Origin of the sequence: Collinsella aerofaciens, assembly GCF_015553355.1 — a bacterium.
Lineage (GTDB): Bacteria > Actinomycetota > Coriobacteriia > Coriobacteriales > Coriobacteriaceae > Collinsella > Collinsella aerofaciens_V.
Window position 1 is genome coordinate 1 of record NZ_JADNGN010000012.1, and the last position, 56,768, is coordinate 56,768.

Annotated in this window: 45 protein-coding genes and 1 tRNA gene; 18 read left to right on the forward strand and 28 right to left on the reverse strand. The window is 60.6% G+C overall.

The window, feature by feature from the left end; genetic code table 11:
• Positions 1-433: 433 nt before the first annotated feature.
• The 9 genes from rplT to recJ form a co-directional block, all read right to left on the reverse strand.
• The gene (rplT, locus tag I2D57_RS04445) at positions 434-793 is read right to left on the reverse strand and encodes a 50S ribosomal protein L20 (RefSeq protein ID WP_195361622.1); all 360 of its coding nucleotides are present in this window, start codon (positions 791-793) and stop codon (positions 434-436) included.
• A gap of 39 nt (positions 794-832) precedes the next feature.
• Positions 833-1,024, reverse strand: coding sequence for a 50S ribosomal protein L35 (gene rpmI / locus I2D57_RS04450; protein WP_006234422.1), 192 nt, complete (start codon positions 1,022-1,024; stop codon positions 833-835).
• Positions 1,025-1,056: 32 nt separating this feature from the next.
• On the reverse strand, positions 1,057-1,626 hold the full coding sequence (gene infC, locus I2D57_RS04455; protein WP_006234423.1) for a translation initiation factor IF-3: 570 nt from the start codon (positions 1,624-1,626) through the stop codon (positions 1,057-1,059).
• A gap of 431 nt (positions 1,627-2,057) precedes the next feature.
• Positions 2,058-2,144: transfer RNA gene (locus tag I2D57_RS04460), tRNA-Leu, on the reverse strand.
• Positions 2,145-2,183: 39 nt separating this feature from the next.
• The gene (locus I2D57_RS04465; protein ID WP_195361623.1) at positions 2,184-3,617 is read right to left on the reverse strand and encodes a transglutaminase-like domain-containing protein; all 1,434 of its coding nucleotides are present in this window, start codon (positions 3,615-3,617) and stop codon (positions 2,184-2,186) included.
• 256 nt (positions 3,618-3,873) lie between these two features.
• Positions 3,874-4,740, reverse strand: a complete 867-nt coding sequence (gene fba, locus I2D57_RS04470) for a class II fructose-1,6-bisphosphate aldolase (protein ID WP_117736934.1) — start codon at positions 4,738-4,740, stop codon at positions 3,874-3,876.
• A gap of 194 nt (positions 4,741-4,934) precedes the next feature.
• Entirely contained in the window at positions 4,935-5,618 is a 684-nt protein-coding gene (locus I2D57_RS04475; RefSeq protein ID WP_324249200.1) for an MBL fold metallo-hydrolase, read from the reverse strand.
• An 88-nt stretch (positions 5,619-5,706) separates the two neighbouring features.
• Positions 5,707-8,067 carry a RelA/SpoT family protein gene (locus tag I2D57_RS04480; protein ID WP_195361625.1) on the reverse strand — a complete coding sequence of 787 codons (2,361 nt, stop codon included), beginning with the start codon at positions 8,065-8,067 and terminating at the stop codon, positions 5,707-5,709.
• A gap of 15 nt (positions 8,068-8,082) precedes the next feature.
• Positions 8,083-11,370, reverse strand: a complete 3,288-nt coding sequence (gene recJ / locus I2D57_RS04485) for a single-stranded-DNA-specific exonuclease RecJ (protein ID WP_195361626.1) — start codon at positions 11,368-11,370, stop codon at positions 8,083-8,085.
• Between the two features lie 274 nt (positions 11,371-11,644).
• On the opposite strand from recJ, the gene I2D57_RS04490 reads away from it, so the two are divergent.
• Entirely contained in the window at positions 11,645-12,643 is a 999-nt protein-coding gene (locus I2D57_RS04490; protein WP_195361627.1) for a bile acid:sodium symporter family protein, read from the forward strand.
• A 30-nt stretch (positions 12,644-12,673) separates the two neighbouring features.
• On the opposite strand, the gene I2D57_RS04495 is transcribed toward I2D57_RS04490, so the two are convergent.
• The 7 genes from I2D57_RS04495 to I2D57_RS04525 form a co-directional block, all read right to left on the reverse strand.
• Positions 12,674-13,471, reverse strand: coding sequence for a DUF4931 domain-containing protein (locus tag I2D57_RS04495; protein ID WP_195361628.1), 798 nt, complete (start codon positions 13,469-13,471; stop codon positions 12,674-12,676).
• Between the two features lie 3 nt (positions 13,472-13,474).
• Positions 13,475-14,152, reverse strand: a complete 678-nt coding sequence (locus I2D57_RS04500) for a copper homeostasis protein CutC (RefSeq protein ID WP_195361629.1) — start codon at positions 14,150-14,152, stop codon at positions 13,475-13,477.
• Positions 14,153-14,326: 174 nt separating this feature from the next.
• Positions 14,327-15,040, reverse strand: a complete 714-nt coding sequence (locus tag I2D57_RS04505; protein WP_006234438.1) for an ABC transporter ATP-binding protein — start codon at positions 15,038-15,040, stop codon at positions 14,327-14,329.
• On the reverse strand, positions 15,041-15,901 hold the full coding sequence (locus tag I2D57_RS04510) for an ABC transporter ATP-binding protein (protein ID WP_195361630.1): 861 nt from the start codon (positions 15,899-15,901) through the stop codon (positions 15,041-15,043).
• Positions 15,891-16,970, reverse strand: coding sequence for a branched-chain amino acid ABC transporter permease (locus I2D57_RS04515; protein ID WP_195361631.1), 1,080 nt, complete (start codon positions 16,968-16,970; stop codon positions 15,891-15,893). Before I2D57_RS04515 ends, I2D57_RS04510 begins: the two co-directional genes overlap by 11 nt.
• Positions 16,971-16,979: 9 nt before the next feature.
• Positions 16,980-17,861 carry a branched-chain amino acid ABC transporter permease gene (locus I2D57_RS04520; protein WP_040358647.1) on the reverse strand — a complete coding sequence of 294 codons (882 nt, stop codon included), beginning with the start codon at positions 17,859-17,861 and terminating at the stop codon, positions 16,980-16,982.
• Between the two features lie 139 nt (positions 17,862-18,000).
• Entirely contained in the window at positions 18,001-19,188 is a 1,188-nt protein-coding gene (locus I2D57_RS04525; RefSeq protein WP_195361632.1) for an ABC transporter substrate-binding protein, read from the reverse strand.
• Between the two features lie 476 nt (positions 19,189-19,664).
• On the opposite strand from I2D57_RS04525, the gene I2D57_RS04530 reads away from it, so the two are divergent.
• Both I2D57_RS04530 and I2D57_RS04535 read left to right on the forward strand, forming a co-directional pair.
• Positions 19,665-21,008 (forward strand): homoserine dehydrogenase, encoded by a 1,344-nt coding sequence (locus I2D57_RS04530; RefSeq protein ID WP_195361633.1) that lies wholly within the window; start codon positions 19,665-19,667, stop codon positions 21,006-21,008.
• A gap of 216 nt (positions 21,009-21,224) precedes the next feature.
• Positions 21,225-21,974 carry an SDR family NAD(P)-dependent oxidoreductase gene (locus tag I2D57_RS04535; RefSeq protein WP_195361634.1) on the forward strand — a complete coding sequence of 250 codons (750 nt, stop codon included), beginning with the start codon at positions 21,225-21,227 and terminating at the stop codon, positions 21,972-21,974.
• A 345-nt stretch (positions 21,975-22,319) separates the two neighbouring features.
• On the opposite strand, the gene I2D57_RS04540 is transcribed toward I2D57_RS04535, so the two are convergent.
• Entirely contained in the window at positions 22,320-23,882 is a 1,563-nt protein-coding gene (locus I2D57_RS04540) for a cation:proton antiporter domain-containing protein (protein WP_195361635.1), read from the reverse strand.
• Positions 23,883-24,066: 184 nt separating this feature from the next.
• Between I2D57_RS04540 and I2D57_RS04545 the strand changes: the two genes are divergently transcribed.
• Together I2D57_RS04545 and I2D57_RS04550 are read left to right on the forward strand one after the other, a co-directional pair.
• Positions 24,067-27,813, forward strand: coding sequence for a phosphoribosylformylglycinamidine synthase (locus I2D57_RS04545; protein WP_195361636.1), 3,747 nt, complete (start codon positions 24,067-24,069; stop codon positions 27,811-27,813).
• Positions 27,814-27,912: 99 nt separating this feature from the next.
• A complete protein-coding gene (locus I2D57_RS04550) occupies positions 27,913-28,848 on the forward strand; it encodes a DMT family transporter (RefSeq protein WP_195361637.1) in 936 nt (311 codons plus the stop codon).
• Between the two features lie 100 nt (positions 28,849-28,948).
• Here the strand turns inward: I2D57_RS04550 and I2D57_RS10050 are convergent, their stop codons facing one another.
• From I2D57_RS10050 to I2D57_RS04570, 4 genes are all read right to left on the reverse strand, one after another.
• Complete coding sequence (locus I2D57_RS10050) at positions 28,949-30,091, reverse strand: GGDEF domain-containing protein (protein WP_195361638.1); 1,143 nt, start codon at positions 30,089-30,091, stop codon at positions 28,949-28,951.
• Positions 30,092-30,279: 188 nt separating this feature from the next.
• On the reverse strand, positions 30,280-31,302 hold the full coding sequence (locus I2D57_RS04560) for a 2-keto-3-deoxygluconate permease (protein ID WP_195240640.1): 1,023 nt from the start codon (positions 31,300-31,302) through the stop codon (positions 30,280-30,282).
• Between the two features lie 141 nt (positions 31,303-31,443).
• Complete coding sequence (locus I2D57_RS04565; RefSeq protein ID WP_055310541.1) at positions 31,444-31,767, reverse strand: AzlD domain-containing protein; 324 nt, start codon at positions 31,765-31,767, stop codon at positions 31,444-31,446.
• Positions 31,757-32,449, reverse strand: a complete 693-nt coding sequence (locus tag I2D57_RS04570; protein ID WP_138375065.1) for an AzlC family ABC transporter permease — start codon at positions 32,447-32,449, stop codon at positions 31,757-31,759. Before I2D57_RS04570 ends, I2D57_RS04565 begins: the two co-directional genes overlap by 11 nt.
• A 126-nt stretch (positions 32,450-32,575) precedes the next feature.
• On the opposite strand from I2D57_RS04570, the gene I2D57_RS04575 reads away from it, so the two are divergent.
• Complete coding sequence (locus I2D57_RS04575) at positions 32,576-33,388, forward strand: HD domain-containing protein (RefSeq protein ID WP_195240638.1); 813 nt, start codon at positions 32,576-32,578, stop codon at positions 33,386-33,388.
• On the opposite strand, the gene I2D57_RS04580 is transcribed toward I2D57_RS04575, so the two are convergent.
• From I2D57_RS04580 to I2D57_RS10055, 3 genes are read right to left on the reverse strand one after another with little or no spacing between them, the layout of a single operon-like run.
• Entirely contained in the window at positions 33,385-34,590 is a 1,206-nt protein-coding gene (locus I2D57_RS04580) for an electron transfer flavoprotein subunit alpha (RefSeq protein WP_195361639.1), read from the reverse strand. The two genes, I2D57_RS04575 and I2D57_RS04580, sit on opposite strands and share 4 nt — an antisense overlap.
• Positions 34,591-35,406, reverse strand: coding sequence for an electron transfer flavoprotein subunit beta/FixA family protein (locus I2D57_RS04585; protein WP_195240634.1), 816 nt, complete (start codon positions 35,404-35,406; stop codon positions 34,591-34,593). It lies immediately after the preceding gene.
• Positions 35,407-35,408: 2 nt separating this feature from the next.
• A complete protein-coding gene (locus I2D57_RS10055) occupies positions 35,409-37,010 on the reverse strand; it encodes an FAD-binding oxidoreductase (RefSeq protein ID WP_195361640.1) in 1,602 nt (533 codons plus the stop codon).
• 346 nt (positions 37,011-37,356) lie between these two features.
• Here I2D57_RS10055 and I2D57_RS04595 point away from each other — a divergent pair, with 346 nt between their 5' ends.
• The 9 genes from I2D57_RS04595 (at position 37,357) to I2D57_RS04635 (ending at position 47,104) form a co-directional block, all read left to right on the forward strand.
• Positions 37,357-37,653: a hypothetical protein gene (locus tag I2D57_RS04595; protein ID WP_117746255.1), complete on the forward strand. Its 297-nt coding sequence runs from the start codon at positions 37,357-37,359 to the stop codon at positions 37,651-37,653.
• Positions 37,650-38,159, forward strand: a complete 510-nt coding sequence (locus I2D57_RS04600; protein ID WP_195361641.1) for a hypothetical protein — start codon at positions 37,650-37,652, stop codon at positions 38,157-38,159. Before I2D57_RS04595 ends, I2D57_RS04600 begins: the two co-directional genes overlap by 4 nt.
• Before the next feature lie 90 nt (positions 38,160-38,249).
• Entirely contained in the window at positions 38,250-38,849 is a 600-nt protein-coding gene (locus I2D57_RS04605; protein ID WP_161160416.1) for a hypothetical protein, read from the forward strand.
• 49 nt (positions 38,850-38,898) lie between these two features.
• Positions 38,899-39,114, forward strand: coding sequence for a hypothetical protein (locus tag I2D57_RS04610; RefSeq protein WP_138111941.1), 216 nt, complete (start codon positions 38,899-38,901; stop codon positions 39,112-39,114).
• An 18-nt stretch (positions 39,115-39,132) separates the two neighbouring features.
• Entirely contained in the window at positions 39,133-40,563 is a 1,431-nt protein-coding gene (locus I2D57_RS04615; protein ID WP_138111938.1) for a hypothetical protein, read from the forward strand.
• Positions 40,564-40,681: 118 nt separating this feature from the next.
• Positions 40,682-41,398: a DUF554 domain-containing protein gene (locus I2D57_RS04620; protein ID WP_006234467.1), complete on the forward strand. Its 717-nt coding sequence runs from the start codon at positions 40,682-40,684 to the stop codon at positions 41,396-41,398.
• Between the two features lie 87 nt (positions 41,399-41,485).
• Positions 41,486-43,246 carry a TerB N-terminal domain-containing protein gene (locus I2D57_RS04625; protein ID WP_324249201.1) on the forward strand — a complete coding sequence of 587 codons (1,761 nt, stop codon included), beginning with the start codon at positions 41,486-41,488 and terminating at the stop codon, positions 43,244-43,246.
• Positions 43,239-44,543: an ATP-binding protein gene (locus I2D57_RS04630; RefSeq protein ID WP_195361642.1), complete on the forward strand. Its 1,305-nt coding sequence runs from the start codon at positions 43,239-43,241 to the stop codon at positions 44,541-44,543. The genes I2D57_RS04625 and I2D57_RS04630 overlap by 8 nt, the downstream gene beginning before the upstream one ends.
• A gap of 116 nt (positions 44,544-44,659) precedes the next feature.
• Positions 44,660-47,104 carry a DEAD/DEAH box helicase gene (locus I2D57_RS04635; RefSeq protein WP_195361643.1) on the forward strand — a complete coding sequence of 815 codons (2,445 nt, stop codon included), beginning with the start codon at positions 44,660-44,662 and terminating at the stop codon, positions 47,102-47,104.
• Positions 47,105-47,131: 27 nt separating this feature from the next.
• Here I2D57_RS04635 and I2D57_RS04640 read toward each other — a convergent pair whose 3' ends face one another.
• The 4 genes from I2D57_RS04640 to I2D57_RS04655 form a co-directional block, all read right to left on the reverse strand.
• A complete protein-coding gene (locus I2D57_RS04640) occupies positions 47,132-48,010 on the reverse strand; it encodes a spermidine synthase (protein ID WP_195361644.1) in 879 nt (292 codons plus the stop codon).
• The gene (locus I2D57_RS04645; protein WP_195361645.1) at positions 48,011-49,915 is read right to left on the reverse strand and encodes an elongator complex protein 3; all 1,905 of its coding nucleotides are present in this window, start codon (positions 49,913-49,915) and stop codon (positions 48,011-48,013) included.
• Between the two features lie 97 nt (positions 49,916-50,012).
• On the reverse strand, positions 50,013-50,909 hold the full coding sequence (locus I2D57_RS04650; RefSeq protein ID WP_195361646.1) for a DUF4097 family beta strand repeat-containing protein: 897 nt from the start codon (positions 50,907-50,909) through the stop codon (positions 50,013-50,015).
• Positions 50,909-51,631, reverse strand: coding sequence for a helix-turn-helix domain-containing protein (locus tag I2D57_RS04655; RefSeq protein WP_195361647.1), 723 nt, complete (start codon positions 51,629-51,631; stop codon positions 50,909-50,911). Before I2D57_RS04655 ends, I2D57_RS04650 begins: the two co-directional genes overlap by 1 nt.
• 267 nt (positions 51,632-51,898) lie before the next feature.
• Here I2D57_RS04655 and I2D57_RS04660 point away from each other — a divergent pair, with 267 nt between their 5' ends.
• The 3 genes from I2D57_RS04660 (at position 51,899) to I2D57_RS04670 (ending at position 56,720) form a co-directional block, all read left to right on the forward strand.
• Positions 51,899-52,771 carry a methyltransferase domain-containing protein gene (locus I2D57_RS04660; RefSeq protein ID WP_117806642.1) on the forward strand — a complete coding sequence of 291 codons (873 nt, stop codon included), beginning with the start codon at positions 51,899-51,901 and terminating at the stop codon, positions 52,769-52,771.
• 118 nt (positions 52,772-52,889) lie between these two features.
• A complete protein-coding gene (gene trmB, locus I2D57_RS04665) occupies positions 52,890-53,729 on the forward strand; it encodes a tRNA (guanine(46)-N(7))-methyltransferase TrmB (protein WP_195361648.1) in 840 nt (279 codons plus the stop codon).
• A 309-nt stretch (positions 53,730-54,038) separates the two neighbouring features.
• Entirely contained in the window at positions 54,039-56,720 is a 2,682-nt protein-coding gene (locus I2D57_RS04670) for a DEAD/DEAH box helicase (RefSeq protein ID WP_195361649.1), read from the forward strand.
• Positions 56,721-56,768: the final 48 nt, after the last annotated feature.

Genomic DNA, 56,768 nt, shown 5'->3' on the forward strand with positions numbered 1-56,768 from the left:
CCTCTCGGCGGCCTTGCGAAAAACAAATCCAAGTTAGACCATTTCAAATGGTTCGATGTCTGCCCGGATGCGACACTGAAGTAAGTGTCCATCCTCGCAGTATCCGGTTCTCAAGGTGCACGCCCCGCGGCTCATCCGGTTCCACCGGGCCGCGCGGCAAGGAGATATATTGCCAGACCGCGAAGCCTTGTGGGACGTCAATTCCACTCTTCACAAGTCCTACACAACATATCGCTTTCTATAGGTAATAGAAAGACTGGTGCGGATCTTCCGCACGTATCAGATGATGACCCTTTGGTTCAGGAATATATAGAGATCGGTCACCTGTAAGTGTCTATCTACCCGCGCTTTTAGCAATGTAAACCGCGCTTCAGATAAAAAGAGGGAGCGCCGCGCACAACGCGACACTCCCCTAGCGATTCAAGAGAATCTATTAGGCCTCGAGAGCCTTCTTGGCGATGTTAGCCAGCTCGTTGAAGGACTCGATGTCCTCGTAAGCCATCTGAGCCAGGACCTTGCGGTCGAGCTCGATGCCGGCAACCTTCAGGCCGTGCATGAACTGAGAGTAAGAGATGTCGTTCAGACGAGCAGCAGCGTTGATACGAGTGATCCAGAGAGAACGGATCTCGCGCTTCTTGTTGCGGCGATCACGATACTGATACTGCAGGGAGTGCTGGACCTGCTCTTTAGCATGCTTGTAAGTACGCGAAGCGGCACCGTAGTAACCCTTCGCACGGTGCATAACGGTACGGCGCTTCTTCTTGGCGGCAACAGCGCGCTTAATACGTGCCATGTTCTATCAACTCCTAGACGGTAAAACGAAAAAACGAACTTAGGCGAGACGCGACTTGATGACCTTGCGGTCGGCAGCGGCGATCTCGGTCTCCTGACGGAAGCCACGCTTACGCTTGGTGGACTTCTTGCTCAGGATGTGGCTCTTGAAAGCCTTGGCGCGCATAAGCTTGCCGGTACCAGTCTTGCGGAAACGCTTCTTGGTGCCGCTGTGGGACTTCATCTTAGGCATGAAATACTCCTTAATCGGTTACAGAACACTAGTTACTTGGTATCGCTTGCCGCTTTATCCTCATCGAAGGCGCCCTTAATCGGGGCGAGCAGCATAAGCATGTTACGGCCTTCCATCTTAGGCTTGGACTCGACCGTAGCGTAAGGCTTGAGATCCTCGGCGAGGCGCTCGAGAACGTTAAGGCCCTGCTCCGGGTGAGCCATCTCACGGCCGCGGAACATGATGGTGATCTTAACGCGTGCGCCCTTCTTGAGGAAACGCAGAACGTGGCCCTTCTTGGTCTCGTAGTCGCCAACGTCGATCTTGGGTCGGAACTTCATTTCCTTGACCTCGACCTTGGACTGGTTCTTACGAGCAGCCTTGGCCTTCATGGCCTGCTGGTACTTGAACTTACCGTAGTCCATGACCTTGCAGACCGGCGGCTCCGCGTTGGGAGCGATCTCGACCAGGTCGAGACCCTGATCGTCGGCGACGCGCTGGGCATCGCGGATGGCGAACAGGCCGAGCTGAGAGCCATCGACGCCAATCAAACGGCACGAAGATGCAGTGATCTCGTCGTTGATGCGGGTGTCATCAGACTTAGCTATTTTCCCTACCTCCATTCATAAAAAAATAACCCGGCGCTTCTCAGCAACCAGGTCGTACACATAGACTTCCTCGATTTGAGGAAGGTAATCTAAGTTGTATGACCAGTCAGCTGCTCATTGGCGCCAAAAGGTGGGAACCCTCGGGTTCCTCTTTAGGGCATTGCGGGAACAACGCCCTGCGAATAATAACACGTACAGCGCGTTATCACATTACGTACACGAAAAAGGGGCCTTGACCCCCTTGAACGCTCACTTGCATGTATGGTGCCCGAGGCGAGACTCGAAGGGTCTTCGCTTCGCGAAGCCGCGGGCTTCGGGCGCACGGCGCCCTCGCCACGCTCCGCTACAAACAGGCCACAGGCCTGTTTGCTTAACGCTCCGCGCGCTCACGCGAGTTCGGCACGAAAAAGGGAGCCTAGACCCCCTTGAACGCTCACTTGCATGTATGGTGCCCGAGGCGAGACTCGAACTCGCACGTTGTTGCCAACGGTGGATTTTGAGTCCACTGCGTCTGCCAATTCCGCCACTCGGGCACGCAATGCGTGAGTTAGTTTATCACAGCTTTCTACCGATTAGTCCGAAAATGGAACTTCGAGCATTTCGATGAGTTCGACCGTGCGGAGCATCTCGCGCCGACGGCATCCGCGACCGTCGACCGAAGCCTCACCCATCTGGTTATCGTAAGGGTCCTCGCGCATGCCGTCGAAAGAGGGCTCAAACTCTGCCTGGAATCGATTGTTGGCCACCATACGCCACGGGTCGAGATTGCCAAAGTAGTGGCGGCGGCGCCACTCCTCCCCCATCCTGCGAGCAGAAGATCCAAATGACACGTCGGCGTTGAGCCAACCGGTCTGCGGCGTATAGAACTCTGCCCAGTCGTGCGACCCCACCGAATCGGGCGCAACGTACAGGCCGCTCTGCCAACGGGCAGGCACGCCCGCGATACGGCACATGGTGATAAACGTGAGCGCCATAACGCCGCAATCGCCGCGGAGCGAATGCGCGCAGTCATCGGCAATAGATCCCAAAAGCAAGTACGGCGGCTGATAGCGATAGTCGATATGCTGCGTCAGGTAATCATAGATAGCACGGGCGCGATCGAGCGGATCCTCGAGTCCGTCAACAACACCGGCCGTCAGCTGCTGCAGATACGGTGTGAATGCAATGTGCGGACGGTCCTCGGAAATATCCTCGGGCAGAGGCGCGTCCATACGCGGATGAACCGGAAGTGTGCCACCGTAGACATCACAATAAGCAGCATCGATGTGATAACGATAGGTCACCGAGAATGAGCGTTCACTCGAAGAAGACCACGAGGCGGTACGTGCCGAAGCGTTCGCGGGAGCAACAGCACCCTCCGGCGTCATGTCGAGAATCTCGACCCGAGACTGCTGACGACAGGCAGCCGCGACGGGAAGCCAAGCGCAAACGGTCTCCCCCTCCAGAGCGCCGGGGACAGACAAGGACGCCTTAAGCGTAATAACGCGAGTCAATCCGTTTTGCGACTCCATCTCCTTGAGCATCTCGTTGCGCAGTGCTATTCCGTCCGTAGAATCGGGACGCATGCCGGGGACCTCTTTGGGATATACGCGAAGCGAATCGAGGAAGCTATCGAGAACGAACAGCTCGCCATCGATAAAGCGCCAGTCAATACGCTCACGGTCAATCAAGTCGTCAAACTGCTCCTCGGTAAACTCAGGCCACTCCTCGCGAATCATCGCAATAGCCCGAGCGCGCAACACCGAAAAATGAAGCGGCGTCTCAAGCATGCGATACCGCTCGGCACGAACGCAGGCAGCAAGCGAGGGATCGGGATCTTGGGCAAGTAGGCGGTCGCAAGCCTCAATAGCCTGCGAAAGATACCCCGCGTCCTTTAAACGCAGAATCTCGGGTGGCAAGCCAACATCTAGAAAACGGAAGTCATCATTGCAAACATCAACAGAGCAACCAACAGGACCCTCGTCAATAACCTTCCCATCCGAAGGCAGCACATTAATAACAGCCATACCAAACTCCAAGTCATTAGAACTCTTGAAGTCCATTGTAGCGAGATAAAAAGAAAGCCCCAATAAAGGAACCCTCAACACCGATAAACGGTACCTATAAAAAATGAATTCAGCCCAGTAACCCTGTGGCGAGTTAACGAAGGAGGCCCCGTTCACCCGAAGCTTTTCCCATTGCGCGACTTCTGGCAAAGCCAGGTGAGCGCAAGGGAAAAGCGTAGGGTGAACGGGGCCTCCGACGGGAAAGTTAAACCGCTACTTACGCCTTGTTGACGGAGCCAAACTCCTCCATGAGCTCCTTGGTGCGGGCAACGATGTTGTCGCGACCAGGCTTGAGGAGCTTGCGGGGGTCAAAGCCCTTGCCCTGCTGATCCTTGCCAGCCTCGATGTACTCGCGAACGCCCTTGGCGAAGACGAGCTGCAGGTCGGTGTTGACGTTGATCTTGGAGATACCCAGGGAGATGGCCTTCTTGATCTGATCCTCGGGGATGCCGGTGCCACCGTGCAGAACGAGGGGCAGGTCGCCGGTCTCGGCCTTGATCTCGCCCAGACGCTCGAAGGAAAGGCCAGCCCAGTCGGCGGGATACACGCCGTGGATGTTGCCGATACCGCAGGCGAGGAAGTCGACGCCCAGGTCAGCAATCTGCTTGCACTCAGCGGGGTCAGCGAGCTCGCCGTTGGAGGTCACGCCGTCCTCGGTGCCGCCGATGCCGCCGACCTCGGCCTCGATGGACATGCCCTTGGAGTGGGCAAGCTCAACGAGCTCCTTGGTGCGGTCGAGGTTAAGCTGGAAGGTCTCCTCGTGAGAGCCGTCATACATGATGGACGTGAAGCCGGCCTCGATGCACTTGAAGCAGTCCTCGTAAGAACCGTGATCGAGGTGAAGGGCGACGGGAACGGTAACGCCCGTGGCCTCGACGGCAGCCTTGACCATGTCGGCGCAGACCTTGAAACCGCCCATCCACTTAGCGGCACCAGCGGTGCACTGAAGGATCAGCGGAGACTTGGCCTCCTCGGCGGCCTGGAGAATAGCCAGGGTCCACTCGAGGTTGTTGGTGTTGAAGGCACCGAGAGCGTACTTGCCGGCCTCGGCCTTCTTGAGCATGTCTGCTGCGTTGACGAGCATAAAAGAAACCTCCTGTAAGGTTGCTCCGATAACGCCTGAGATTTTACCACGACATACCCAAGCATAAACGTTCGTTTGTTCACGAATACCATCCGATTGGACAAATTTTGACCGTTTGCCCCACAGAATCGACCCACTGGGGAAAATAGCTTGACGATTGAGCGGTCTTCGTGGTTCGAAAGACGGCTTCGAGCCTACATCTGCATAAACGGATTCTGCATAAGTTCGCGCGCCATCGTGGTCGAATCGCCATGGCCCGTCAAGCAAACGGTATCGGGCGGAAGCGTCTTGGCAAGTTTGGAGAGCGAGCGCATAATCGCCGCCTCGTCACCGCCGGAAAGATCGGTACGACCGTGGCTGCCCGGGAAAAGCGTGTCGCCCACAAAGGCGACGTTCCCCTGCTCGGTCGCGGCGAACAGGACGATGCCGCCCGGCGTATGCCCCGGCGTCTCGATCACCTGCAGGCAGACGTCGCCCACCTCGATTGTATCGCCCTCGGCAAGCAAACGCGTCGGCTCACCCGGATCGGGCGTCTCGATACCCCACATGGTGCGCTGCTCCTCGATATTTGCGCGAGGTACCGTCACGTCCTTAGCGCACAACTCATATAGTGCGCCGTCGCCAACAACAGCTCGAACCCCGGCGACCCCGCCAACATGGTCGGCATGACCGTGCGTGCAGACAGAGCCGAGTACGCGCACCTCGGGATGCGCGGTGCGGATATGCTCCACAAGACGCTCGCCCTCCCACGCCGGATCGACGATTAAGCACTCGTCATTCGAAATCACGGCGTAACTGTTGGTCTGAATGGGGCCGTTGACGAGTGTCTCAATCGAAGCCGCACCTCGGGGTGTCAGGTCCAAAGTCATATCGCCCATGCGCATACCCTCCTTCTAAAATACGTTCGAGGCACCAAACGATGCCTCGAACGTAACCAATATCTATGATGCTGAGAGGCTCTCGCACCTACACACGGCGCTTGAGCTGAGCTCCGCCTTCGCCGGGCATAAGACGGCGAGCGTCGTAGACCGAATCGACACTGCTGATGGAAGCCAGCAGCGGATCCAGGCCGCTCGCATCCGAAATTTCGACCATAAAGCGCAGGGTCGCAATACCCTCGCGGTTGGTCGACGTGGCGGCAGAAAGGATATTGCCGCCTGCATCGCCAATGGCAATGGTGACGTCCTTGAGCAGGCCCATGCGGTCCAGGCACTCGACCACGATCTCGACCTGGAAGAGGGTGTCGGCAGCGCCGTCCCACTCCACATCGATCATGCGCTCGGGATGTTCCATAAGACCCTTGACGTTAGGGCAGTTGGCGCGATGCACCGAAACGCCACGACCGCGCGTGATGAAGCCGACGATGTCGTCACCCGTCACGGGGTTGCAGCAATGAGCCAGACGGACCAGCAGGCCGCTGTTGCTCTCGCCCTTGACGATAATGCCGTTACTGGCGCTCTTGCCGCGCTTTTGCGGCTTGCGGTTGGAGCCGCGAGCGGGCTGCTTCACGACCTCGGCGATAGCCTCGGCCTTGGTGAGCTGTTCCTCGGGCTTGGGGTCCAAGATTTGCTCGACCTTATTGCCCACAGCGCGCGGGGCAACCTTGCCGGCGCCGACGGCGGCAAACAGGTCCTCGAGCTGCTTGAAGTTAAACTGCTCCGCCACGGCGTTGAGTGCACGCGTCGAACGCGGCGTAGAAATGCCATAGCCACGCTTACGCAGGTCCTTGGCCAGCATATCGCGACCGGCGGCAGCGTCGTCGTCCTTGGTCGCAGCGGCAAAATAGCGGCGGATCTTTGACTTGGCGGAAGGTGTCTTAACGATCTTGAGCCAATCGCGCGACGGCTTGGAACTCTTGTTAGTCAGGATTTCAACGCGGTCGCCCGTCTTGATCTCGTGCGTGAGCGGAGCCACCGCACCGTTGATTTTGGCGCCGACGCAGTGGTTTCCCACCTCGGTGTGAACGGCATAGGCAAAGTCGAGCGGCGTGGAGCCGGCACGAAGCGCCATGACCTCGCCTTTGGGCGTGAAGACAAAGATCTCCTGATCGAACAGATCGACCTTCAGCGAGTGCAGGTATTCCTTGGCATCGGTGATCTCGTCGGAAGCCGCCCAATCGAGCGAATGCTTGAGCCAGTTGATCTGGTCGTCCAAACGTTGAGCGTCATTGGTCTTGGAAGCAGACGATCCGCCCGACTTCTTATATAGCCAGTGGGCGGCAATGCCGTACTCGGCCTGCTCATGCATCTCGTAGGTTCGAATCTGAATCTCGAGCGGACGAGCCGTAGGGCCGATGACCGTCGTGTGGAGCGACTGGTAGTTATTGACCTTGGGCATGGCGATATAGTCTTTAAAGCGACCGGGCATGGGGTGCCACAGCGTATGCACCGCGCCGAGCGTGGAGTAGCAATCGCGCACCGAATGCGTGATGACGCGCAGTGCCACCAGGTCGTAGATCTCGGAGAACTCCTTGCCCTTGCGCTTCATCTTTTGGTAGATGGACCAATAGTGCTTGGAGCGGCCGTTGATCTGGAAGTCCTCCAGACCAATGCGGTTGAGCTCATCGGTAAGCGTCTTGATGGTCTCGGCAAGGTAGCGCTCGCGGACCTCGCGCGACTCAGCCACCATGCGCGCGATGCGCTGGTAGGCATCGGGCTCCAGGTAGAAGAAGGACAGGTCCTCGAGCTCCCACTTAATAGAGCTTATGCCCAGGCGGTCGGCCAAGGGCGCGTACACGTCCATGGTCTCGCGAGCCTTAAACAGGCGACGATCCTCGCGCAGGGCTGCCAGCGTTCGCATGTTGTGCAGACGGTCGGCAAGTTTAACGATGATGACGCGAATGTCCTTGGACATGGCGAGGAACATCTTGCGCAGCGTGAGCGCCTGCTTCTCGTCCATGCTGTCGACTTCGATGTTGGTGAGCTTGGTCACGCCATCGACAAGCTCGGCCACCGTATCGCCAAACAGGCCGGAAACATCGGTGAGCGAGGTCTCGGTATCCTCGACGGTATCGTGCAGCAGCGCGGCGCACACCACATCGCAGTCCATCTTGAGATCGGCCAGAATGATGGCCACCTCGACGGGATGGTTGATGTACATCTCACCCGAGCGCCGCTTTTGGTTGCAATGCTTCTCGGCAGCAAAGCAGTAGGCCTGCTCAACCTTAGAAAAGTCGTCCTCATTCATATATTTGAGGCACAGACGCTCCAGCTTGTCGTAGCTGTCCGCCATAATCTCGGGCGGCAGCTCATCGGCATGCTTATAGTGCTCCATCTCCGAAAACGGCTGGAGGGTGGAATCATGGGCGGTACGGGCTGCGGCATCCATCGAGGTCCCCTTCCCCTAGGCCCGCGGTACGATCGGGCGGTTAACTTTGGCTAGCATATCAGAAGCGCACGAATCGAGCGCCCAGCTCCGGAAAGCCGAGAACTCCATGCGCGAGCGCAAGCCCTCCAAATAGCGAATTGACCTGCTCAATTGCACGCGGCCGGGGTTTTCGGCCATCGCGATGCGACGAGTGTCGTCAAACCCCGAAACTCGACAGAAACCAAGCTCTTCGAAGATTCCCAGGCCGCTTTCCACCGAACGCTCGTCGACCGGCGTGCGCGCATCGATGGCAAGGCACATCTGCGCGATGTCGATATCGCTCGCGCTAAAGGAATCGTCCCCGGTTTTGCCGCGGTTGGAGCGCCACATGGTCTGCAGCGCGCGATAGAGCGTGACGAGCTCGTCGCGCTCGGGCGCATAGCAGTCGAGCAGGCGCTCGTTAATGCGGGCGTCGCGCGACGAATAGAGCAGATGGATCACGGCGGGCTGGCCATCGCGGCCGGCACGTCCGCTCATCTGGTTGAACTCAATGCCGCCAAACGGCATGTGGTACAGCACGACATGGCGGATATCGGGTAGGTTGACACCCTCGCCAAAGGCGGAGGTCGAAACAATGCAGCTGAGGCTTCCGTCTCGGAATGCTTCCTCCACGCGGCGGCGATCGGAACGCGCAAGCCCCGCGTTATAGAACGCGATATGGGTTGCGCAATCGGGCACACGCTTGCGCAACGTCTTGGCGAGCGCCACGGACTGGTCGCGCGAATTGACGTAGATGACGGTCTTTTCCCCCGTCGCCACAATCGACACCAAACGGTTCTCGCGACTTGCAAGATCACGGTCGTCCTCGAGCTGCAGGTTCTCGCGCACCGTCTCGTCGACCACCGTGCGAGTGATCGGCAGCATGCGGGCGAGCTCGGCCACGACCGGAGCCGTCGCGGTGGCCGTCGCAGCCATAACGACCGGGTCGCCCAGGGCTTTGAGGATATCGGGCATGTCGAGATAGGCGCTGCGGTCGCCGCCCTTGGCAAGACCGGCATGATGCGCCTCATCGATAACGACAAAGCCGATGCGGCCCGAACGCGCGAAGCGGTCACGGTGGATTGACAGGAACTCGGGCGTCGTGAGCACGATACCGGTGCGGCCTGAAGCTAGGCCGGCGAACACGTCATCGCGTGCGGCCTCCACGGTCTCGCCGGTCAGCACGCCAACGCCAATGCCAAGCGATGCCATCGTCGACGAGAGGTGATAGGCCTGGTCGGCAACGAGCGCACGCAGCGGATAGACAAAGATGCTCGCACGTCCGCGAAGCACCGCCTCACGCGCGGCATGCACATGGAAGATGAGCGACTTGCCGCGGCCCGTTCCCATAACCGCCAAGACACTCTGGTGATCGGCCAAGGCGTCGAGCGCCTCAACCTGCGCGCGGTGCGGCTGGCTCGATCCGATAAAGCTATGGATAAGCGAGCGCGTGAGCTCGGTATAGGAAAGCTGGGCGAGCGTCTCGCGCTTACGCGACTCCAGGCGCAGGCCGGAATCCGCCGGCTGCACGCCACGACGAAGCTCGCATGCCGGATCGTCGACGCTGGGCAGCGTGGTATCGCGGACCAGAACATCCTTGATCATGAGCTTGGGCTTCACACGCCCCTGCCAATGCTCGGCAACGGCCTCGAACACCAAGTCGACAGCGCTATCGCAGTTGATGAGCCTATCGATTTGCGGCACGCGGAACATAATGGCCGGCACGCTCGCGGCGCCATCGGTCGCCACAAAGCGCATGTGCTCGCCGGTCTTACCCACCACGGCGCGATCGCACATCGTCACGCCCTCGGCAGCCAGCAGCGGCACCTTATTACCCTGGCCAAACGGCTCAAGGCGGGAAATCTGCTCGATGGTCTCGATATTCAATTCGGAAAGGTCGACCGTGGCGGCAACCTCGTCGGTGTCCTCAAAGTCCTCGGCGGGAAGCTCGGACAACACGGCGGAAAGGCGACGGCGGAACTCATCGAGCTTGGATGCCTCGATGGTCACACCCACCGCACCGGCATGTCCGCCGCGACGAATCATCAGGTCGGAACAGCGTTCGATGGCGTCAAACAGGTTAACTTTGCCCACCGAGCGACCAGAGCCGCGCGCGATACCGTCCTCGATCGAGAACAGCAGCGCCGGCACGTGGTAGCGGTTGGTCAGACGGCTCGCCACGATGCCCTTGACGCCCTCGTGCCAGCCTTCGCCGCCCACGACGATCGCGCGTCCGCCGTCATAGGTCTCCTCGACCTTTGCCATGGCATCGCGCGTGAGCTCCGCCTCGATCTCACGGCGCTGGCGGTTGATTTCCTCGAGCTCAGCCGCCAGTGCGCTTGCTTCGATGGGATCGCGGGCAAGCAGCAGGTCGAGCGCCAGCTTGGGATCAGCCATGCGACCGGCAGCGTTTAAGCGGGGAATGAGCGAGAATGACAGGCCATCCGCCGTAATGCTCGAAAGGTCCGCCTTGGCGAGCACGGCAAGCGCGATATAGCCGGGGCGAGCGGTTACGCGCATCTGCTGGATGCCCTCGGCAACCAGCGCGCGGTTCTCGGGCGTGAGCGGCATCATGTCGGACACGGTGCCCAACGCCGCGACCTCGATTAGCGAACGCCAATACGACGGCTTGCCCAGGCGCTCACCCAGGACTTGCACCAGCTTGAGCGCCACACCAGCACCGGCAAGCTCACGCGAGGGGCCCTCGTCTTCGAGCTTGGGGTCGGTCAGGGGCACACCCTGCGGCACCTGGTCGGAGGGCTCGTGATGGTCCGTGACCACCAAATCGATCCCCAGGCTCTCCAGATAGGAAACCTCTTCCTTGGCGGCAATGCCGTTATCGACGGTCACGATCAGCTGGGGGCGAGCGAGCTCGTTAACGCGGTCGAGTGCCGCGCGCGAAAGACCGTAGCCCTCATCAAAGCGATGCGGAATAAACGGCGTGACATCGGCGCCAAACGTGCGCAGCGCCTCGGTCAACAGGCAGGTCGACGTAATACCGTCAACGTCAAAATCGCCAAAGACTGCAATGTGCTCGTGGTTGCGAATAGCACGCTCGACGCGGTCGGCAACGACCGACATGCCCGGGATAATGAGTGGATCGGCCCAGTCGCGATCGAGCGAAGGCGTCAAAAACAATTGGCCCTCTTTGATGGAGCCAATGCCGTGCGCGACCATAATGCGCGCCACCAGCCCGGGAATGCCCAGACCAGCCGAAAGCTCCTTTTCGAGCTCGGGGTTTTGCTGAGCGACCGCCCAGCGATGCGTCGTCTTAAGCGATGACATAGGCACCCACCCCCGATAGGGGCAGGTCGCCGCGATACCTCTCACGGTTCATAGCGATGAGTCCTCTGTGTATGCCCGCTTCGGCAGGCAGATCTGTTGAACGGATTTATTATACCGTGCGGCGCGGACGCAAATCGCCGCAGCACGCCGCGGTTTCGGTAAACGATGCCGGTAATACCCTCGAAATAATCGAGCGTTTCAGCCGCACGGACGCATACGAGCGTCTAGCATATCCATACAAACGAGTTCGCGGATAAAGGGAGTCACGGGACATATGAAGCAATGGACTGGACTGGGAAAGTTCCTCGCGGGGCATATGCAGGTCATCGTTCCGATTTGCGTGGCGCTCGGCGTGCTCTTTCCCCAGCAGATTGGCGTGCTCAAGCCCATTGTTCCCGCCCTCTTCGCCTTTATGACGTTTCAGGGTGCGCTCAGCAACACCTTCCACCAGGTAGCCGAGGTGTTCCGCCGTCCCCTGCACCTGATTTTGGCACTGCTCGTCTCGGCGGCGCTTATTCCCATCGCGGCCTATGCCATGGGATCGTTATTCTTTGGCTCCAATCCCAACCTTGTCTGCGGCATCGTGCTCGAGTACAGCGTACCCGTGGCGGTCACTGCCTTTATGTGGATTAGCATGTTCGGCGGCAACGGCCCGCTCGCGCTCACCATCATCCTGACGTCCTCGGTTATCTCCCCTGTGACGATTCCGCTCACGCTCAAGCTCCTGCTGGGCGCCACCGTCTCGATCGATGTGCCGAGCATGATGCAAGACATGGCCTTTATGATCGCCATCCCCGCCGTGCTCGGCATCGTGATCAACGAGCTCACGCGCGGATGGGGGCACGAAAAACTCTCCCCCGTGCTCTCGCCCGCCTGCAAATTCATGATGATGGGCGTTATCGCCTCCAACTCCACCGCCATGAGCGAGTACGTGCTGCACATGAACGCGGTGCGCTTGGAAGTCGCCCTCTTTATTTTGGTCTTCGCCATCAGTGGCTTTGTCTTCGGTTTTCTGGTCGCCCATACGCTGCATCTGCCATATAGCGAGACGACCACCATGTGCTTTACCTGCGGCATGCGTAACATCTCTTCGGGCGCCGTCATCGCCACGCAGTACTTTCCGGACGAAGTCGTGTTTCCCGTCATGTGCGGAACGCTGTTTCAGCAGGTACTCGCCTCGCTTATCGGGCATCTCTTTGAGCGTCTGACCGGCGAGGAGCGCGCCGCCCAGCGCAAGCGCGTCGAAGCCGGCCGCGACGCCATGGCACGCTAGACTGTCCGCATTACGCGGGTGTTAGTCTTGCTATACGAGCGTTTCCAGATGCGCACGCAGGCGCTCAGCATCGATATCGAGCGTTGTCTCAGCATTGACCTGGGCCAAACGATAGCCGACAAAGTAGGGCGAAACCACCCAACGTGGCAGCGCCTTGGCAATGGTCCGACCGCCCAGGTGATAGAAGAACAGGTTGTACGACTCTGCGCGACCACCGTGGTGCTCGTTCAGAATATAGCGCAGAGCTACCTGGATCGCATCGGCGAAGAGATCCGCCTCGGCTTGGTCTCTCGTGTCATCGCTGGCAGCGATTCCCTGCGGGGCTGAAACGTTGATCTCAAAGAACCCCATGATCGGTTCGGTTGAGATGTCGACCGAGATTCTCCCCTGTTGCCAGACACTGATGCCTTCAAAGTTGGCTGAGGCCAGCGCCGCATAGCCGTCCTCCTGTTCCAAGCCCACAATCTGCATGTGTGGATGGACGAGGCTGCCGCCCGAAAGCGGGCCTTTGTTCTTGTACATGAGCACACTGCAGTACTGTTGGGAATCGATCATCTGCTGCCAACAGCCCAGGGCAAACCGCATCACATGATGCAGCTCATCCGGTTCATAGGTCACCAGGTCGGCATCGTGATCGGCCGACTCGATCAGCACGGTTTGACGGGTGGCGCGCAGGGTCTTGAACTTATTCTCGAGCCAAATGCAATCGCCATCACGGCGAATGATGTCGGTGAGTCCTTCTGTATCGCAAAAGGGGCACGCGGTGCCGGGACGACGGTTGTCGTCGGGCTTACCGTTCGCCTGCTGAACGTCAAATACCAGCGCCACGGGTTATACCTCCAGCGGCACAATCTTGGTGCCATGGAGCTCGGAGACGCCCAGTGCCGCCGCCACGGTATCGCGGTTGACCGTGGAAATGCCGCCGCCGGGAAGGATGGTCAAGCGGTCGCCCGCATACTCGATCAAGCGGGCCAGGTTTTCGAAGTTGTCCTCGATCGGCGTACCGGCAGCGCCACCATGCGTCAGGATGCGTGTGATGCCGCAGTCGGCGAGTATGTCAATCGCGTCGAGCTGAGCCTCGGGCGAGAGCTGATCAAACGCCATGTGGAAGGTGATGTCGATGGGTTCACGCTTGCATTCCTCGGTCGCGCAGCCCGCGGCCATCACGAGGGCGCCCAACGTAAGCTCGTCGAGTGCCCATCCGCCAGCGCAGGGCTTGCAGCAGCCAAAGGCCAAGCCGTCAACGCCGGCGCTCACGGCAAGGCCCAGGTCCATCTCCATCATACGCAACTCGTCCTGGTTGTAGTGAAAGTCGCCGCCACGCGGGCGAATCATGCACATCACCCGTGCATCGTGCTCGTGGGCATAGTTGGTCGTAGCGCTGATAACGCCGGCCGAAGGCGTGGTGCCACCAACGGCAAGGTTATCGCACAGCTCGATGCGCTTTGCACCGGCATCGATAGCTGCCGGCACCCGCTCAAAGTTCTCGGCACAAAACTCATACAGCATAGATAGACCCCCAAAGACAGCAGATGTTTTCCGACGGGCATTGTCACACATCCCCATGAAGTTGCGGTGGAATAGGGACTCTTTTGGCCTCTGGAGCCCGTATTCAGTCCCTATTTCACCGCATCTAAAAAGGGGCGCTGACTGAGATAGTCAGCGCCCCTTTTGTTAGGTGGGTTAGCCTCCGAGGTAGGCTTTGCGGACGTTATCGTCGTGCAGGAGCTCTTGGCCGGTACCGGTCATGGTGATCTTGCCGGTCTCGAGCACGTAGCCGCGCGTGGCGATGGAAAGCGCCATCTGCGCGTTTTGCTCAACCAGAAGCACCGTGGTGCCGGCCTTGTGCAGGTCCTCGACAATCTGGAAGATCTGTTCGATCAGAATCGGTGCCAGACCCATGGAAGGTTCGTCGAGCATAAGCAGTTTGGGGTTACTCATAAGGGCGCGCCCCATAACGAGCATCTGCTGCTCGCCGCCTGAAAGGGTGCCGGCGACCTGGCGACGACGTTCCTTCAGGCGCGGGAACTGCTCGTAGACGCGCTCCAGGCCCGGAGCCACCGTGGACTTGGGCTGTGTATAGGCACCCATCTCCAGGTTCTCCTCGACCGTCATCTGCAAAAAGGCGCGACGACCCTCGGGAACCTGAGCCAGGCCCTTACCAACCAGCTTATCAGCGGGCGTATGGGTAATGTCCTCGCCCATAAACTTGATGGAGCCGGTCTTGGAACGCAGCAGACCCGAGACGGTTTTAAGCGTCGTGGACTTACCGGCACCGTTCGCACCGATCAGAGCAACGATCTCGCCCTCGTTGACGTTAAAGGAGATGTCCTTGATGGCGTGGATAGCGCCGTACCAGACGTTGATGTTGTAGACGGATAGCATCGGCTCTGCCATTTAGTTCTCCCCCTTATCCTGCTTGCCCAGATACGCCTCGATAACGGCGTCGTTGTTCTGGATTTCCTCTGCTGTGCCCTTGGCGATAACCTTGCCAAAGTTAAGCACGCAGATGCCTTCGCAGATGTTCATGACGAGCGACATATCATGCTCGATAAGCATGATGGCGATGCCGAAGGCGTCGCGAATCTTGACGATGTTCGCCATGAGCTCTGCGGTCTCGGACGGGTTCATGCCGGCGGCAGGCTCGTCGAGCAGCAGTAGCTTGGGGTTGGTGGCAAGCGCGCGGACGATTTCCAGACGACGCTGAGCGCCGTAAGGAAGCGAGCCGGCCTGTTCATTTGCCAGGTGCTCCATGTCAAAAATGGACAGCAGCTCCATGGCGCGCTCGTGGGCGGCCTTCTCGTGCTTCCAATACGTCGGCAGGCGCAGCACGCCCTCAAAACCGGAGTAGCGCTCCTGATTGTGCAGGCCGACCTTAACGTTGTCCTCCACCGTCATGGTATTGAACAGGCGGATGTTCTGGAACGTACGGGCAATACCCATGCGGTTGACCTGGTAGACCGACTTGCCCGAAGTGTCCTCACCGTCGAGCAGGATGGTGCCGTGCGTAGGCTGGTACACCTTGGTGAGCAGGTTGAAGACCGTGGTCTTGCCGGCACCGTTGGGGCCGATGAGACCGGCAATCTCGGTCTTGCCGATGGTTAGGCTAAAGTCGTCGACCGCCTTAAGGCCGCCGAATTCAATGCCCAGGTGAATGCACTCGAGCGCCGGGCGCTGGCCCAGGTCGCGGTCGGGAACGATGGCGCCAGAAGGATACGGGACCATCTTGCCCTTGTTGAACTCAAACTTACTGGGCATCGGCTGCCACCTCCTTCTTGGAAGCAAAGCGGTCCTTAATGCGTGCGAAGAACGCCTTGAGCTGTGGGTTGTTAGTAAAGACCATGACCAGAATCAACACGATGGCGTAGATGAGCATGCGGTAGTCCGAGAACTGACGGAGCAGCTCGGGGAGCACCGTGAGCAGCGCCGCGGCGATAACGGAGCCGCGCATATTGCCCAGGCCGCCCAGGACCACGAACACCAGAATGAGGATGGACGTATTGAAGTCGAACTTAGTGGCGGAAAGCTGCGAGAAGTTACCGCCGAACAGGGCTCCGGCAGCGCCGGCGAGGGCAGCGGAAACCACGAAGGCGATCATGCGGTACTGGGTGACGGAGATGCCCACAGACTCGGCAGCGATCTTGTTGTCGCGCACGGCAATAATGGCACGACCGGTACGGCTGCGAACCAGGTTGAGCACAATCACGAGCGCGACCATAACCAGGATTGCGCCGGCAAGGAAGGTCGAATAGGTCGACACGCCCGATGCGCCCTGCGCGCCCTTGATGATGGCGGTGCCGTCCTCGAGCAGGTGCAGGTCGTCGATCGTGGAGTTACCCGTGATGTTAAAGATCACATGCAGGCCGCGGGAATCGACGCCCACAATGAGGCAGGTGACGACCTCTTTGATGATCTCGCCAAAAGCCAGGGTCACAATGGCCAGATAGTCGCCGCTCAGGCGCAGGACCGGGATACCGATCAAGAAGCCCAAGATGGCAGCGGCGATAGCGCCGACCACAATGCTGACAATCAGGCGCATCGGGTCGGACGGAACGGCGCTCTCCAGTGCGACGGCGGTGACGATTCCCGTATAGGCGCCGACGCTCATAAAGCCCGCGTGGCCCAGCGACAAATCGCCCGCGATGCCGACGACGAGGTTAAGGGAGATGGCCATGACGATATAGGCCGTGATGGGAACCAGCTGACCGGCGATCATGCGCGGGATCATGTGGTTAGACTGCATAAAGAACACGATGGCGAACGCCACAAGGCATATGGCGTACGTAACAAAGTCATGACGCGTCTGCTTGTCTTTAAGAAACTTCATAACGCTCACCTACACCTTCTCGGGAACGTACTTGCCCAAGAGGCCGGCAGGCTTGACGAGCAGGACGATGATCAAAACACCAAAGACGATGGAGTTGGCAAGGCTCGTGGAAATGTAAGCCTGCGCCATCGCCTCGATGATGCCGATGAGAATGCCGCCGACAAAGGCACCAGGAATGGAGCCGATGCCGCCGAAAACGGCAGCGTCGAAGGCCTTGATGCCAGGCATGGCGCCCGTCGTGGGCTGTAGCACCGGCGAGTAGGAGCACAGGAGCACGCCGGCGATGGCGGCAAGTGCCGAGCCGATAGCGAACGTCATCGAGATGGTGCGGTTGACGTTGATGCCCATGAGCTGAGCGGCGGCCTTGTCCTCGGACACGGCGCGCATGGCCTTGCCCATCTTGGTCTTACCTGTAAAGAACATCAGGCCGGCCATGATAACCAGGCAGGCGACGATGGTGACGAGCGAGACGGCGCTTACGTTGAACTTGGCCAAGAACTCCGGCACCGGAAAGGTGACGAGCGAAGTGAAGTTCTTGGGCGTGGCGCCCCACAGAAGCTGCGCGGCGTTCTGCAGGAAGTAAGACACGCCGATGGCCGTGATCAGAACGGCCAGCGGGCCCGCCTGGCGCAGCGGCTTATAGGCCAAACCCTCAATGAGAACACCGAGAACCGTGCAGACCACACAAGAGAGAACTACAGATGCCCAGCCTGGGAGGCCGAGATACGACGTGGCGCAGAACGAGACATAGGCACCGACCATGATGACGTCGCCGTGAGCGAAGTTGAGCATCTTGGCGATACCGTAGACCATGGTGTAGCCCAACGCGATGATGGCGTAGACGCTGCCCATGGACAGGCCGTTGACCAGGTATTGGATAAAGACCGTCATGTTCCACATCCCCCTTTCGAATAGGTTTCCAGTTAATGTATGAAACAGGGACGTTACACTGTCCCTAGATACCAAGCAAGCAGGGAAGGCCAAAACCTCCCCTGCTTGGGATCAAAACCGCTCTATGTAAGGCGGCCAATTAGGCCTGTACGTACTTGCCGTCGGTGATGACGTACGCCGTGGGATCCTTCTGGACCTGGCCCTTATCGTTCCAGGTGAGCTTGCCGGTCAGACCGTCAACGGTAATCTTGAGCATAGCCTTGGACAGCTTCTCGGCGGCCTCGGTCGGATCGGCGTCGACACCAAGACCGGCCTCCTTGACGGCCTCGGCCACCGCGTGCACGCCGTCGTAGGCGTCGGCGGCAAACTGGTCGGGGGTATCGCCGTACTTATCCTTGTAAGCGTTAACGAAGTCGGCGTTCTTCTCGTCGTCGGCGGAGAACGGGGTCATGAGCAGCAGACCCTCGGCAAGAGAGGTATCGAAGCCCTCAACGCCCAGGATGCCGTCCATGCCGTCGCAGCCCATCATCTTGACGTCGTAGCCCATGTCCTTGGCGTTCTTGAGCAGGACGGACGCCGGCGTGTAGTAGATCGGCGCAAAGATCATGGTGGCGCCGGCCTGCTTGGCCTTGGTCAGCTGATTGGTAAAGCTCGTGGCGGAGTCGTCCTTAAAGGTCTCCTCGTCAACAATCTCGAGCTTGGACTCAGCAGCCTGGGCCTTAAAGGAATCTGCGATGCCCGAAGAATAGGCGTCGCCGGAGTTATAGAACAGCACGAACTTTTCGTCCGCATACTTCTGCGCCAGGAACTTGGCAGCGTTGACACCCTGGTTGGGGTCGGTGAAGCAAACCTGGAAGACGCAATCCTTGCCGTCGGTGACGTCCTCGGAGGACGCGGACGGGGTGATCATGAACGTCTTGGGGTCGTTACCGCACTCGGCGGCAACGGCAACCGACGCACCCGTGGTGGTCGGGCCGACGAGGGCCTGCATGCCCCAGTCGAGCAGGGTGTTGAAGGCGTTGACGGCCTTCTCGCCGTCGGCCTGGTCATCCTCGGCCTTGCTGGCAAGCGGCAGCTCCTTGGTCGAGAAATCCTTGCAGCCAAGCTCGACACCCTGGGTAACGGACTTGCCGTAGGACGCGTTGGCGCCGGTCAGCGGGCCGATGGTACCGATCTTAAACGAAGCGTCGCTCGAAGCGGAACCGCTGTCGCCGCCGTTGGAGGAGCAGCCAGCTAGAATGGACATCGCCCCCAGACCTGCTGCGCTCGCGATAACGCTCCTGCGATTCATAACAGGGTTCAATGACTTACCGGTGAGGCTCGACATGCGGCTCTCCTCTCAAATCTCGTCGGGTTTCGGTTACCCGACAGGCCATCCTTCGCCGTGTTCGGCGTTCGCAAAATAGTAGACGCTTTAGTTGAGAAAAGTGGCGATTATTTCAACTTTTCTTTTGTTTTGCCCATTTATCCATAATTCTGCGTATTCCTGTCGGTTTATGCAGTTTAGCCACTTTATTGTGTGAAAGTAATGTTTCCGTTCTGTTACAGGCGTCCTTGCCCTGAATAAAACGGCCCCACCGACCGCGTTTTGTACGCACCTAGGCGGCGATGTACTTGCCGTCCTGAATCACATAGGCTGTAGGTCGTATGTAGTGAGCATGTTTCCAATGTTTCCGCAGCGTTTCGGGGGTGCCGTTTTGTGCGACTCCTGTTGCCTGGCGAGCACGCGCCCTCGGTTCACGCTAGAATGCACTCAACCTTTAAGCGGTTAATCCATCCATAAGATGCACGAAGGAGCTATCTATGAGCGAACCCCTGCGCACCGTGAACGTCGGCCTCATCGGTCTGGGAACCGTCGGCGGCGGCGTGGCCCGCCTGATTAAGAGCCACCACGATGAGTACCTGGCCGCCTACGGCATCGACCTTAAGCTGACCCGCGCCTGCGCGCTTGCCTGGGAGCAGGCCGAGGCAGCAGGCATTGAGCGCGAGGCCTTTACGAGTGACTGGCATGATGTCGTCACCGACCCAGCCGTCGATATCGTCGTCGAGCTCATCGGAGGCGAGCACCCCGCGACCGAGATCTTCACCACCGCCTTCGAGAACGGCAAGCACGTCGTCTCTGCCAACAAGGCCCTGCTGGGCCGTCATGTCGAGACGCTCGCCGAGAAGGCGCGTGAGTGCGGCGTGCAGATTAAGTGCGAGGCCAGCTGCGGTGGCGGCATCCCCATCGTCAGCACGCTCGAGCACGACCTGGTGGGCAACAAGATCCTGACCATCGCCGGCATCCTCAACGGCACCACCAACTATATCCTGTCGCGCATGGACGCCGAGGGCGCCGATTACGCTGACGTGCTCGCCGACGCCCAGGCCAAGGGCTATGCCGAGGCCGACCCGTCCGCAGACGTCGACGGCTTCGACGCCGCCAGCAAGACGGCCATCCTCGCCTCCATCGGCTTTGGCACCCGCGTTACCACCGATGATGTGTGCCAGCAGGGTATCCGCACCATCGGCGCCGAGGACATCGCCCAGGCCCGCGAGCTCGGCTACACCATTAAGCTGCTCGGCATCGCCCGCAACACCGACGCCGGCGTCGATGTTCGCGTGCATCCCACGCTGATTCCCGCCGACCATATGCTTGCCAAGGTCAACGGCGCCATGAACGCTGTCTACGTGGTAGGCGACGCCGTAGGCGAGACCATGTTCTACGGTGCCGGCGCAGGCTCCTTCCCCACCGCGAGCGCCGTCGTGGGCGATATCCTGTCGCTCTCCGAGCAGATCAGCCGCGGCGTGGCTCCGCTGCCCGAGATTGAGCCCTATGGCCACAACCTCGCCTTTAAGCCCATGGACGAGCTCCAGACCAAGTACTATGTGCGCCTGAAGGTCGCCGACCGCGTGGGTGCCCTGTCCGAGACGGTCAACATCTTTGCCAAGCACAACATCTCGATCTCGCTCATCAACCAGGTCGAAGACGGCAAGTCGGGCGTCAGCGATGCCTGTTCGGTCATCTTCCTGACGCACCGCGCGCTCGAGAAGGACGTCCAGGCTGCCGCTGCCGAGCTTGCCAGCGTCGACTGCGTGGCCGAGGTCGCCAACGTCCTGCGCATCGAGGACGTTGAGGCTTGGACCGAAGGCGTCATGGCGAACTAGTTCGGTTTACACCCCACAACGCATTTGCTCGAAGGGCTCCCGTCCGATGTGGGATGGGAGCCTTTTTGTCTCCTGCCCTAAGCACAACGACAGGGCACATTTGCGCGAGCCGCTCATCGGTAACGCGGGCTACCGTTCACCGATATGCAAACACGGCCGATTCCGGTTACGGCTACGCTGTGCTGCGAATGTCCGCCCGCGATGAGAGGAAATACCATGTTGCTCGAGGGCAAGAAAGCAATCATCACCGGAGGCACGCGCGGTATCGGCTATGCCATCGCCTGCCGTTTTATCGAGGAGGGCGCCTCCGTCACTGTCTTTGGCTCGCGTCAAGAGACCGCCGATGCGGCCGTTGAGAAGCTGACAGCCGCCTATCCCGACGCCAAGGTCTGGGGCCGCTCCTGCGACCTCACCTCACTCGAAGCCGTGACCGAGGCCTTTACCCAGGCTGCATCCGACATGGGCGGCTTGGACACGGTCGTCAACAATGCCGGTATCTCCCAGCGTTCACCCCTCTTGGACTACACGGCCGAGGAGTTCGCAAAGGTCATGGACCTTAACGTCGTCGCCGTCTTTAATGGCCACCAGGCTGCCGCCAAGATCATGACCGAGGCCGGCCACGGCGGCACCATCACTACCACAAGCTCGATGGTCGCCAAGTACGGCCAGCCCTCCGGCGTCGGTTACCCCACGTCCAAGTTTGCCGTCAACGGTATGGTCCAGTCGCTCTCGCGCGAGCTCGCCCCCGTGGGCATTCGCGTCAATGCCGTTGCACCCGGCGTAACCAAAACCGATATGGTCGCTAACCTGCCCGAAGAGGTTATTAAGCCCATCATCGCCACCATTCCGCTGGGTCGCATGGGCGAGCCCGAGGATGTCGCCAACGCCTTTGTTTTCCTGGCGAGCGACATGTCCTCCTACGTCACGGGCGCCGTGCTCCCCGTCGACGGAGCCGCCCGCTCTTAAGGGACCACAAGCCTCAGCTCCCAGCCTCAACATAGTCCAACAAAGAAGGCGCGCCGTCTGCATCAACTGCAGGCAGCGCGCCTTCTTCTGTTTGAAAGGGAAGCTGTGTCCCGCAGTCCCGACTCAGACCGGGACGCAGCTTCCCTCAGGGCCATGTTTCGGAAAGAGCGCCCCGTCTTGAACGCCGATTCTGGGATACCGTTTCCGCAACGGGTCTCTCGCGGAAACTGCATCCCACTCTGAGCGCCCATTCCGGGACACAGTTTCCCAACGGCCCCCGTTTCGGAAACCACATCCCGTTCCGAGCCTTCAAAGCGGGACGCGGCTTCCCCGAGAGAGTATCGACTACTTGCCGTCGTCGTCCTCGGCTTCTTCTCTTGCATAGAGCTCCAACATGCGGCGGCGGTATTCGCGCACGGCGAGCTTGGCGCGCTCCAGGCGGCGACGCTCGCGCGGGGTCAGCTCGGACGGGTCGACCTCATCACCATAGGTCTTATCGGCAAGAAGATGCGCCGCGTCCACGATGCGGGCATCGATGTGGCCGCTCGCCGCCTCGGCGGAAAGACGCTCGGCAATCGTATCGAGCGTAGGCAAGCCCTCGAATACGCGACCATGGCCATGCGAAGTCAGCAGCTCGTGCTCACGTGCGAGCAGGCTCGCCAAATCGTGATGGGCGCGCAGGATGTCGAGCGCATCGGATGGATGCTCGGCAACTTCTGCCACGGCGGCGACCGGCGCGGCGTCGACCACGCGGTAGAAGAGCTGCGCGAGCAACGGCATCAAGAACACCGTGATGGCACCGGCAGCAACCATGACCGACACAATATCTTGCGACAGCGCGCCCGCGTTGACGGCAACGCTTGTCACGGCAACGATGATCGGCAGGGCCGTGGTGCAGTACAGGGCCACGGTAATGCGACCATACGCCGACACATCGCGCGTCGCAGGACAAATGCTCATAGAAATAAGAATGGGCACGGCACGAATAATCAACAACGCCACGATAAAGCCCACGAGCAGACCCGGGCGCGACGCCACGGCCGTCAGATCGATCTTTGCGCCCGATACGGTAAAGAATACCGGAATCAAAAAGCCGTAGGCCAGGCCATCGAGCTTGGTCTCGAGCGTATGGTTGCCCTCGGGGATGATATAGCGCAAGACAAAGCCGGCGGCAAAAGAACCCAACACGATGTCGAGATCAAAGACGGCCGAGAACGCCACGAGTGTGACCAGGATGAGCACCGTCAGGCGCACGAAGGTCTGCGACGTGGTATCGGCGCGTTCCTCGACAAACGCAAAGAAGCGGCTGCCGACACGCTTGGAGCGGCTTGGGACCACAGCCAGCAACACGCAAACCACCGCAAACAAGCCAAGGATTACGAGCGTTTGGATGCCAGTGCGGGCAGACAGCAGCACCGACATGGCGAGCACAGGGCCGAGCTCACCCCAGGTGCCATACGCGAGAATCGAGTCGCCCACACGCGTGCCAGTGAGCGAGCGCTCACGCATGATGGGCACGAGCGTGCCGAGCGCCGTCGAAGTGAGGGCAAGCGTCACGGCGATACCGTCGAAATGACTGACCGAGAACCACGGGGTAAAGCGCACGGCAAGCCAGGCGATACCAAACGTGACGGCCCACGTCGCCAAGCCGTAGCGCCCCTCGACGCCCGTGATGCTCTTGGGGTCGATCTCAAAGCCGGCAAGCAGGAACAAAAAGGCCAGGCCCAGCTCGGACACAAGCGAGACCTCAGCATCTACATGGATGACGCCGAGCATATGGGGTCCCAGCACCGCGCCGAGCACGAGCAAAAAGACCGTCTCGGGAACAGGTTTTCCGGGAATCGCCGAGGCGATAAAAGGACTCGCAAAGGCCACGAGTGCGATGATGGCGAGCGAAACGAATGCCATGTGATGCCTTTCTCTTGTTTGCGCTTCACTGTAGCACCCTCGCCGTCCTCAACGCGCCGCGAGCTGTCGTATCATAGTGAGGTTTACAAACATGTGGCTCAAGGCGACCGCGAGGCTTGCCCCGTAAACCGACCGCTGCCGCATACCGTACCGTACGCCCAACCGATCAGGAAGGCAGGAACCAATGGTCTCTCGTATCTACGTGGAGAAGAAACCCGGGTTCGACGTCGAGGCTCAGCAGCTCAAGGGCGAGCTGACCGAAATTCTCGGCATCAAGGGCATCGAGGCCCTGAGGATCATCAACCGCTACGACGTCGAGGGCATCGACGAGGAGCTTTTCCGCTCCTGCGTGCCGACCGTCTTTAGCGAGCCCCAGGTCGATGTGACCTACGACGAGCTCCCCGCAAGCGATGGCGCCGTCTTTGCCGTCGAATTCCTGCCTGGCCAGTTTGACCAGCGCGCCGACTCCGCCAGCGAGTGCGTGCAGCTCATCAGCCAGGGCGAGCGCCCCGCCGTGCGCTCCGCCAAGGTCTATATGATCTCGGGCGCTCTGGACGAAGCCGCCATCGATGCCATCAAGCACTACGTGGTGAACCCCGTCGAGGCGCGCATCGCCTCGCTCGACCTGCCCGAGACGCTGTACATGGAGACCCCCGAGCCCCAGCCCGTCGAGGTGCTCGACGGCTTCCGCGAGCTCGACGAGGCCGGCCTTGCCGCCTTTATTTCCGAGCGCGGCCTTGCCATGGACGAGGCGGACATCGCCTTCTGCCAGCAGTACTTCCGCGATGAGGACCGCGACCCCACCATCACCGAGATCCGCGTGATCGACACTTATTGGTCCGACCACTGCCGCCACACCACCTTCGGCACCGTCCTGGATGACGTGACGATCGACGACGCCGTGGTGCAGCAGGCCTTCGACCGCTACATGGAGATGCGCCACGAACTCGGCCGCGACGCCAAGCCCGTCTGCCTCATGGACATGGGCACCATCGGCGCTAAGTACCTTAAGAAGACCGGCGTAATGACCGATGTCGATGAGTCCGAGGAGATCAACGCCTGCACCGTCAAGGTGAAGGTCGATGTCGATGGCGAGGACCAGGACTGGCTGTTCCTCTTTAAGAACGAGACCCACAACCACCCGACCGAGATCGAGCCCTTCGGCGGTGCCGCCACCTGCGTGGGCGGCGCTATCCGTGACCCGCTCTCGGGCCGCAGCTATGTGTATCAGGCCATGCGCGTCACCGGTGCCGGCGACCCCACCGTCCCGGTTTCCGAGACGCTCGAGGGCAAGCTGCCGCAGCGCAAGCTCGTGACCACTGCCGCCGCCGGCTACTCCAGCTACGGCAACCAGATCGGCCTTGCCACCGGTCAGGTCAACGAACTCTATCACCCCGGTTACGTGGCCAAGCGCATGGAGGTTGGCGCCGTCGTGGGCGCTACCCCGGCAAACCACGTTCGTCGCGAGTGCCCCGCCCCCACCGACAAGATCATCCTGCTGGGCGGCCGCACCGGCCGCGATGGCATCGGTGGCGCCACCGGCTCCTCCAAGACCCAGAACACCGAGTCCATCGAGACCTCGGGTGCCGAGGTCCAGAAGGGCAACGCCCCGGTCGAGCGCAAGCTGCAGCGCCTGTTCCGCCGCGGCGATGCCTGCCGTCTGATCAAGCGCTGCAACGACTTTGGCGCCGGCGGTGTCTCGGTCGCCGTGGGCGAGCTTGCCGACGGCCTGTATGTCGACCTTGATACCGTGACCAAGAAGTACGACGGCCTGGACGGCACCGAGCTCGCTATCTCCGAGTCCCAGGAGCGTATGGCCTGCGCCGTCGCCGACGGTGACGTCGAGGAGTTCATGGGCTACGCCGCCGAGGAGAACCTCGAGGCGACCGTTATCGCCGAGGTTACCGCCGAGCCGCGCATGCGCATGGCCTGGAACGGTGTCGCCATCGTCGACCTATCCCGCGAGTTCCTCAACTCCAACGGCGCGCCCAAGCACCAGATCGCCCACGTATGCGCCCGCAGCGTGTGGCAGCCCAGCTGGGCCGGCACCACGCTTGCCGAGCGCATGACCTCGCTTGTCACCGACCTCAACGTCGCTTCCAACAAGGGCCTTTCCGAGCGCTTCGACTCCACCATCGGCGCCGCGACCGTGCTCATGCCCTTTGGCGGCAAGACGCAGCTCACCCCCAGCTCGGCCATGGTCGCCAAGTTCCCCGTGGACGGCGAGACCACCACGGCGAGTGCCATGGCATGGGGCTTCAACCCCTATCTGATGGAGGCCGACCAGTTTGCGGGCGCCTACCTGTCCGTGGTCGAGTCCATCGCCAAGCTCGTGGCTGCCGGCTTTGAGCACAAGCGCGCCTATCTCTCCTTCCAGGAGTACTTCGAGCGTCTGCGCACCGAGGCCGAGCGCTGGGGCAAGCCCACGGCAGCCGTCTTGGGCGCCCTCATGGCCCAAGTCGACCTGGGTGCCGGCGCCATCGGTGGCAAGGACTCCATGAGCGGCTCGTTTGAGGACGAGGCCGGCGAGCTCAACGTTCCGCCGACCCTGATCAGCTTCGCCGTCGCCGTGGGCAGAGCCGCCCGTGCCGTCTCGCCCGAGTTCAAGGGCCTCACGCACCGCGTCGTCCGCATCGCCCCCGCTACCTATGGCGAGGACTACCGTCCCGACGCTCAGCAGCTGCTCGCCGCGTTTGACGCCGTCGAGGCGCTCACTGCTACCGGCAACGCCCTGGCCATCTCCACGCCCGGCTACGGCTGCGGCGCCGAGAGCCTCTTTAAGATGTGCGTCGGTAACCAGATCGGCATCGAGCTTGCCGATGATGTAGACGTAGAGAGCCTCTTCACCCCGCTCTACGGCAGCTTTATCGTCGAGCTCGCCGAGGATGCCGAGCTGCCCGAGGTCGCCGACGGCGTTGTCGTCGAGCCCCTGGGCACCACCGTCGAGGGCTATGTCATCGACACCGGCTCCGAGGTCATCGAGCTCTCCGAGCTCCAGGAGGCCTGGGAGAGCGGCATCGAGGGCGTCTTTGCCTACCGCAGCGCCGACGAGACCCCCGAGGTCGAGACCATCGACTTCCGTGCCAAGGACATCCACGTGTACAGCGGCGCCAAGATCGCCCGTCCGCGCGTGATCATCCCCGTGTTCCCCGGCAACAACTGTGAGTACGACAGCGCACGTGCCTTCCGCGCAGCCGGTGCCGAAGCCGACACCTTCGTGATCAACAACCTCACGCCCGAGGCCGTCGCCGAGAGCACCCACGAGCTTGCCCGCCGCATCCGTGCAAGCCAGATCGTCATGATCCCCGGCGGCTTCTCGGGCGGCGACGAGCCCGACGGCTCCGCCAAGTTCATCACGGCGTTCTTCCGCGCTCCCGAGGTCACCGAGGCAGTCCGCGACCTGCTCAAGGCCCGCGATGGCCTGATGCTGGGCATCTGCAACGGCTTCCAGGCCCTGATCAAGCTCGGCCTGGTGCCCTACGGCGACATCGTCGACGCCACACCCGATGCGCCCACGTTGACGTTCAACACCATCGGCCGCCACCAGAGCCGTCTGGTGCGCACCCGCATCTCGTCCAACTTGTCCCCGTGGCTGTCGCAGTGCAGCCTAGATGACCCCTACACCGTCGCCATCAGCCACGGCGAGGGCCGCTTTGTCGCCAACGACGAAGTGCTCGCCCAGCTGATCGCCAACGGCCAGGTCGCCACGCAGTACGTGGGCGAAGACGCCAAGCCCAGCATGGATCTTTCCGTCAACCCCAACGGCTCCGCACTCGCCATCGAGGGCATCACGAGCCCCGACGGCCGCGTCCTGGGCAAGATGGGCCATGCCGAGCGTCGCGGCGACAACCTGTACCGCAACGTGCCCGAGCATGTCCCCGGCGATAAGTTCATGCCGATCTTTGAGAGCGGCGTGGCCTACTTCGCTTAAACCTTTCCCATCAGGTACAATCCCTTCGGGTAACAACACCCGCCACCGACACATCCGGTGGCGGGTTCTTTTTTACTTCGCGCATGTAGGAAGGACATCATGGAAAGCCGCAAGCCGTATCTCGCCACCCTGCCCGGACTCATCCTGGGCTGTCTTGTTTGCTGTGCACTCTGGGGATCGGCCTTTCCCTGCATCAAGATCGGCTACGCGCTCTTTGGCATCCCAGCGCACGATAGCGCTTCGCAGCTGCTCTTTGCAGGTTTACGCTTTACGCTTGCCGGCGCCCTGGTTATCGTTGGGATGAGCGCGGCCCAACGCCGCCCCCTCATACCGCAAGCGCGCGACATCAAGCCCATCTTTGTCTTGTCGCTCTTCCAGACTATCGGGCAGTACTTCTTTTTCTATCTGGGCCTCTCGCGCGCCAGCGCCATGTCGAGCTCCATCATCGAGGCCAGCGCCAACTTCCTCGCAATCCTCTTTGCCGCCCTGGCATTTCACACCGAGAAGCTCAATACGGCCAAGGTGCTTGGCTGTGCGCTGGGCTTTGCCGGCGTCGCGCTCGTCAACCTTTCGGGCGCGGACGGCACCTTTGGCTTTACGCTCGACGGCGAGGGCTTTATCTTGGCTTCCACTGTTGCAGGCGCCCTATCGACCTGCCTGATCGGCATCTTCTCGCGCGAGCACGACGGCGTCTTGCTTGCCGGGTGGCAGTTTTTAGTCGGTGGCGTGGTCCTTACCGCCATCGGGTTTTTGATGGGCGGCACGTTGTCCTCCACCGAAATCGCCCCCGCCATCGCGCTCATCATTTATATGGCACTCATTTCCGCCGTCGCGTACTCGCTGTGGTCGCGCCTGCTTGCCGTCAACCCCGTCAGCCGCGTCTCGGTCTTTGGGTTTATGAACCCCGTCTTTGGTGTGGTGCTGAGCGCGCTGCTGCTCGGCGAGGGCGCTGGCACGAGCCCCGTTACCGTCATCGTTGCCCTGTTGTTGGTCTGCAGCGGCATCATCATCGTCAACAGGCCCAAAAAGGCCTAACGAGCTGCCCTTATTTAGCAGAAGGGATTCACATACTTTAGCTTAATGGAGTACATCGGTGAGCCGAGGGGCGCCACGCACGCCAGCGTGCGCCCTTTTCCTAGCGTATCTGGACGCCGGCCTTCTTTTTCTCGGCCTTGACGCGGTAGAGCTCCGCGTCGGCAGCGCGAAGCAAGTCTTGCCAGGTATCGACGCCGTCACCGACCCGTGCGTAGCCGATGGACATCCGCAACAGATACGGCACCTCGGCGCGCGCGAGCTCGTCGTTGATTGCCGCGCACAGACGTATGATGTCCTGTTCCGCTGCCGCCTTTTGAAGGACTACGAACTCATCGCCGCCATAACGTGCGATAAAGCTGCCAGACGCCGTGCAGACCTTTTTGAGCGCAGCAGATAAGACCTGAAGAGCATGATCACCCTCCACATGTCCATAGCGATCGTTAATCTGCTTAAAGCCGTCAGCGTCCATCATGAGAAGATACACATCGTCCGTATGACCAACATTTGAGAAGAGCGACAGCATATAGGTCTCAAAACGGTTGCGATTGTTGAGGCCAGTCAACGGGTCGGTCGAGATGAGCTGCTCCTGGCAGATGATATAGAGCAGCAACATGCTAATCATTATGCCGACACAAAGGCCAGGCACCGAGTATACGATCTGAAAGGTACCGCCCACCAGGGCCGGAATGGCGAAAAATGCTAAGGTTCGATAGATAGCCTTCGTCTGCAGGCTCTCGACCCTGCGAGATTGCACAAACGCATGCAGGGACGTATGTATAACGTAACAGTAGCTGACAATGGGCTGGATCATATAGGCAAAGCCGCGACGATACACGCCCTGCGAATCGATATAGAACAGGGCGTGCGTCCAGTAACTGGTAAAAGCCAGCACGACCACCAGAGCCGTAGGCAACGTTACAAGCACCACCCTATAGCGCGAGGTCACAAGGTGAGAACCCTGCATCGTCTCGGAATAGATAAACCAAATGAGACACGCGATGGCGAAGAGCGAAAACGAAACCGCGTTGGAAATCCAGTTGGCTGCAATGCCCAACGTGCCGTCCACACCATCCGAAAGCGTCCAGATCATATCGAAGAAAATGTAGGCAGCAGACGTGTAGCCCAGCATGCTAAACAAAAGCTGCTGGGTGCTCGAGAACAGGGAGCGACGGCTTCGTACGGCAAGCCCGATAAGAACAATCATGCATAGCAGGAATATCTCAATCTTGAGTGCCTTAACCACTAGACGCCCTCCCTTCAATATCCAAGTGGTCAGAATCGCCCGATTCGTGTCTGGGCAATAAACGCCCCTTTCTCCGCAGGGGTAAGGGGAATAATAGCAGAGCGCCCGAACGTCACTGCAAGACAGCTCTCGTTCGGGCGCTCAAACGGCGCGAGTTGCACGCCGGAATCATTGATGGGTATCGATTGCTACTCGCCATCGATGTCGGCCGCGACAGCCTCCTCGATGGCCTCGACACCGGCAGGCGACAGGTCTTCCTTGCTCTGGCAGAACTTCTTATCGACCCAGCCGGTCAGAATCGGGGCCATGATTGCCGTGATGATGACGGCAGTGGCGATCTGCGCATACGCGGTGGGCGCAAGCTCGGCATAGCGCGGAGCGACCTCGGCGAGGGCGACCGGCGTGGTCATGGCCGTGCCGGCAATGGTGGAACATGCCACAGCCGCCTTACCATTGCCGCCACACAGGCGCTCGAAGGCAAAGGTAATGGGACCGACGATAAAGAGCGTGATGAGGCCCAGCAGGATGCCCGAAATGCCACCGGCGATGAAGCTCGAAAGGCTCATGGACGCACCGAGCTGAAAACCAATTACAGCGATCGCGGGATTGGCGCCGGGAACCAGCAGGTTCTTGATAAACGGGAACAAGTTGCCCAGGACCATGCCGATAACAAGCGGCAGGATGGATCCGATGATGGTGCCGACGGGGATGTTGGCGAGACCCGAAACACCAAGGATGATCATCGTGACGGCGGGGCCGGCCGTAAAGAACAGGATACCGACAGCGCCCTGCTCGGACTCATCGCCGAACTCGCCCATGATGCCCGTATAGAGCGCCATGTTGCAAAACGTAATGCCGCCGATGATGGAAACCGAGCTCAGGCCTAAAAAGTTATCGTTAAAGAAGTACGCGACGCCCAGACCCAGCGCGGCTGCCACTACAAGCTTAGGAATCAGCACGACGATGCCGGTCTTGATGGCGCCCGGCGTGGACTTAAAGCTGATGCCGGCGCCCACGAACAGCAAGATCGCGGCAACGATGGTGTTGGAGCCGCCGCGGCAGGCAGCCGTAAAGAAGCCGCCGACCTCAAAGACCTGCGGGCAGAAGGTATTGAGCAAAAGGCCGACGATCATCGGATAGATCATGATGTCGCCCGGGATGCGCGGTACCTTGAATTTCTTTTGCTCGCTGGCGGTCGCTTCCTGTGCCATGAAACCCCCATTTCCGCTGACGCAGAACAAAAGCCCACGTCACGCTTTGCTACAGTAAAGTTTGACCATGGTACCAGAAGAAGCAGACCGCCTCGGTGAGAAATTCGATTCGTTAGGCCGGGACGATAACGCGTCCTGCTCCTATACGAGGCTCAAAACGATATAGAACACGATGCCCGAAACGCAGCACCACAACATCGACTTTGTCTTGATTGCCACCGCCACGACGCCGGTGGCCGCAATCCAGGGAACCAAGGCAGGCCAGAGTCCCGCGTCGAACGCGCCGGGGTTCACCAAGTCGTTGGCGACCAGCGCGGCAAAGGCAGCGGGCGGGATATAGCCCAGGGCCTCGGTAATGCGGGGCGACAGGGTCCGCCCGCGCAAGGCGAACGCCGGCGCGATGCGAAAGAACGCGATAGCAGCCCACGACGACAGCCACAGAACCAAGAACTCGTTAGCGGGCATCGCGGGCACCTCTTCCGTCAAATACAGCATCGCACGCCAGCGCAATGGCAATGCCGACCACGACGCTTGCCGGCACGGCAATATTCGCGAGGCCCAAGAACTTGCATACGGCGACGGACACCGCGCCCGAAACCGCCGCGACAACGTTACCGCGCGACAGCCGCTGCGAAAAGAGCAGGCAGATAAAGAGCGAGGTGCAGACAAAGGCTGCAATGGCGGTGGGAACATCGACAACGGCGCCGACGATGGCGCCCATCGTACACGAAACGCCCCATGTTGCGATGAGGATCACGTTGAGCACAAAGGACTCGCGCGGGCCCCAATCCTCCCCTTCAACCAACTTGGCAAGCGAGATGCCATATGCCTCCTCGGTAAGTGTCGCGGCAACAGCCAGCGTCTGACGCTTCGAGGCACCCCTCAGATGCGGTGCGATCGATGCCGAGTAAAGCGCAAAACGCGAGGAGATGGCGGCAACGCTCGCGACGATCGATGCTGCCGGCACACCCGCCAGCCACAGGTTGCAGATCATAAACTGGCCGCTGCCCGTCACAAACGTACTGCTCAGGGCAAAGACCATCCAGGGCTCCATTCCCGTCTGCCCCATGATCATTCCGCACGGCGCGCCTATTGCAACATAGGTAAGCATCACCGGCCAGACGGTTCTAACGATTTTGAGCACCATACGCTTCTCATCCTGACAAGGTCTCCGAGCCGCATGTAGCGATACGGCAGAATCATCATCCGACAGCAACCGAGTTCACCTACAATTGCCACCGGATCGAAAGACACAACTTTTTAGGAAGTCATTATGACAGCTATCGATCGAGACCGGGCGCGCGCGGCCTTCAAAAGCTACACCGATGCCTACGACGCCACCAACCCACGCATCGCGCTCAAAATCGAGCATACGTACCACGTGGCCGAGGCATGCGATGCCGTAGCGCGCGAGCAGGGCTGGTCGTCAGAAGATATTGACCTGGCATGGCTTTGCGGCCTGCTACACGATATGGGCCGCTTTGAGCAGCTGCGACGCTGGGACACCTTTAAGGACGCCGAGAGCATGAGCCATGCGGCGCTGGGCATCGAGGTCCTCTTTGGCGAGAATCCCGCCGATGCACCCGCCACGACAAACATCCGTGACTTTATCGAAACCGGTGCGCATGACGAGCTCATCCGAGCGAGCATCGCCTATCACAGCGACTTTCGCCTGCCGGCACAACTCGACGAGCGTACACGGTGCTTCTGCGATATCGTGCGCGATGGTGACAAGATCGACATTATGCGCACCATCGCCGACAGCACCGTCGACACTATCCTCAAGGTGGACGAGAAGACGTTTCTCGGCAGCCGTTTCTCGTCGCCGACACTTGCCGCCTTTGACGAGCACCGCTGCGTCGCACGCGATGAGCGCGATGAGCCCGCCGACTTCTTGGTGGGGCTTATCTGCTTTATGTTTGAGCTCGTCTATCCAGCAAGCCGCGCGCTGGCGCGCGAACAGGGCGATATCTACCGCCTGCTCGACGCACCCTTTGGCATTACGCGCCCCTTTACCAATCCCACCACGCAAGCGACCTGGGAGTGCCTAAAGGACGAGATGCGCGACTGGCTGGCGCGCGCCTAGCGCTCAAGCTGGGCCAGCAGCTCCTCGACGACCTCGACGGCGTCCCCAACAACCTTGTACTGGGCAGCACCGAAAATGGGGGCATCCGGGTCCTCGTTGATGGCGATAATGCACTCCGCCCCACCGATGCCGGCAAGATGCTGAATGGCGCCCGAAACACCGATACTCACGAGAAGCTTGGGCGAAACCGATACGCCCGTCTGGCCAATCTGATGGCGATACTCCAACCAGCCGGCCTCCACGACAGGTCGCGTGCAGCCAAGCTCGGCTCCCAGAGCCTCGGCGAGCCTTCGCATCAACGGCAGGTTTTTCTTGGAACCAATGCCGCGACCCACCACGACCAGGCACTCGGCATTGGCGATCGAGGGCTGCTGTCCCCACTCCTCGGCGGGAATCGAGATCTCGACACGAGCCTTAGCATCATCCGCAAGCGATATCTGGGTGATCGTGCCAGAGCGGCCGTAGTCGAAGTCGGGAGCCTTAAAGATACCGGGGCGCACCGTTGCCATCTGCGGACGGTGGTTGGGGCAAATGATGGTGGCCATCAGGTTGCCGCCAAACGCCGGACGCGTCTGTTGCAGCAGTCCCGTCTCTGCATCCATCGAAAGTACGGTGCAGTCAGCCGTAAGGCCCGTCTGCAAACGCACGGCAACGCCGGGTGCCAGTTCGCGACCAAAAGCGGTCGCACCGTATAGGATGGCCTCGGGTTTGCGTTCGGCTACCAAATCGCAGATCAAGCGGGCGTAGACCTCCGCATCGTTTTGGCGCAGGCGCTCGTCGCGACAGGCCAGGACTTCGTCGGCGCCCGCGCAAACCAGATGCTCCAGGTCACCGAGAGAACCCTCGGGGCCCATACCGACCAGCGCCACCAAACGGCAGCCACGAGCATCGGCAAGCTCGCGGCCCTTGCCCATGAGCTCATAGGCAACGGGATTCACCGTATAGTGCTCGTCGGTCTGCGCGAATACCCAAATGTCTCGGTACGCATCGAGGCCAACCGCACCAGCGGCCTCATCACGCTCGATCGAGATAGCGTTGACAGGGCAGGCGTCGACGCACCCACCGCATAGGATGCAGCCGTCGGTTACGCGGGCGCATCGGCTTGATCGCTCGCCTTCCACTACGATGCCGCCCGAGGCACAGGCGCGAACGCAGCGACCGCAACCGATGCAGGCTTCGCTATCGATATTCAATCCGCTCATCTATGCCATCCCCTCGATAATCTTGGCGAGCTTTTCCGCCTGCTCGGATGCCGTGCCCTCAACGGTCTCGCACGTTTGATCACGGTCGGGCACAAACGAGCGCACGACCTGCGTCGGCGATCCGGCAAGACCGCAACGCGAGGGGTCGGCGTTCACGTCGGCAGCGCTGACCACGCGCACGTCCGCATCCTCGGATGCGCGGATACCGGCAATACTCGGCATACGCAGCTGGCCAATCTCCTTGGCGGTCGTCATCGCACACGGCATCTCAAGATAGACCGTCTCCTCGCCGGCATCGCAGCCGTGAACAAGCGCCAGTGAACCACAGGTCGTAAAGCCCGCGCTCTGCACGCAGCTCACGTCGGTCACACAGGGAATCTCAAAAGCACCGGCCAGCTCGGGGCCGATCTGGGCCGTATCGCCGTCCACTGCCATCTTGCCGCAGATGAGCAGGTCGAAGTCCTCGTCGAGAGCCTCGATGCCGCATTTGAGGGCATAGGTGGTGGCTAGGGTATCGGCACCTGCAAAGGCGCGATCGGTCAGCAGCAGCGCGTCGTCGGCACCTCGAGCGATGCAGTCGCGCAGCAGCGACTCGGTCGCGTGGATGCCCATCGACACCACCGTTACGCGCACGTCCATGCCAAAGCCGATAAAGTCGTCTTTCAGCGCCAGCGCGCATTCCAAAGCGCTCGCATCAAAGGGATTAATGACCGCCTGCTTGCCATCGCGCACGATGGTATTGGTCTTGGGGTCCATCTTGACCTCGGTGCTGCCCGGCACGGCCTTGACGCACACCACCATATGGAAATCGCTCATCTTCACGCGCCCCCTTTCTGGACGAGCTCATCCAAGAGCTTCTCCGAAAACAGGTTGCCGCGACCCAGCTGCCCGTCGGGATCGAGCTGGAGCTTGAGCCGCGCCGACTCGACCATAGCCTCGTGACCGTACATCGTCTCCAAAAAGCCCGCCTTGATCTTACCGACGCCATGCTCGGCAGAAACGGCACCGCCCATGGCCGTGACCTCGGAAGCCCACTGGGCAAAGAGTTCTCCGCCGCGGCGGTAATCCTGCGCATCGCGCGGCAGAATGTTCACATGCAGATGGTTGTTACCGATGTGCCCCCAGGCGGCAGATTCAAGCCCACTTTCGGACAACGTACGGCGATAAAGGGCGATGACATCGGCCAAGCGTGCGTTGGGCACCGACATGTCCGACCCCAGTTTGGTGATGGTAGGATCCGTGCGGCGACGCTCGTCGATGAGCATGTTGACGCTCTCGGGCACCGCATGGCGGAAGAATCGCTGACACTCGCGATCGACCTCGGTGCGCGCAACCCAGGTCGCGTCGTCGTGGCCGCCCGCAAGCTCCAAAACCCATCCCAGGTGGTACAGCTCCTCAGTCGCCTGGGCTTCGTCGTCGCAGTCGAGCTCCACGTAGACACAGACCTTGGCCTCTTTGTCGAGCGCCGGCAGCGAGGCAAACGCCGTCGACTGCTCGCGCTGGCGACGTAGAATATCCAGGGCGCCAGCGTCGAAGTACTCGATGGCAGCCGCATGGGACAGGACGGGACGCACGGAATCGGTAAAGGACACGGCCTTGTCTTCGCTATCGAAAAAGCAGCTCACACCCCAAACGACCGCAGGCGCCGCCTGCAGGGCGATCTCGAGCTCGGTGATAACGCCGAGCGTGCCGCAAGCACCGATAAAGAGGTCGATGGCGTCCATTTCGTCCGCAACGAAATAACCTGAGGCATTTTTTGTCTTGGGCATGGTATATCCGGGAAGATCGAGCTCGAGCGTACGGCCCGCTGCCGTCACGAGCGACAGGTGGCGGCCCTGGGCAAAAGCCTCGCCGCGCTGAAGCTCAAGCAAATCGCCATCAGCCAGCGCGACGTGGAGTCCCGTGATATGTGGGCGCATGGGGCCGTAGGCGTAGCTGCGGGCACCAGAGGCGTTACATGCCGCCATGCCGCCCAGACAGGCAGACGTCTCGGTGGGATCGGTGGGAAAGAACTGCTCGGGGGCCTCTTGGAATTCCTCGTAGACCTCAAGCGATGCATGGTCCCAACCAGCAGTCGGCAGCACCTTCTTACTCAGCTGCTTGCGCAGCTCCGAGAGCACAACGCCCGGCTCCACGCGCAGCAGAAATTGGCCTTGTTCATCGCGGCGAAGGCCCAAGTAGCGATTCATACGGGAAGTATTGAGGATATGCCCGCCGTGGGGCACGGCACCGGCGGCAAGGCCGGTTCGGGCGCCCTGAACCGTTACCGGGACACGCTCGGCATGGAGCTTTTCCAAAATGGCACGGACCTCGTCTTCCGTTGTCGGAAACGAGATGCTCGAGGCCTCGCCCGATGCGCGAGACTCGTCGCGACCATACTCTTCGAACTCGTCGGTGAAGGGTTTGATGGTTGCAGACACGCGAACTCCCCCTTTAGCTAACTACAGTATTTGCAGGGAGATGTTACCGCATCGTTTCGTCGACGTGTTCGAGACCGTCTCCATAATTGGCGATTTTTACGTTCGTGCAATTCGGCGAGCGGCTTGATTTCCTCGGCAGACGATGCTTTTGACACATATGGCCCCGCCGTCGCCGACCGCGCGATTGTCGCTTGAAAAAAGTTGGAGTATTTTTTGCCGCCTTTTACCTGCGGAGACACCAATCCGTCAAGCATTTGGTCAGCAATTGGTCAAGTAGTGGCTGATACCGTCGGCATCGACAGCCAAAACCGACAGAAGTTTTGGCCCCAGAAGCAGGGAGGTTCCCATGGCATATTACTGGCCCCAGTACGGCATCGCCATCGAAGTCGACGACGATCCCCATCTCCTGCCTTTCGACGAAGAGGCATTCCCCGATACGACGGTCTACCACGTTACCACCGATGTGATCTGCGACCCCGAGTCGTTCTCGGCGCTCGCCCACCGCATCGCGCATATCCACGACATCGAGCTCCCTCCCGACTTCGACGAGCTTGTCTACTCACGCCGCCTGATGCTTCACATGCTCTTTGGAGCGAACCCGTCCACCTTTGCGCGCATCTATACCGCCAAGGATGCCGCATGAGCGCGAAGAAGCCACCCCACTTTGCAGGCCTGGGTCGTCGCAAGAAGCTCATCCTTGCCTGTTTGGCCATCGTCTGTGCCCTTGTCGCCGTAGGACTATACGCTTGGCAGTCGCAGCCCGTACCCGAGGCGGGCGCTTCGGTTACGACGGCCGAGGGCAAAAAGCGTCAGGAAATCCAAGATGAGCTCGACGCCATCGTCCGCGACAACATGATGACGATTTCGGTCGCACCGGTCGCTCAGCTGCAGGAGGACGGCAAGCTGCGCGTCAACGTGCAAAACGTCCAAGACAATAAATTTCCCCAGCGATTCCGCGTCATCCAAAACGACGAGACCATGTACGAATCCGGTGTGGTCGAGACCGGCAAGACAATCGAAACGTGCCCCGCCGGCGACATCAAAGAAGGCGAGGCGTACATCGAGATCCAGGCACTCGATGCCAAGACCCTCGACAGCCACGGCAATCCGACACGTGTCAAGGTGCGGGTTGAGCAAGCCGAGAACTAGCTTTTCCGGCCGACGCGGCACCGCACGCAATTCACCAGCATTCGTCCAATCATCGCGGGGACGGCCCGCGGCGAATAGAAAGGAACGACCATGGACATCACCAGGAACATGAACGGAGCCAGAGCGCTCGCCGTGGGCGCAGGGCTCGCGCTCGCGCTCGCAATGGGCGCCGCCCCGACGCCAGCTATGGCAGCCGGGCGCGTTGGAACCACGAAGGTAATGGTCAGGACCGAGATCGACAACGTTGAGTTCAAAGTTCCGACGGTTATTCCCTTCGTCGCCAAGGCCGACGGCACGCTTCAGGGCCCCTCAGAAGACGCGACCACCATCGACAATCATTCGGCCTACGGCATCCATGTCACCAACATGAAGATCGACGCCATGAACACCTGGACCATTGCCGCCGACGCCAAGGCCGGAACCGCGCAGAACTCCATCGACTTTAAGGTCGGCCCCGACGGCGCGCTCCAGAACGCCAGCGCCGCAATGCAGGGAACGGGCCTCGATCTTTCCAAGAATGCAGCCTTCGACATGGGCTACCAGGGCATTGCCGGTGGCACGGACAAAATCAAGCTCAAGACAAGCGGAAACGTCGCCCGCGTCACGCGCGACATCTTCCGCGTAACCGGCGAAGGCGATCAGGTTGCAACGATCACCTGGACGGTCGAGCCCGGTGCGCACACGGCATAAGGCCGGCGGCCTGGCCGCCGCCGTCAGCATCCTAGCGTTTGGGCCAGCCATGGCCTTTGCCCAGCAAGAACAGGCGCAGGCCGCCACGCAAGTGACGGTCGACCTCTCGGAGCTCGACCGCAGCGACCGCGAGGAACCGTTGGCGCAGACAGGCGACAAACGATGGCTCTTGGCAGCAGGCGCCGCAGCAGCAGGCGCGGGAACCGCCGGCCTCGGTCTGCACATCAAACACAGCCAGAAACAAAACATGAACAGGCCGCACTAAATTAGCTAAGGAGACCCCATGGCATCGAAGAACCTTTTGCCCGTCGTCGCACTCTGCGGCGCGCTCGCAACCGGAACGCCTGTCGCCGCTTGGGCGACTCCTGTCATGGCAGACTCCTTACCAGCGGCCCTAAGCTCCGCACCAAATCCGTCGAGCGCCATTGCGTGCAAGCGTTTTTCGATCGCACAGGCCGCAATCTCAACCTCGGGATGCCTTCGTCGTAATACGGACGGCTCGATAGTCGTGGATATCAATCGTTCGAACAAGGCAAACGGCTCCCAGGCGGGGTGCGCCGTCTGCACGTGGCGCTCGGTTGTGCTCGATGCAGATGGCGATCCATGCAATTTAGAGCTGCGCATCGACATCGCTTCGGTCGATGACTCGGCGAACGGAGCGAAGGTCGCCTTCGACGGTACGTTTTTTGAGAAAGGAGGCGGTATATGTCTGGGCTGCGCCGCCGCGAATGCAGACGACACGCAGCCCACCCTCTCATTCACGGCATCGTTGCGGCTGACCAAAGCCGGTACCGATGCCATCGCGGCGGGAGAAGCGTCCCTGCTGTTCTACGCCGTCAGTACCAAAGACACAGACGCTCATTTCGAGAAGCCAGCCGGATCACTCAGCCTTACACGAGGGATAGAGGCAGGCCCTATTGAAATCGATGCCCGCGCGCAAAGCAGGCAACGCATTCTTGCCGACCCGGCGCTTCTCGAAATGGAGTGGAACGGATCCGGAGCCATCGGAATTCTCCCCTCCGCGTTTGACGCCAAGACGCTCCCCCCAAACGACGAACCCATCAACGCAACCATACAAGAAGAGAGCGCGGACAAAGAAGCAGGTGCGGGCGACACGCCGTCGCCGACAAACAGCGTCCCAGCTTCTTTCGAAGCGCCGAATGAGCCCGCTGCCGATCCAAACGATCCCGAGTTCGCGGACAGTCTGGGGCTTGCTGATCCTCAAGAGATCGATGAAGGTAACTGCTGCGTGCTTGCCGCGCTCGACCACACGGAGGTCATCGACGCTGCGAACATCGAAGTTGCCGCCGCCAATCAGCCCGTCCGCAAGTCGGCTATCATCGCATTTCCTGAATCCATCGAAGTCGTCTTTTTGCCATCGGGCGAGGTCGTGGCCCCAACACTGCTCACCTTGTTGGGCGCCAAGAATACTCGAAACGAAATTAAAAAGGTCACGGTTGTCGACCCTGCAACCACCGCCAAGCTGCGTCTATACGCCGTTGCTCCAGACGGAGGCAAGACCTTGGAATTCGATGGTGACACACTCCTAGCCTGGCGACGTCTGGACATTATGCAAGACGTCTCGTATCAGATCGAACTCGAAGGGTTTGATCGTGCCCGCGATGCCAATATCATCGCCGCGGCTATTGAATCCCCGCAGCGGCTTATGACACTGCGCTTTGAATACTATCCCTATGTCCCGACAACCACCTGAGGCTTAAATGCTGCACATCATTCCTAACACCACTTATATAACGTATTAGATGAGTCGCGATGTGCCTCGCATTTCGTTCTGCTACGATTGCCACGTTGGCATCAATACAGGAGGGCTCATGCCGGGCTTGGGAACAATCATCAACGTTGTGCTTTTAGTTGCGGGCGGTCTTTTGGGATTAGCGGGCGGCCGCTTCATCACACCGCGCATCCAAGACACGCTCATGAAAGCATCGGGGCTGTGCGTCCTGTTTATCGGCCTTGGCGGCACCATGCAAAAGATGCTCCTTATCGATGGGAAGGCGCTGGCGACCACCGGTACCACCATGCTCATCGTCTCATTTGCGCTCGGTTCGCTCATCGGCGAGGCCGTCAACTTGGAAGCCGCCATCGAGAACCTTGGCGAATGGCTCAAGCGCAAGACCGGCAGTGAGGGCGATAACGAGTTCACCAACGCTTTTGTCTCGACTTCACTCACCGTGTGTATCGGCGCCATGGCAATTGTGGGATCGATCCAGGACGGCCTGCTCGGCGACTGGTCAACGCTTGCCCTCAAGGGCGCACTGGACTGCATCATCGTCTGCACCATGACGGCGTCGCTCGGACGCGGCTGCATCTTCTCGGCCCTGCCCGTAGCCGTGTTCCAGGGGACGATCACGTTGTTTGCCGGCGCGCTCTCCCCCATCATGACCACAGCAGCCCTCAACAGCCTTTCGCTCGTAGGCTCCATGCTCATCTTCTGCGTCGGCGTCAACCTCATCCGTCCTCAGACCTTCCGCACGGCCAATATGCTCCCCTCCGTCGTCATCGCCGTCATCTACGCCCTCCTGTTCTAAATCTATCAACGCAGCGGTATCTCGAACACCTGTTTGATGCTGTGCTATGATATGAGGTCACCGTAGCTGCGTTCGAGAGGAGGAGCGGTGGCCGACCAGGACATCAAGATGCTCATCGAGCGCATTATGGCCGAGGCCCGGACCCATCAGTCTGCCCGCTTCTCACATGAAGTCTACGCAGACGAGCCGATTCTCAAAACCGGCCGACAGATGCAGAATTTCCTCCCCGACCAGTACCGTAAAATGCGCGAGATATCGCGCTGGCAGGATGACCCCAAGGGCGGTGCGGGCCGCTGGCTTTCGGAAGCCGAGCTTTTTTACCGCCAGGGCCTGCTGATGGCCGACTTTGAGGACGACTGTCCCTACAACGGCACCTTTAAGTCGTACTTTCCCACCTACAACGCCATGAGCGACCGGCAGCTGCGCGGCTACTTTACCTGGCGTGCCCAAGTGCGCCGCGGAACCGTCGAGGAAACGTCTACGTCCTTTGCCTTTCTGTATCTCTATGAGCTGATTTGCGGCATTGGCGTAGATGACCCGTTCGACGGTTATAACAAGATCAAGGCCTTTTGGGATGTCTATCGCGCCTTCGAGCCCGGCATTGATCGGTTTGCACGCGTGTGGTTGCAGGATTACGCCGTATTCCATGGGCTCGACCCCAAGCTGCTCCGCGACTCTAAAACCGTCATGTTCGATAACGCCCTTATCGAGCTGCGGCGCGCTGCTCGAGACCTTGCGCCCGCACCGGCGACGTCCGGCCAGACCCCTAAGCGTCGCAAAACCTCCGAGCCCACGCTCCCCCTTCCGCCCGATGAGGTGCGCGAGGAGCGACTCATGGCCGCCATCAACGCCCTCTCCACGTACAACCTAAGTAACTCGCGGCTCGACCGCAGCCACCACCGCGATCTGCGCCACGTGGCGTGCGCCGTGTATGTCCGTATGGCGCGCTACTATGACACGCACCGAAAGACCGGCATCGTGGCGAGCTTATTTGGGGAGGAGACGGCCATGCCCTACACCATGTTTGCCTCGGCCGTATTCTTTGCGCCCGAGCGCCACGAGGACTGCGAATACCGCTTGAATCCCATCCATATCTACCGTTGCCAAAACGGCTTTTGGGAATGCATGCGTATCCACGGTAGTAGGCAAAAGAGCAGCAAGCTCGGTGAAATGATGCGCGCCTGCGACCAACGCCTGCGCCTGGCGCTGGACCCCGCCCATCCCCTTAAGGAAGAAAAGGTCCCCAAATATCTGGCCAAGATTATCGATGACGAGATTGTGGCATGGCTTTCGTGGGACGCCGCACACCAGCCCGTCAAGATCGATATCGATCTGAGTCAGCTGGGGCACATTCGGAGCGCCGCTGCGCAAACGCGCGAAGCGCTTTTGATCGACGAGGAACGCGAGGACGGCGCGTCCGCAGAAGCCGAGGCAGCGGACTCAGGGCAACCGGAAGCCGAGCCCGTAACCGACGCGATTGTCGAACCGGTCGTGACACCCATTCGGCAGGACTTGACCGACGAGCCGACCATATCCACCGAACAGTTTGGTGTCGTGGCACCGCTTCTCGCGCCGACGCCCGCGTTCGCAGCTGCTGCGCCCGCTGACGCCACAAACGAACTCGCGCCCGCCGCAGATGCCTTCCTTCGCGCACTGCTCGAGCAAAACGCAGCGCAAGCGACATCGGCAGTGGCGCACTCGGGACAGAGCGAGGACATGCTCGTCGATACCATCAACGAGGCGCTCTTTGACCTGGTGGGCGACACCGTAATTGAATTTAGCGCGGCAGGGCCGCAGATTATTGAGGACTACGAAGCAGACGTGAGAGGATACCTAGACCATGAGTGATACCGCATCCGCAGCACCCCGCGTGCCCAAGCGCGTCGCTGCCGTCATTCTCAACTCGCTCAAGGGCGGCGTGGTCCCGCGCATCGGCCTTCCTTACATCACCGTAGGGCGCGAGGTCGAGATTCGCGCCCTGCTCACCGATTTGAGTCTCATCGCCGACGGCGGCGCAAGCTTCCGCTTTCTGGTCGGTCGCTACGGCGCCGGCAAGAGCTTTTTGCTCCAAACCATCCGAACGCATGCCATGGGCGAGGGATTCGTCGTCGCCGATGCAGACTTATCCCCCGAGCGCCGTCTGCAGGGCGGGCAGGGGCAGGGCCTTGCCACCTACCGCGAGCTCATACGCAATATATCGACCAAGACGCGCCCCGAGGGCGGTGCGCTCAACCTAATTCTGGATCGCTGGGTTGCCTCGTGTGCCGACGTCGACGAGTCGGTCGTCAATGCCCAACTGGCCCCGCTCGAGGAGATGGTCCACGGCTTCGACTTCACCCGCATGCTTCGCCGCTATCGCACGGCCGTATCCGAGGGCGACGAGGAAGCCGTGAGCCGCGTGACCAAATGGATCCGCGGCGAATACCGTACCAAGAGCGAGGCTCGCGCCGAGCTGGGCTCCTCGACCATCATCAGCGATGACGACTGGTACGACTACGTTAAGCTCATTGCACGCTTTTTGGTCTGCAGCGGATACAAGGGCATGCTGGTGCTCATCGACGAACTCGTGAATCTGTACAAGATTCCCAACGCGATCACGCGCCAATACAACTACGAGAAGATCCTGACTATGTACAACGACACGCTCCAGGGCAAGGCGCAGTACCTGGGCATGATCATGGGCGGCACTCCAACCTCTATCGAAGACCGCCGCCGAGGCGTGTTCTCCTACGAGGCCCTGCGCAGCCGACTCGCTCAGGGCCGCTTTGCGCGCGAGGACCTTAAGGACATGCTCGCGCCCATCATCCGCCTGCAGCCACTCACCTATGAGGAGTTGCTGGTGCTGATCGAAAAACTCATGCAAATTCACGCCGGCTACTTTGGCTGGACGCCCACGCTTACCGAGAACGACTTGGTGGACTTCCTCAAGATCGAGTTCGGTCGTGTGGGAGCCGACACGCATCTGACGCCGCGTGAAGTCATTCGTGACTTTATCGAACTGCTCGATATCCTGTGTCAGAACCCCGATGCAAATGTGGCGGAGCTGCTGCAAAGCGTTGGTGGCGACGCGCTGGTGCCGGCAGCCGCAACAGGCGACACCGGCACCGCAGACGGCGACCGTAACTTCGCCGAATTCACCATCTAGCCTGCCAAAAAGGGACAGGTTTATTTTGGTAGGTTCTATCTGGGCAAACGTTGAGGCAGTAATGCAGCAAGCCGTTGCCAGCCGCGTTGAGAGATTCGTTTTTGAGAGGAGGCCCCGTGAACGCCTTTGACCGCTACGCCCCGTTTATCCAAGACTTCATCTACTCCCACGATTGGGAGAGCTTGCGCTCTATCCAGGTTGCGGCGGCAGATGCCATCTTTAACACGCAGGACAATGTGCTCCTGACGGCATCCACGGCTTCCGGCAAAACCGAGGCAGCCTTTTTTCCCATCCTGACCGAGTTTTGGGAGAACCCGCCCGCAAGCGTGGGCGCCCTCTACATTGGCCCCCTCAAGGCGCTCATCAATGACCAATTCGTCCGCCTCAACGACCTGTGCGAAGAAGCCAATATCCCTGTCTGGCACTGGCATGGCGATGTCTCGCAGTCGCACAAGGCTAAGCTCATCAAAAAACCGAGCGGCATCTTGCAGATTACGCCCGAGTCACTCGAAGCGCTCTTAATCCATAAGCACATGGCGATCCCGCGCATGTTTTGCGACCTGCGCTATGTGGTCATCGACGAGGTCCATTCGCTCATGCGCGGCGACCGTGGCGGGCAGACGCTCTGCCTTATCGAGCGACTCTCGCGCATGGCAGGCGTGCAGCCCCGCCGCATTGGCCTTTCGGCCACCATCGGCGACCCCGAGCGCACGGGTGCCTTTCTCTCACAGGGAACGGGACGCGACTGCGTTATCCCCCGTTTTGAGGAACCGCGTCGCGTGTGGCGTATCTCCATGGAGCACTTCTACAACTCGGGTCCCCAGGCACAGCAGCGAGGATTCGAGAACATGGGTCCTCAAGAGGCCGAAGTGCTTGCATGCGAGCGCATTGAGGCAGCGGCACCCGCGGCACTGTCCGCCGGCGCCCAAGACATGCGTCACAGCGGACAGCTCACACAAGAGGAGCGCCGTCAACGTCGTGAACGGGCACGGGGCAAGGCCGCTCCCAAAGACCGTCGCACTTCCTCGGCCCCCGAGGGCGAAGTCGACATCCCCCGGGCCACCGAGCAGACGCTCCTCAACCCCACCGACACGGCGCCCGACAACGCCGACCCTGGCATGGGGTATATCTTTGAGCATACGCGCGGCCGCAAGTGCCTGGTCTTTGCCAACTCGCGCGAGGAGGCAGAGGCCGTGTGCTCCATGCTGCGCAGCTACTGCGAAAGTCGACACGAGCCCGACCGCTTTCTGATCCATCACGGCAACCTTTCGGCATCGCTGCGCGAGACGGCCGAGGAGCTCATGCGCGACGAGGAGCAGGCGCAGACAACCGTCACCACCTCTACGCTGGAACTCGGTATCGATATCGGCCGTCTGGAGCGCGCCTTCCAGATCGACGCGCCGTTTACCGTCAGCTCCTTTTTGCAGCGAATGGGTCGCACAGGACGCCGCGACCTTCCGCCCGAGATGTGGTTTGTCATGCGCGAGGAAGAGCCCGAGCCGCGCACGATGATGCCCGAGACGATTCCCTGGAAACTCCTGCAGGGCATCGCGCTCGTACAACTTTATCGCGAGGAAAAGTGGGTCGAGCCGCCCGAGCTCGATCGACTCCCCTACAGCCTGCTCTACCACCAGACCATGTCGACGCTCGCCAGCACCGGCGAGCTCACGCCGGCCGAGCTTGCTCAGCGTGTACTCACGCTCAGCTATTTCCACCGCGTCTCGGCCGATGACTATCGCGTACTGCTGCGCCACCTCATCAAGATCGACCACATCCAGGTCACCGAGGGCGGTGGGCTCATCGTGGGTCTCGCGGGAGAGCGCATCATCAACAACTTTAAGTTCTACGCCGTGTTCCAGGAAAACGAGGAGTTTACCGTTCGCAGCGAATCGGCCGAGCTGGGCACGATTGTCAACCCGCCACCACCTGGCGAGCGCATCGCCATCGCGGGCCATTGCTGGATTGTCGAGGAAGTGGACTGGAAGCGCCACACCGTCTTTGCCACGCAGGTCAAGGGCCGGGTGCCGGCCTACTTTGGCGACTGCCCCGGTGATATCAATACACACGTACTCGAGCGCATGCGCAAGGCGCTCAACGAGCACGCAGCATATCCGTACCTTATGGGTAACGCACGGGCCCGCCTTGCGCAGGCTCGTCATACCGCCGAGATTTCGGGCGCGGGAACTAAGCCGCTCATCAACCTGGGTGGCGACACCTGGGTGCTCTTCCCCTGGTTGGGCAGCTACGCCTTCCTAGCACTCGAGCGCATGCTTAAAATCAAATGTGCCGCTGAGTTGGGCCTTCGCGGACTCGACCCGTCACGCCCGTACTTTATGCAGTTTAAGATGAAGGCCGACGAGGAGATGTTCTTTGAGGTTCTCGCCGCCGAGGCCGAGAAGGACTTCGACCCCATCGAGCTCGTCTATCCCGGCGAGGTGCCTTACTTTGACCGCTACGACGAATTCGTTCCAGAAGAGCTCGTGCGCAAGGGCTTTGCAGAAGGCGTGCTCGACATCGAAGGCATGAAGCAGCGCGTTCTCGGCTGGCGCGACCACACATAAAACCAGTCTTTTTTGGGACGGGGAGACTTACTTGTCGTGAAGGACAGTGCCGAGGAAGTCGGTGTCGAAGGGCACAGCTTCGGCAAAGGCGTAGTCGCCGTCGCTGGCGATGAGCAGATAATTCTCCTCGCCGCCGAACTCTGCATCGCCACATGGGACCACCCAAGCATGGTCGAACACCTCAAGCGCCGTGGCGGCACAGTCGCGCAGGAACGTCACATCGCTCCCCTCGTTTGCGCTCACGATATTGGCCACGTAGATACCCCCGGGGTTCAGGCTGCCCCGCACCAGGCGCAACGCTTCAACCGTCGCCAGCTCGCGTACGGGCTCGGCACCGCCAAAGCAATCGCTCACGACCACGTCGTAGCGACGATGGCCCACGCTCGTCACGCCCAGATACGAGCGAGCCTCAGCGGTAATCACCCGCAGGCGGTCGCCCGCCGCGCGCTCCAGCTCGTCTAGGTAGAACCAGCGGCGCGCCAGGCGCGTAATCTCTCCGTCATACTCGATGACGTCCATGCGCAAACCCTCGTGCGACATCAGAGCGAACTTAGGATAGGCAAACCCGCCGCCGCCCAGCACAAGCATGCGGTCGATACCGTGACCATAAGCGTCATGCATTGCGTCCTCGGCCTCAAACACATCGTCGAACGCGTAATAGTACGCAAAGACCGGCTCGGCCCAACGCTCACCGACATAGCTTGCGCTTTGGTAGACGCCGCCCTGCACGAGCACGCGGACCTCGTCACCGCTCTCGTCGTGCACACGCTTCACACGCGCTAGGCCGTTGCGGGTACGCGCGACCTGCAAACAGGCAGCACGAACAGCGACGGCGGCCGCACCTAGCGCCGCGGCTCCCAGGGCAACGCCGGCAACGACGCCGGCAGAAACACTCGGCTTGTTCATCTAGAGCTCCTTTTGCAGATAGAGTCCGTGGTCGTAGAAACCCAAATGGCGATAGTACTCGCGCGTACCGATCGCGCTAATCACGTTGATACGCGCATAACCCGCATCCCGGGCAATATGGCACGCACGCTCCACGAGCAAACGCCCCAACCCGTGATGCTGCGCCGCCTGGCCCTGATCGCCCACGCGTGCCGCCATGCCATACACGTGTACCTCGCGAATCATCGCCTCGTCCGGCGTCGTCGGCAACTCGTCCGCATGCGCGGCAACAAACGAATGGTCGGGCAGCGACAACCGCAAAAAGCCCGAGATCTTGCCCTGCGGCGTCACCCACTGCAAAAAGCGCTCGTGCGTCACCGGCGTCTCGTAAGCGACCTCATCAAGGGTCAGCTCATGCAAGTCGGCACCCGCCGTGCTGATTTCGCGATAGCGAATCTCGCGTACCGTCGCACCGTCACCCCGAGCAACCAGGCGGTTCTCAACGAGCTGACGCAGGTTGGGCTTCTTGTTGCCCACCATAATGTCATCGGAACTAAAGTCGCGGATCATGCGACTGATACGGCAGAACGCCGGCGTCACCACGATGTCGTCGGCCAGCACATCGAGCAGCTCTTCCTCGGTATAGGGACGCCACTCGCCGCGCTCATAGCAGCCCACCAGACGCGAGCCCTCGATGAGCGCACACGGGTAGACCTTGACCTCGTCGGGCATAAAGGCCCCTTCGGTCATAAAGCACTCGTAGTCGCGCTTGTCCCCCTCGGGCGTGGCGCCCAGCAAGTTAAGCATAAAATGCGCGTGGATCTTAAAGCCAAACAGGCGCGCAAGCGAAAACGCCCGCTCGATCTGCGCCACCGAAATGCGACGCTCGTTGATATCGAGCAGGTGCTGGTCGAGACTCTGGATACCCATCTGAATCTTGGTGCAGCCCAGGCGGCGGATGAGCGTGAGGGCCTGCGGCGTTACGGCATCGGGGCGCGTCTCGATAACGAGCCCCACCACACGATGCTTCGCCGTCTCGTTGGTGCGCTGCTGGCACTCGAGCTCTTCCATCGTTGTCGTTTGCCACTCGGCAACCTCGCCCCACGGCGTACCAGGGCCGTACAGACGACGCACCGCGCGGTTATAGCCGCCCACGGCAGCATCCACACGCCCCTGCTCGTCGGTAACACCGCTCGCAAGCTCGGCCTCGTCGGTCGCAATACCGACGGCCCGATAGCGTTCGCGACGCTCCGCCACCACCGGCGGCAGGGCATCGGCGGGAGCGTCATCGAGCAGGCGCCCTGCCTCGGCACGGCTGATGCCCGGACGCGCCAACATGGGGTTGGCCGCCACGCCGGCCACGGCATCGTCATTGAGCGCGCGGAAGAGCTCCGACATAAACCACATCTGATACCCTTGCGGATAGTCGCTCCAGGTACCGCCAAGCACAATGAGCTCGATCTTATCGGTCGCATGACCCATCTGCGAAAGCGCGGTCAAACGGGCGCTCACCTGCAGATACGGGTCAAAGCAGTTTTGCTCTGCACGGGCACACGCCGGCTCGGCATGTAAATAGCTTTTGGGCATGCGCAGGTCGTTGGGGCAAAACAGGCAATCGCCCGAGCACGGCCACGGCTTGGTGATGACGGTAATGGTTGCCACGCCCGAAGCCGTGCGACGAGGCTTCATACGCAGCACCTGCAGCAGTTGACGTTCCAGCTCGGCATCGACATTCCACCCAGCCCAACGAGCCGGCTCCTCACGTTTAACCCGCTGGTAGAACGGCAGCAGACGGCGCTTGGCCAAATCGCGTTTGTCGGCACCCTCACGGCGCGCCTCGGCATGTATCAGTTTGACGAGCGCTTTGTCATCCACGGTCTCGCCGCGACGCAGAGCCTCGAGTATGTTCAAGATAATCTGTTCCATGCCCCCATTGTAAAGGCAAAGGCGCCGGAGCCGATCTCGGCTTCGGCGCCTCCATCAAAGAGCATGCCTATATGTACCGATCTCCGAAAACCGCATGTCACTCCGGATCAAACGACATGTCGCCCGAATCGACCTCAAAACGATACGTAGCAGACTTATCGCCGTTATCGAATTCAAGATTCAAAATGGTCTCGCCGTCGTAGCCAAGCGGAAGGAAATCGCTCTCGAAGTCGCCGCTGCCCAAGGTGAGGCTCGCCTTAAAGCCCGTCGAGTTCGGAACCGTCATCTCCACATCGCCCGAGCCCACACTCACGTCCATCGACTTCGCGGGGGCCTGGTAGAGCTCGAGCGTTACATCGCCCGACCCGACCTCAGCGCTGAGCGCATCAGTCACGCTGCCCGTAAACTCTACATCTCCCGCACCCAGGAAAAGGTCGAAACCATCACAGGTGACACCGGCGATCTGCAGATCACCCGAGCCCACGTGTGCGTTGATCCCCTTCAGATGTTCGGCAACACGGCGTGGCAGCTCAACCGTAACCGAGCGGTCAATTGCCTTACCGTCATCACTTCCAAACTGGGAAACCTTGAGCGTCGAGTCCTCGACGGATGCGATGTTCTGCGTCGCGGCCTTGGAGGCATCCATGCCCTTGGCAACGCGCCCCCGCTCGATAACGCGAGCCTTGTTGCCATCAACAACCTTGACGTCCACCGAAGCCGCATTGATATCGAAATCGAGGTAGCGGAACTCATCGGCATCAAAAGTCATGCTCGAAAGTTGCTGAGGCCGAGCGGAATAGCTGCCGTCGTCCAAGAGATCGTCATCGTCAAACATATCGTCAAAATCAGACAAATGGCCAGATAGAATACCGGTCGTACGCACCATATCGGAATGAGCCAATAGCCGCGAAATGCCAAAAACAAGCCCGATGATGAGCACAAACGCTCCGATGCCAACGCCCAGACGCAGCTTGGATTCATGCGAAAGCTTCATCATTCGTCACCCTCTTTGGCACACGGCTCAGCGGTGGCTGCGGTAGCCACGTCAGCATCAGGTTCCGCAGAAGTATCCTTCCCCTGGGCCTTGACCGCGACCGGCGCCGGACCAACCTGGATATCCCCGCGCGCCCAATCGCCATCGAGCGCACGCGCCACCCAGTGATAGATGGGAATCGTAAAGAAGATCAGTGCGGGAAAAGGGCTGGTACCAACCAGGAACATCAGCAAAAAGAACAGCAGCCAGCACACGGCCCAATACGGGAACGACTGGAAGGGGCCCTTCACCGGAGTCGGAGCGGCCGCGCCGCCGCCCGTCACCTGCGCCGTCGCGGCATTGGCGGCCTGCGCACTCCAGCTTGCCGCTTGCGCCGCCTTAGCCGCAGCATCACTCGCCTGTGTTGCCGCCTCAGTCGCACGCGCCGCTGCCTCATGGGTGCGGGCACGTTCCGCCGCCTCGGCCTCGCGCTGGCGGGCGCGGTCCTCGTTCTCAAACTCGATATCGTCCTCGATCTCGTCGCTCGGATTGAGCAGCTCGTCCAGACTCACGCCATAAAGCTTGGCGAGCGAGATCAGGTTCTCGGTATCGGGCGAGCTCTCCGCGCGCTCCCATTTGCTGACCGCCTGGCGCGACAGCCCCAGCTTTCGCGCCAGCCCTTCTTGGCTAAAGCCTTTGCTGCGGCGAAGGTCGGCGAGCCGCTGCGCAGTTTCTACATTCATGGTTCCTCCTATGTGATGCCAGCCGTGCCGCCGGACCGCTTTTGTTCTTAAGGCGCCTTGCACAGTTAAAAATCTATCCGCCACCGCCAAAAGCATGCCACCTATTCTAGTGAGATTTTTGACAACCGGCGGTTGCGGGTGCATATGAGCTGCGGAAATGTGTCCAAACAAAGCAATGACCCGTAGCTTGGTTGTCCCCGTTGCGGCGTTAACGGTAGTATGGTCGTACTGTTTATTCCGCACCGCCAACGGAGGGAGTTCCGCGCCGTGAACCGCGATTTCGCCTCATCGCTCATCCAGCTCAACAATACGTTCTATCGCGAGCACTCCGCCTCCTTCTCCGATACGCGCCAGGCCCCGTGGCCCGGCTGGGTGCGCACCATGGATATCGCGCTCGGGCAGCTCGACGTCGCCACGATCGAGCATCCCGTCCGCGTCTTCGACCTCGCCTGCGGCAACATGCGATTCGAGAACTTTGCCGCCGGCGGCGCACTTGCCGCCAAGGGCGTCGACGGCGCAAACCCCTCGGCAGATGCCAGCTGCCCGTTTGAGTTCTATGGCGTCGACTCGTGCCAAGACCTGGCCATCGATGCACGCGGTCACGCCCTGCGCATTCCCAACCTGCACTTCCAGGAACTCGATGTGCTCGACGCCCTTATGAAGCTCAACCCCGCCGAGACGCCCGACGTGCTTTTCGACGCCCCGCTCGCCGACATCTCGGTCTGCTTTGGCTTTATGCACCACGTGCCGTCGTGCGAGTATCGCGTACGCGTGCTCGACGCCCTGGTGCGTCAGACGCGCCCAGGTGGCATCATCGCCATCAGCTTTTGGGAGTTTATGAACGACGAGCGCATGGCGCGCAAGGCCGTTCGTGCCGAGGCCCGCGCCGAGCTCACCCCGCCGTTTGAGGGTTACGATTCGGCGCAGTTTGAAGCCGGCGACCACCTCATCGGCTGGCAAAACGACCGCCACGCCTACCGCTATTGCCATCACTTTGACGATCAGCAGATCACCGACCTGGTGCGCGGCGTCCGCACGTTCTACAAGAGCGGCGAGGTCCCCGTGCGCGAGCTTGAGCGTTTCCATGCTGACGGTCGCAGCGGCGAGCTCAACCGCTATGTGATTCTCAAGCGCCTGTAGGTATCGGCGACTCGCCGCCGAACCGCACCGCATCTTTCGGGCAAACTATGCCCACCCTTTTTCAACCCATTGACGGAACGCGCAGCTACGCGTTCCATATTTATGACCAAGGAGCCTCATGGGAGCCGTCCACGTTCGCACGCCTAAGAACTTTGTGCTCGAGGAGCGCCTGGAGCGCTACGCCGATGCGATTGAGACGAACCCCGAGGCTTATACCGGAGATTGGCGCAAGGCCTGTGCGCCCGCAGACGGCAAGCCCTTCGAACACCTTCACCTGGATCTTGGCTGTGGCAAGGGAACGTACCTTGTAGAGCGCGCGGCCCACGAGCCAAACACGCTCTTTATCGGCATGGACCAGGAGCCCATCTGCATCGCCTATGCCGCGCAGAAAATCTGTGAGCAGGAACTGACCAACGCACTCGTCCTGCCCCGAGGCGCCGCATCGCTGCCGCAGCTGTTTGCCGCAGGCGAGCTCGATGCCATCACCATTAACTTTCCCACGCCGCAGCCCAAGGCCAAGTACGCCAAAAAACGACTCGTCCATGTCGACCATCTGATGCTCTACCGCCCGCTCCTTGCAGCCGGCGCCACCGTCACGCTGCGCACCGACAGCAAGCCATTGCGCGATTACGCCCTGGGACAGTTTGCCGCGGCCGGCTACGACACACTTTGGGTAAGCGAGGACGTTCGCCGCGACCATCCCGAGCATCCCGAGACCGAATATGAATGCCGCACGCGCGAGATGGGTGCCGTCGTCTATGGCATTTGTGCCACACCCGGCGCGCAGCCCAGCGATGAACAGCTTACGACGGGCCTCATGCAGGAGCAAAGCCTTGCCTGCTACCTGCCCGAAAACCTCGATGAGCTCACCTATGTACCTCTGGGCATGGAAGAGGCCGTCGAGAACTTTAAAAACCGCGCCCGCAAGGGCAAGAAGCGCTTACCGCAAGAGTCCTAGGGGCTTCTTATGGTCGCGGCGTCGGCAAACAAGCGCAAATAGGCGCCAGCGAACGACCCTCAAGCCTAAGTGAGTAGACTTTTTTGCAATAGCCAAGCACAACCCGCATAGCGAAACATAAAACCGCAGGTAGAGCCCTTGTGCAAAAGCCATGTGCTCGCGACATTGCAAAAAGTCTACTCACTTAGCTGGCAACTGCACCAAACGGCCGGGCAGAACGCCCATTTCCTGCATTTTCTTGCCTGCAAACGCATCGATGCGCCGCTACGCCATAATAGTTGGCGGACAATCGCGAGAGAAAGCAACCACATGGCACAGACCACGACAGATACCGCCGCCAGCACCGTCTCCGGCGCCGGCGCCGCCAGCTCATTCTCGGGCGGCACGGGAACCGAAGCCGAGTTTGGCTCGCTCGGCGCGCTCTCCCCCACCTGGTGGGAGCCCGAGGACGGCAGCGAGCCCGAACCGTGGCTCACGCCCGATCAAGCCTTCGAACGCTTCTTTGAATGGACGAGCGATCGCGGCATTGAACTGTGGGATCACCAAGAAGAGGCCCTCATGGACCTGGCTGCCGGCGATCACGTCATTTTAGGCACACCGACCGGATCGGGCAAGTCGCTTGTCGCGCTGGGCATGCTCTTTATGGGCATGGCGCAGGGCAAGCGCTGCTACTACACGGCTCCTATCAAGGCTCTGGTCAGTGAGAAGTTTTTCGATCTTGTGCAGGTGCTCGGCCGCGATAACGTCGGTATGATCACCGGCGACACGCATATCAACACCAAGGCTCCCGTCATCTGCTGCACGGCAGAGATCCTTGCCAACGACGCGCTGCGCGAGGGCGAAGATGCCGATGTTGGCTGCGTCGCCATGGACGAGTTCCACTACTTTGCCGACCCCGATCGCGGCTGGGCCTGGCAGGTACCGCTGCTCACCCTGCCTCACACGCAATTCATGCTCATGAGCGCCACGCTCGGCGATGTCACTGCCATCGCCGCCTCACTCGAGGAACACACCGGCGCTACCTGCGACTTGGTCGTCGATGCCCCGCGCCCCGTGCCGCTGAGCTACGACTACGTGACGACCTCGCTCGAGGGCACCGTCGAGCTCGCGATGCGCCGCGGCGAGGCCCCGCTCTACATCGTGCACTTTAGCCAGGATGCCGCCCTTGCAACGGCGCAATCCCTCGCCAACTTTGGCATTGCCAGCAAGGAGCAGCGCGAGGCCATCAAGGAGGCGGCCAAGGGCACGAGCTTCTCGACGGCCTTTGGCAAGATTCTCAAACGCCTGCTTGGATGCGGCGTCGGCGTGCACCACGCTGGCATGTTGCCGCGCTATCGCCTGCTGGTCGAGCGCTTGGCGCAGCAGGGCCTGCTGCCCGTCATCTGCGGCACCGATACGCTCGGCGTCGGCATCAACGTACCCATCCACACCGTGGTGCTCACCGCGCTCACCAAGTTCGACGGCTACAAGATGCGTCGCCTGCGCGCCCGCGAGTTCCATCAGATCGCCGGTCGCGCCGGCCGCTCGGGCTTCGATACCGAGGGCATGGTGATCGCCGAGGCACCCGAGCACGAAATCGAGAATGCCAAGCTTATGGCCAAGGCGGGCGACGACCCCAAGAAGCTCCGCAAGATTAAAAAGAAGAAGGCCCCCGAGGGCTTTGTCACCTGGAACAAGCAGACCTTTGAGCGCCTGATCGAGACGCAGCCCGAAACGCTCAAGCCGCGCCTGCGCATCACACACTCCATGGTGATTAGCGTGGTCGAGCAGGGCGGCGATGCCCGAGCCCGCGTACACGACCTCATCGAGACGAGTCTGCAGACTCCCGAGGAAAAGGCAAAGCTCGAGGTTCGTGCCGACGAGATCTTCGCCACGCTCATTGACTCCGGCGTCGTCGTGCGCACCGAGGTGCCGCCCGCACCCGACGCTCCGGCTGACGCCGCGCCGGACATCGACTACGCGCTGACGGTCGACCTGCCCGAGGACTTTGCGCTCGACCAGCCGCTCTCACCGTTTTTACTTGCCGCGCTGGAGCTGCTCGACCCCGAGAGTGAGACCTATACCATGGACCTCATCTCGATGGTCGAGGCTACGCTCGAGGACCCCAAGCAGGTATTGCGCGCACAGGAGCGTGCCGCACGCGATCGCGCGATGGCCGAAATGAAGGCTGACGGCGTCGAATATGAGGAGCGCTTGGAGCGCATTCAAGACGTCACGTACGAAAAGCCGCTCGAGGATTTGCTCGACGCCGCTTTTGACAAGTACTGCCAGGAAGTGCCTTGGGCAAACGACTACCAGCTCTCTCCCAAGAGCGTCCTGCGCGACATGCTGGAGAGCGCGAGCGACTTTAAGGGCTATATCCAAAAGCTCGGCATCGCCCGCTCCGAGGGCATTCTGCTGCGCTACCTGGCAGAGGCTTACCGTTCGCTCGACCGCACCGTGCCCATTGAGAAGCGCGATGAGCGCTTGCGTGACATCATTTCGTGGCTCGGCTTTGTGGTGCGCTCGGTCGACTCGAGCCTGGTGGACGAGTGGGAGAACGCCGGCAACCCCGCTGCACTCGACGCCGCACCGCCGCAGGGCATCGACGAGGTCGTTGCGGACCGTCGCGGCTGCACGCTGTTGGTGCGCAACGCGCTCTTCCGCCGCGTGTCCCTTGCCGCCCGCGAGCGCGTTCGCGACCTGGGCGAGCTCGACGACGACTGGGGCATGAGCGAGGTCCGCTGGCAAAAAGCACTCGACGCTTACCACGAGCAGCACGAGGAAATCCTCACCGACGGCGATGCCCGCAGCGCCGCGATGTTTTCCATCGACGAGTCCGACGAGAAGACCGCGCACGTATGGCACGTGCACCAGATCTTTGCCGACGAGGATGGCGACCACGATTTTGGCATCATGGGCGATGTCGACCTGGATGCCACGCAAGACGGCGGCGAGGTCATCTTCAAGAACTACCGCGTCGGCTTTATCGAGGACCTGCTCGAGGACTAGCCGCACATACTGGAACAAAACGAAGCGGGGCCGCTGGCAACATCGCCA

Bases quoted from the DNA above. Each gene is read 5' to 3' on its own strand.
- rplT (WP_195361622.1), bottom strand. From the start codon at position 793: ATGGCACGTATTAAGCGCGCTGTTGCCGCCAAGAAGAAGCGCCGTACC.
- rpmI (WP_006234422.1), bottom strand. From the start codon at position 1,024: ATGCCTAAGATGAAGTCCCACAGCGGCACCAAGAAGCGTTTCCGCAAG.
- infC (WP_006234423.1), bottom strand. From the start codon at position 1,626: ATGGAGGTAGGGAAAATAGCTAAGTCTGATGACACCCGCATCAACGAC.
- I2D57_RS04465 (WP_195361623.1), bottom strand. From the start codon at position 3,617: ATGGCTGTTATTAATGTGCTGCCTTCGGATGGGAAGGTTATTGACGAG.
- fba (WP_117736934.1), bottom strand. From the start codon at position 4,740: ATGCTCGTCAACGCAGCAGACATGCTCAAGAAGGCCGAGGCCGGCAAG.
- I2D57_RS04475 (WP_324249200.1), bottom strand. From the start codon at position 5,618: ATGGGCGATATGACTTTGGACCTGACACCCCGAGGTGCGGCTTCGATT.
- I2D57_RS04480 (WP_195361625.1), bottom strand. From the start codon at position 8,067: ATGGATGCCGCAGCCCGTACCGCCCATGATTCCACCCTCCAGCCGTTT.
- recJ (WP_195361626.1), bottom strand. From the start codon at position 11,370: ATGTCATCGCTTAAGACGACGCATCGCTGGGCGGTCGCTCAGCAAAAC.
- I2D57_RS04490 (WP_195361627.1), top strand. From the start codon at position 11,645: ATGAAGCAATGGACTGGACTGGGAAAGTTCCTCGCGGGGCATATGCAG.
- I2D57_RS04500 (WP_195361629.1), bottom strand. From the start codon at position 14,152: ATGCTGTATGAGTTTTGTGCCGAGAACTTTGAGCGGGTGCCGGCAGCT.
- I2D57_RS04505 (WP_006234438.1), bottom strand. From the start codon at position 15,040: ATGGCAGAGCCGATGCTATCCGTCTACAACATCAACGTCTGGTACGGC.
- I2D57_RS04510 (WP_195361630.1), bottom strand. From the start codon at position 15,901: ATGCCCAGTAAGTTTGAGTTCAACAAGGGCAAGATGGTCCCGTATCCT.
- I2D57_RS04515 (WP_195361631.1), bottom strand. From the start codon at position 16,970: ATGAAGTTTCTTAAAGACAAGCAGACGCGTCATGACTTTGTTACGTAC.
- I2D57_RS04520 (WP_040358647.1), bottom strand. From the start codon at position 17,861: ATGACGGTCTTTATCCAATACCTGGTCAACGGCCTGTCCATGGGCAGC.
- I2D57_RS04525 (WP_195361632.1), bottom strand. From the start codon at position 19,188: ATGTCGAGCCTCACCGGTAAGTCATTGAACCCTGTTATGAATCGCAGG.
- I2D57_RS04530 (WP_195361633.1), top strand. From the start codon at position 19,665: ATGAGCGAACCCCTGCGCACCGTGAACGTCGGCCTCATCGGTCTGGGA.
- I2D57_RS04535 (WP_195361634.1), top strand. From the start codon at position 21,225: ATGTTGCTCGAGGGCAAGAAAGCAATCATCACCGGAGGCACGCGCGGT.
- I2D57_RS04540 (WP_195361635.1), bottom strand. From the start codon at position 23,882: ATGGCATTCGTTTCGCTCGCCATCATCGCACTCGTGGCCTTTGCGAGT.
- I2D57_RS04545 (WP_195361636.1), top strand. From the start codon at position 24,067: ATGGTCTCTCGTATCTACGTGGAGAAGAAACCCGGGTTCGACGTCGAG.
- I2D57_RS04550 (WP_195361637.1), top strand. From the start codon at position 27,913: ATGGAAAGCCGCAAGCCGTATCTCGCCACCCTGCCCGGACTCATCCTG.
- I2D57_RS04560 (WP_195240640.1), bottom strand. From the start codon at position 31,302: ATGGCACAGGAAGCGACCGCCAGCGAGCAAAAGAAATTCAAGGTACCG.
- I2D57_RS04565 (WP_055310541.1), bottom strand. From the start codon at position 31,767: ATGCCCGCTAACGAGTTCTTGGTTCTGTGGCTGTCGTCGTGGGCTGCT.
- I2D57_RS04570 (WP_138375065.1), bottom strand. From the start codon at position 32,449: ATGGTGCTCAAAATCGTTAGAACCGTCTGGCCGGTGATGCTTACCTAT.
- I2D57_RS04575 (WP_195240638.1), top strand. From the start codon at position 32,576: ATGACAGCTATCGATCGAGACCGGGCGCGCGCGGCCTTCAAAAGCTAC.
- I2D57_RS04580 (WP_195361639.1), bottom strand. From the start codon at position 34,590: ATGAGCGGATTGAATATCGATAGCGAAGCCTGCATCGGTTGCGGTCGC.
- I2D57_RS04585 (WP_195240634.1), bottom strand. From the start codon at position 35,406: ATGAGCGATTTCCATATGGTGGTGTGCGTCAAGGCCGTGCCGGGCAGC.
- I2D57_RS04595 (WP_117746255.1), top strand. From the start codon at position 37,357: ATGGCATATTACTGGCCCCAGTACGGCATCGCCATCGAAGTCGACGAC.
- I2D57_RS04600 (WP_195361641.1), top strand. From the start codon at position 37,650: ATGAGCGCGAAGAAGCCACCCCACTTTGCAGGCCTGGGTCGTCGCAAG.
- I2D57_RS04605 (WP_161160416.1), top strand. From the start codon at position 38,250: ATGGACATCACCAGGAACATGAACGGAGCCAGAGCGCTCGCCGTGGGC.
- I2D57_RS04610 (WP_138111941.1), top strand. From the start codon at position 38,899: ATGGCCTTTGCCCAGCAAGAACAGGCGCAGGCCGCCACGCAAGTGACG.
- I2D57_RS04615 (WP_138111938.1), top strand. From the start codon at position 39,133: ATGGCATCGAAGAACCTTTTGCCCGTCGTCGCACTCTGCGGCGCGCTC.
- I2D57_RS04620 (WP_006234467.1), top strand. From the start codon at position 40,682: ATGCCGGGCTTGGGAACAATCATCAACGTTGTGCTTTTAGTTGCGGGC.
- I2D57_RS04630 (WP_195361642.1), top strand. From the start codon at position 43,239: ATGAGTGATACCGCATCCGCAGCACCCCGCGTGCCCAAGCGCGTCGCT.
- I2D57_RS04640 (WP_195361644.1), bottom strand. From the start codon at position 48,010: ATGAACAAGCCGAGTGTTTCTGCCGGCGTCGTTGCCGGCGTTGCCCTG.
- I2D57_RS04645 (WP_195361645.1), bottom strand. From the start codon at position 49,915: ATGGAACAGATTATCTTGAACATACTCGAGGCTCTGCGTCGCGGCGAG.
- I2D57_RS04650 (WP_195361646.1), bottom strand. From the start codon at position 50,909: ATGAAGCTTTCGCATGAATCCAAGCTGCGTCTGGGCGTTGGCATCGGA.
- I2D57_RS04655 (WP_195361647.1), bottom strand. From the start codon at position 51,631: ATGAATGTAGAAACTGCGCAGCGGCTCGCCGACCTTCGCCGCAGCAAA.
- trmB (WP_195361648.1), top strand. From the start codon at position 52,890: ATGGGAGCCGTCCACGTTCGCACGCCTAAGAACTTTGTGCTCGAGGAG.
- I2D57_RS04670 (WP_195361649.1), top strand. From the start codon at position 54,039: ATGGCACAGACCACGACAGATACCGCCGCCAGCACCGTCTCCGGCGCC.